At 65.0% G+C, this 55,480-nt stretch carries 51 protein-coding genes and 6 pseudogenes (1 of these 57 cut by a window edge); 28 read left to right on the forward strand and 29 right to left on the reverse strand.

From position 1 onward, the window contains the following. Window positions 1-34: 34 nt before the first annotated feature. Window positions 35-1,290, reverse strand: a pseudogene (locus ACXAJT_RS23935) (IS110 family RNA-guided transposase). Window positions 1,291-1,425: 135 nt separating this feature from the next. Here ACXAJT_RS23935 and ACXAJT_RS23940 point away from each other — a divergent pair. Further along, window positions 1,426-1,719 (forward strand): annotated as a pseudogene (locus ACXAJT_RS23940) (integrase core domain-containing protein); the annotation flags it as partial. 48 nt (window positions 1,720-1,767) lie between these two features. Beyond that, a complete protein-coding gene (locus tag ACXAJT_RS23945; protein ID WP_475240307.1) occupies window positions 1,768-1,974 on the forward strand; it encodes a DUF3604 domain-containing protein in 207 nt (68 codons plus the stop codon). Between the two features lie 92 nt (window positions 1,975-2,066). Here ACXAJT_RS23945 and ACXAJT_RS23950 read toward each other — a convergent pair. Continuing rightward, window positions 2,067-2,572, reverse strand: a pseudogene (locus ACXAJT_RS23950) (RES family NAD+ phosphorylase); the annotation flags it as partial. A 386-nt stretch (window positions 2,573-2,958) separates the two neighbouring features. Between ACXAJT_RS23950 and ACXAJT_RS23955 the strand changes: the two are divergent. Continuing rightward, the gene (locus ACXAJT_RS23955; RefSeq protein ID WP_475240184.1) at window positions 2,959-3,213 is read left to right on the forward strand and encodes a hypothetical protein; all 255 of its coding nucleotides are present in this window, start codon (window positions 2,959-2,961) and stop codon (window positions 3,211-3,213) included. Between the two features lie 117 nt (window positions 3,214-3,330). Next, window positions 3,331-4,527: a winged helix-turn-helix domain-containing protein gene (locus ACXAJT_RS23960; RefSeq protein ID WP_475240187.1), complete on the forward strand. Its 1,197-nt coding sequence runs from the start codon at window positions 3,331-3,333 to the stop codon at window positions 4,525-4,527. A gap of 217 nt (window positions 4,528-4,744) precedes the next feature. Here the strand turns inward: ACXAJT_RS23960 and ACXAJT_RS23965 are convergent, their stop codons facing one another. The 11 genes and pseudogenes from ACXAJT_RS23965 to ACXAJT_RS24015 all read right to left on the reverse strand — a co-directional run. Next, window positions 4,745-5,242, reverse strand: coding sequence for a hypothetical protein (locus ACXAJT_RS23965; RefSeq protein ID WP_475240189.1), 498 nt, complete (start codon window positions 5,240-5,242; stop codon window positions 4,745-4,747). 3 nt (window positions 5,243-5,245) lie between these two features. Continuing rightward, window positions 5,246-6,208: pseudogene (locus ACXAJT_RS23970) on the reverse strand (molybdopterin-binding domain-containing protein); the annotation flags it as partial. A 69-nt stretch (window positions 6,209-6,277) separates the two neighbouring features. Then, window positions 6,278-6,691: a hypothetical protein gene (locus ACXAJT_RS23975; RefSeq protein ID WP_475240191.1), complete on the reverse strand. Its 414-nt coding sequence runs from the start codon at window positions 6,689-6,691 to the stop codon at window positions 6,278-6,280. Window positions 6,692-6,724: 33 nt separating this feature from the next. Further along, window positions 6,725-7,048: a formate dehydrogenase accessory sulfurtransferase FdhD gene (locus ACXAJT_RS23980; protein WP_475240193.1), complete on the reverse strand. Its 324-nt coding sequence runs from the start codon at window positions 7,046-7,048 to the stop codon at window positions 6,725-6,727. A gap of 215 nt (window positions 7,049-7,263) precedes the next feature. Continuing rightward, window positions 7,264-7,710, reverse strand: a complete 447-nt coding sequence (rpiB, locus tag ACXAJT_RS23985; RefSeq protein ID WP_475240195.1) for a ribose 5-phosphate isomerase B — start codon at window positions 7,708-7,710, stop codon at window positions 7,264-7,266. A gap of 24 nt (window positions 7,711-7,734) precedes the next feature. Then, a complete protein-coding gene (locus ACXAJT_RS23990; RefSeq protein ID WP_475240197.1) occupies window positions 7,735-9,009 on the reverse strand; it encodes a TRAP transporter large permease in 1,275 nt (424 codons plus the stop codon). Window position 9,010: 1 nt separating this feature from the next. Then, window positions 9,011-9,466 carry a TRAP transporter small permease gene (locus ACXAJT_RS23995; RefSeq protein ID WP_475240200.1) on the reverse strand — a complete coding sequence of 152 codons (456 nt, stop codon included), beginning with the start codon at window positions 9,464-9,466 and terminating at the stop codon, window positions 9,011-9,013. A 68-nt stretch (window positions 9,467-9,534) separates the two neighbouring features. After that, window positions 9,535-10,524 carry a TRAP transporter substrate-binding protein gene (locus ACXAJT_RS24000; protein ID WP_475240202.1) on the reverse strand — a complete coding sequence of 330 codons (990 nt, stop codon included), beginning with the start codon at window positions 10,522-10,524 and terminating at the stop codon, window positions 9,535-9,537. 24 nt (window positions 10,525-10,548) lie between these two features. Further along, the gene (locus tag ACXAJT_RS24005; RefSeq protein WP_475240204.1) at window positions 10,549-11,289 is read right to left on the reverse strand and encodes a FadR/GntR family transcriptional regulator; all 741 of its coding nucleotides are present in this window, start codon (window positions 11,287-11,289) and stop codon (window positions 10,549-10,551) included. Window positions 11,290-11,717: 428 nt separating this feature from the next. Beyond that, the gene (locus tag ACXAJT_RS24010) at window positions 11,718-12,071 is read right to left on the reverse strand and encodes a hypothetical protein (RefSeq protein ID WP_475240206.1); all 354 of its coding nucleotides are present in this window, start codon (window positions 12,069-12,071) and stop codon (window positions 11,718-11,720) included. Window positions 12,072-12,194: 123 nt separating this feature from the next. Beyond that, window positions 12,195-13,805 (reverse strand): annotated as a pseudogene (locus ACXAJT_RS24015) (hydantoinase B/oxoprolinase family protein); the annotation flags it as partial. An 11-nt stretch (window positions 13,806-13,816) separates the two neighbouring features. Here ACXAJT_RS24015 and ACXAJT_RS24020 point away from each other — a divergent pair. From ACXAJT_RS24020 to ACXAJT_RS24030, 3 genes are read left to right on the forward strand one after another with little or no spacing between them, the layout of a single operon-like run. Then, complete coding sequence (locus ACXAJT_RS24020) at window positions 13,817-14,062, forward strand: hypothetical protein (RefSeq protein WP_475240208.1); 246 nt, start codon at window positions 13,817-13,819, stop codon at window positions 14,060-14,062. A 9-nt stretch (window positions 14,063-14,071) separates the two neighbouring features. Next, the gene (locus tag ACXAJT_RS24025) at window positions 14,072-14,374 is read left to right on the forward strand and encodes a TRAP transporter large permease subunit (RefSeq protein ID WP_475240211.1); all 303 of its coding nucleotides are present in this window, start codon (window positions 14,072-14,074) and stop codon (window positions 14,372-14,374) included. Next, window positions 14,290-14,601, forward strand: coding sequence for a winged helix DNA-binding protein (locus tag ACXAJT_RS24030; protein WP_475240214.1), 312 nt, complete (start codon window positions 14,290-14,292; stop codon window positions 14,599-14,601). The genes ACXAJT_RS24025 and ACXAJT_RS24030 overlap by 85 nt, the downstream gene beginning before the upstream one ends. A gap of 268 nt (window positions 14,602-14,869) precedes the next feature. On the opposite strand, the gene ACXAJT_RS24035 is transcribed toward ACXAJT_RS24030, so the two are convergent. Next, window positions 14,870-16,816 carry a TonB-dependent receptor domain-containing protein gene (locus tag ACXAJT_RS24035; RefSeq protein WP_475240216.1) on the reverse strand — a complete coding sequence of 649 codons (1,947 nt, stop codon included), beginning with the start codon at window positions 16,814-16,816 and terminating at the stop codon, window positions 14,870-14,872. 469 nt (window positions 16,817-17,285) lie between these two features. Here ACXAJT_RS24035 and ACXAJT_RS24040 point away from each other — a divergent pair, with 469 nt between their 5' ends. The 6 genes from ACXAJT_RS24040 (at window position 17,286) to ACXAJT_RS24065 (ending at window position 23,403) form a co-directional block, all read left to right on the forward strand. After that, the gene (locus tag ACXAJT_RS24040) at window positions 17,286-18,341 is read left to right on the forward strand and encodes a hemin-degrading factor (protein ID WP_475240218.1); all 1,056 of its coding nucleotides are present in this window, start codon (window positions 17,286-17,288) and stop codon (window positions 18,339-18,341) included. Further along, window positions 18,338-19,204, forward strand: coding sequence for a heme/hemin ABC transporter substrate-binding protein (locus ACXAJT_RS24045; RefSeq protein ID WP_475240220.1), 867 nt, complete (start codon window positions 18,338-18,340; stop codon window positions 19,202-19,204). The genes ACXAJT_RS24040 and ACXAJT_RS24045 overlap by 4 nt, the downstream gene beginning before the upstream one ends. A 1-nt stretch (window position 19,205) precedes the next feature. Next, the gene (locus ACXAJT_RS24050) at window positions 19,206-20,273 is read left to right on the forward strand and encodes a FecCD family ABC transporter permease (protein ID WP_475240222.1); all 1,068 of its coding nucleotides are present in this window, start codon (window positions 19,206-19,208) and stop codon (window positions 20,271-20,273) included. 3 nt (window positions 20,274-20,276) lie between these two features. After that, window positions 20,277-21,062 (forward strand): heme ABC transporter ATP-binding protein, encoded by a 786-nt coding sequence (locus tag ACXAJT_RS24055; RefSeq protein WP_475240224.1) that lies wholly within the window; start codon window positions 20,277-20,279, stop codon window positions 21,060-21,062. A gap of 776 nt (window positions 21,063-21,838) precedes the next feature. Beyond that, complete coding sequence (locus ACXAJT_RS24060; RefSeq protein WP_475240226.1) at window positions 21,839-22,600, forward strand: glycosyltransferase family 25 protein; 762 nt, start codon at window positions 21,839-21,841, stop codon at window positions 22,598-22,600. After that, window positions 22,600-23,403, forward strand: a complete 804-nt coding sequence (locus ACXAJT_RS24065; RefSeq protein ID WP_475240229.1) for a hypothetical protein — start codon at window positions 22,600-22,602, stop codon at window positions 23,401-23,403. The genes ACXAJT_RS24060 and ACXAJT_RS24065 overlap by 1 nt, the downstream gene beginning before the upstream one ends. A gap of 266 nt (window positions 23,404-23,669) precedes the next feature. On the opposite strand, the gene otnC is transcribed toward ACXAJT_RS24065, so the two are convergent. The 6 genes from otnC to ACXAJT_RS24095 form a co-directional block, all read right to left on the reverse strand. Continuing rightward, entirely contained in the window at window positions 23,670-24,320 is a 651-nt protein-coding gene (otnC, locus tag ACXAJT_RS24070; RefSeq protein ID WP_475240231.1) for a 3-oxo-tetronate 4-phosphate decarboxylase, read from the reverse strand. After that, entirely contained in the window at window positions 24,317-25,570 is a 1,254-nt protein-coding gene (gene otnK, locus ACXAJT_RS24075; protein WP_475240233.1) for a 3-oxo-tetronate kinase, read from the reverse strand. Before otnK ends, otnC begins: the two co-directional genes overlap by 4 nt. A gap of 33 nt (window positions 25,571-25,603) precedes the next feature. After that, complete coding sequence (locus ACXAJT_RS24080; RefSeq protein ID WP_475240235.1) at window positions 25,604-27,103, reverse strand: tripartite tricarboxylate transporter permease; 1,500 nt, start codon at window positions 27,101-27,103, stop codon at window positions 25,604-25,606. 22 nt (window positions 27,104-27,125) lie between these two features. Beyond that, on the reverse strand, window positions 27,126-27,626 hold the full coding sequence (locus tag ACXAJT_RS24085) for a tripartite tricarboxylate transporter TctB family protein (protein ID WP_475240237.1): 501 nt from the start codon (window positions 27,624-27,626) through the stop codon (window positions 27,126-27,128). A 62-nt stretch (window positions 27,627-27,688) separates the two neighbouring features. Further along, entirely contained in the window at window positions 27,689-28,639 is a 951-nt protein-coding gene (locus tag ACXAJT_RS24090) for a tripartite tricarboxylate transporter substrate binding protein (protein ID WP_475240239.1), read from the reverse strand. Between the two features lie 73 nt (window positions 28,640-28,712). After that, window positions 28,713-30,113 carry an NAD(P)H-dependent oxidoreductase gene (locus tag ACXAJT_RS24095; RefSeq protein ID WP_475240242.1) on the reverse strand — a complete coding sequence of 467 codons (1,401 nt, stop codon included), beginning with the start codon at window positions 30,111-30,113 and terminating at the stop codon, window positions 28,713-28,715. A 182-nt stretch (window positions 30,114-30,295) separates the two neighbouring features. On the opposite strand from ACXAJT_RS24095, the gene ACXAJT_RS24100 reads away from it, so the two are divergent. Then, window positions 30,296-30,982: a GntR family transcriptional regulator gene (locus ACXAJT_RS24100; protein WP_475240244.1), complete on the forward strand. Its 687-nt coding sequence runs from the start codon at window positions 30,296-30,298 to the stop codon at window positions 30,980-30,982. 307 nt (window positions 30,983-31,289) lie between these two features. On the opposite strand, the gene ACXAJT_RS24105 is transcribed toward ACXAJT_RS24100, so the two are convergent. From ACXAJT_RS24105 to ACXAJT_RS24115, 3 genes are read right to left on the reverse strand one after another with little or no spacing between them, the layout of a single operon-like run. Next, window positions 31,290-32,279 (reverse strand): membrane dipeptidase, encoded by a 990-nt coding sequence (locus tag ACXAJT_RS24105; protein WP_475240246.1) that lies wholly within the window; start codon window positions 32,277-32,279, stop codon window positions 31,290-31,292. A 55-nt stretch (window positions 32,280-32,334) separates the two neighbouring features. Then, window positions 32,335-33,765 (reverse strand): NAD(P)-binding domain-containing protein, encoded by a 1,431-nt coding sequence (locus ACXAJT_RS24110; protein WP_475240249.1) that lies wholly within the window; start codon window positions 33,763-33,765, stop codon window positions 32,335-32,337. A 2-nt stretch (window positions 33,766-33,767) separates the two neighbouring features. Further along, window positions 33,768-34,754: a LysR family transcriptional regulator gene (locus ACXAJT_RS24115; RefSeq protein ID WP_475240252.1), complete on the reverse strand. Its 987-nt coding sequence runs from the start codon at window positions 34,752-34,754 to the stop codon at window positions 33,768-33,770. Between the two features lie 123 nt (window positions 34,755-34,877). On the opposite strand from ACXAJT_RS24115, the gene ACXAJT_RS24120 reads away from it, so the two are divergent. Genes ACXAJT_RS24120 through ACXAJT_RS24140 form a run of 5 tightly spaced genes read left to right on the forward strand, consistent with a single transcriptional unit; the run spans window position 34,878 to window position 38,828 of the window. Then, on the forward strand, window positions 34,878-35,873 hold the full coding sequence (locus ACXAJT_RS24120; RefSeq protein ID WP_475240255.1) for a TRAP transporter substrate-binding protein: 996 nt from the start codon (window positions 34,878-34,880) through the stop codon (window positions 35,871-35,873). 3 nt (window positions 35,874-35,876) lie between these two features. Beyond that, window positions 35,877-36,452, forward strand: coding sequence for a TRAP transporter small permease (locus ACXAJT_RS24125; protein WP_475240257.1), 576 nt, complete (start codon window positions 35,877-35,879; stop codon window positions 36,450-36,452). After that, on the forward strand, window positions 36,449-37,738 hold the full coding sequence (locus ACXAJT_RS24130) for a TRAP transporter large permease (protein WP_475240260.1): 1,290 nt from the start codon (window positions 36,449-36,451) through the stop codon (window positions 37,736-37,738). The genes ACXAJT_RS24125 and ACXAJT_RS24130 overlap by 4 nt, the downstream gene beginning before the upstream one ends. Window positions 37,739-37,752: 14 nt before the next feature. Then, a complete protein-coding gene (locus tag ACXAJT_RS24135; protein WP_475240262.1) occupies window positions 37,753-38,244 on the forward strand; it encodes an esterase in 492 nt (163 codons plus the stop codon). Beyond that, on the forward strand, window positions 38,241-38,828 hold the full coding sequence (locus ACXAJT_RS24140; protein WP_475240264.1) for a peroxidase-related enzyme: 588 nt from the start codon (window positions 38,241-38,243) through the stop codon (window positions 38,826-38,828). Before ACXAJT_RS24135 ends, ACXAJT_RS24140 begins: the two co-directional genes overlap by 4 nt. Before the next feature lie 39 nt (window positions 38,829-38,867). On the opposite strand, the gene ACXAJT_RS24145 is transcribed toward ACXAJT_RS24140, so the two are convergent. Continuing rightward, window positions 38,868-39,629, reverse strand: coding sequence for a FadR/GntR family transcriptional regulator (locus ACXAJT_RS24145; RefSeq protein ID WP_475240267.1), 762 nt, complete (start codon window positions 39,627-39,629; stop codon window positions 38,868-38,870). 213 nt (window positions 39,630-39,842) lie between these two features. Between ACXAJT_RS24145 and ACXAJT_RS24150 the strand changes: the two genes are divergently transcribed. Together ACXAJT_RS24150 and ACXAJT_RS24155 are read left to right on the forward strand one after the other, a co-directional pair. Beyond that, window positions 39,843-40,991, forward strand: coding sequence for a mandelate racemase family protein (locus tag ACXAJT_RS24150; RefSeq protein ID WP_475240269.1), 1,149 nt, complete (start codon window positions 39,843-39,845; stop codon window positions 40,989-40,991). A 37-nt stretch (window positions 40,992-41,028) separates the two neighbouring features. Then, entirely contained in the window at window positions 41,029-42,618 is a 1,590-nt protein-coding gene (locus ACXAJT_RS24155) for an ABC transporter substrate-binding protein (RefSeq protein WP_475240271.1), read from the forward strand. Window positions 42,619-42,984: 366 nt separating this feature from the next. On the opposite strand, the gene ACXAJT_RS24160 is transcribed toward ACXAJT_RS24155, so the two are convergent. From ACXAJT_RS24160 to ACXAJT_RS24175, 4 genes are read right to left on the reverse strand one after another with little or no spacing between them, the layout of a single operon-like run. Beyond that, a complete protein-coding gene (locus tag ACXAJT_RS24160) occupies window positions 42,985-43,731 on the reverse strand; it encodes an ABC transporter ATP-binding protein (RefSeq protein WP_475240274.1) in 747 nt (248 codons plus the stop codon). Continuing rightward, window positions 43,728-44,573, reverse strand: coding sequence for an ABC transporter ATP-binding protein (locus tag ACXAJT_RS24165; protein ID WP_475240276.1), 846 nt, complete (start codon window positions 44,571-44,573; stop codon window positions 43,728-43,730). Before ACXAJT_RS24165 ends, ACXAJT_RS24160 begins: the two co-directional genes overlap by 4 nt. Window positions 44,574-44,577: 4 nt before the next feature. Further along, entirely contained in the window at window positions 44,578-45,480 is a 903-nt protein-coding gene (locus ACXAJT_RS24170; protein WP_475240278.1) for an ABC transporter permease, read from the reverse strand. Further along, entirely contained in the window at window positions 45,477-46,502 is a 1,026-nt protein-coding gene (locus ACXAJT_RS24175) for an ABC transporter permease (RefSeq protein WP_475240280.1), read from the reverse strand. The genes ACXAJT_RS24170 and ACXAJT_RS24175 overlap by 4 nt, the downstream gene beginning before the upstream one ends. A 353-nt stretch (window positions 46,503-46,855) precedes the next feature. Between ACXAJT_RS24175 and ACXAJT_RS24180 the strand changes: the two genes are divergently transcribed. The 7 genes and pseudogenes from ACXAJT_RS24180 (at window position 46,856) to ACXAJT_RS24210 (ending at window position 54,574) form a co-directional block, all read left to right on the forward strand. Next, window positions 46,856-47,530, forward strand: a complete 675-nt coding sequence (locus tag ACXAJT_RS24180; protein ID WP_475240281.1) for a response regulator transcription factor — start codon at window positions 46,856-46,858, stop codon at window positions 47,528-47,530. A gap of 67 nt (window positions 47,531-47,597) precedes the next feature. After that, window positions 47,598-48,005, forward strand: a pseudogene (locus ACXAJT_RS24185) (sensor histidine kinase N-terminal domain-containing protein); the annotation flags it as partial. Between the two features lie 540 nt (window positions 48,006-48,545). Continuing rightward, window positions 48,546-49,319, forward strand: a complete 774-nt coding sequence (locus ACXAJT_RS24190) for a sensor histidine kinase (RefSeq protein WP_475240309.1) — start codon at window positions 48,546-48,548, stop codon at window positions 49,317-49,319. A gap of 12 nt (window positions 49,320-49,331) precedes the next feature. Continuing rightward, window positions 49,332-49,958: an ABC transporter substrate-binding protein gene (locus ACXAJT_RS24195; protein WP_475240283.1), complete on the forward strand. Its 627-nt coding sequence runs from the start codon at window positions 49,332-49,334 to the stop codon at window positions 49,956-49,958. Window positions 49,959-50,122: 164 nt separating this feature from the next. Next, window positions 50,123-51,481, forward strand: a complete 1,359-nt coding sequence (locus ACXAJT_RS24200; protein WP_475240286.1) for a CitMHS family transporter — start codon at window positions 50,123-50,125, stop codon at window positions 51,479-51,481. A gap of 281 nt (window positions 51,482-51,762) precedes the next feature. After that, window positions 51,763-52,671, forward strand: coding sequence for a glycosyltransferase family 2 protein (locus ACXAJT_RS24205; RefSeq protein WP_475240288.1), 909 nt, complete (start codon window positions 51,763-51,765; stop codon window positions 52,669-52,671). A gap of 433 nt (window positions 52,672-53,104) precedes the next feature. Then, window positions 53,105-54,574 (forward strand): lipopolysaccharide biosynthesis protein, encoded by a 1,470-nt coding sequence (locus tag ACXAJT_RS24210; RefSeq protein WP_475240290.1) that lies wholly within the window; start codon window positions 53,105-53,107, stop codon window positions 54,572-54,574. Between the two features lie 422 nt (window positions 54,575-54,996). Here ACXAJT_RS24210 and ACXAJT_RS24215 read toward each other — a convergent pair whose 3' ends face one another. Further along, a protein-coding gene (locus ACXAJT_RS24215) for a TadE/TadG family type IV pilus assembly protein (protein ID WP_475240292.1) crosses the window boundary here: on the reverse strand, window positions 54,997-55,480 show its 3' portion. The gene runs 89 nt beyond the window's last position; only the last 484 of its 573 coding nucleotides appear in the window; its start codon lies off the right edge, out of view — the gene reads right to left on this strand; its stop codon occupies window positions 54,997-54,999.

Raw genomic sequence — 55,480 nt, forward strand, 5'->3', positions numbered from 1 at the left:
CTACGAGGTCAGATTGACTGCCTCCACGGCTCAGTCAGAGAGAGGTCCTTCCGCCTGGGCTCACCCCCTCGAAGAAGGGGCGATAGGGTTCGCCGTGATTGACCACAGCGTGTACGGTGCGCGCCATCTTGGCCGCGATCGCGGTCTAGGCCTTGCGGCGCAGATGAGCATTGTGACGGTCTTTCGAGATGTAGCGTTCGAACTTGTCCCGAAAGCTGTTGGTCTTTGTCTGGACCGCCGTCTGGCCGGCCATCCATAGCGTGCGGCGCAGCCGGGCATTGCCGTACTTCGAGATCCGGCTCTGCCCGCGAAACATGCCGGACTGCACGGTGGCAAGATCCATGCCGCAGAACTTCAGGAACTGCCGATGATGCCGAAATCGGCGTAGGTCACCGGCCTCGGCCAGGATGGTCATGGCATTGATCGGACCAATGCCGGGGATGGTTGTCAGTAGCTGATAATCCGGCAGATCGGAGAGCAGCGCGACCGCCCGGGCCTCGATCTCGTTGCGCTGGCGGACGAAGCTTCTACCTTCGGAAAGGACCAGGCGGAACATGCGAACGGCGTCGGAATCCGGTTCCACGGACAATCCAACAGAGTTGACCGCCGTAGCGTAAATATCTGAAAGCAGGCGCTCTTTGGCGACCTTCCTGCCCACCACTTGCCAAGCGTCTGCGATGAAGGCTTCCTAGCTCATGGTCGTGATCACCGTCGGTGTCGGATACTTCTCGATGAAGGCCAGGAACCAATCGGTTCGTGAGCTTCGGTGAAACCGTTCGGCCTCTGGGAAATAGAGTGGCAGGTAATGGGTCAGTATGCGGTGCCAGAGCTCGGTCTTCGAGCGTGAAACGATCTCGTGCGTCTTTGACAATTCTTGGATGTCGGCGGTCCCGACGACCAGCGGATCATGAAAGAACTGCACGGCGCCAATCTCCAGCATGTGCAGGATGACCTAGGCATCCTTCGGGTCGTTCTTGTCCCAACTGTTGTGCAAGGCCTCGCAGGTTCGGGCGAGGCCGACGGAGGAAATGAGCTTGAGGTCGAAACCGGCCAGTCCGAGATGATGTGCCAGTGGCCTGTGATAGTTGCCGGTCGCCTCGAACCCGACCCGCACAGGCAGGCCGTAGCTGGCCAGGCTCGCGGACAAGCGCTGGAAGTGTTCCAACGTATTCATGATCGTCATGCGACGACGGCGCTTCTTGCCCGGTACCCGATCAAGACCTCGTGGCGGTGCTTGGAAATGTCGATGGCGACAAGCATAGTCGCAGCAGTAGAATGGTTGACGGTCATAGCCGGTCTCTTCAGCGGTGTGGTTCTGCAAAACCACTGTTGAGACCTGAGACCGGTTATGGCCACACGCTGCGCTATTTGGGGGCTACGCGCGTGGCCATAACCTTAAAACAGCGCTTCTTCCCGACGTGCTACGGCCCGGAGTTCGTCGCGCAGAAGGTGCGCGACTGGATCGAACTGGTGGGGGCGAAGACCGCCTACATCGAGCCGGGGTCACCTTGGGAGAACGGCTACTGCGAGAGCTTCAATGCGCGCTTCCGTGACGAGTTGCTGAATGGCGAGGTCTTCTACTCGTTGAGGGAGGCGCAAATCCTCATCGAAAGATGGCGAAAACATTATAACATGGACCGGCCGCATAGCGCTCTCGGATATCGAGTGCCCGCGCCCGAGGTCTTCATCCCGGTGTATCGAAGGCCGACCATGCATTAGCATTTAACCCGGACCACTCGATGGGGTCAGTTCACAGCCCCTCGTGGGCTGCTCTTTAACGAGGCGAGCCTGATCGGGGTGCCAATCGGCGAGGCGTATGCCGAGACCTGTACCTCGATGGAGCCGCTGGTCGAAATGATGCAGGTGCACGGCAACTCCGAGGCCGTGCCGAACTTCTGGCCCAACGATGAGTTCGCCGATTTCGAGACTGCGGTCTCGATTCAGCGGTGCAGCGGCCGTGGCCGATGCTGCTGAAGACCGCCACCGCCTTCACCGTCGCCCATTCCATCACGCTACCGCGTGCCGCTCCGGTCGCTGCCGTCCACGGCGTGGGGACCATCGCGACATTCCGGGTGTTCGAGCGACTGGACGGGGCGCAGCGCCGGATGGCTCGGATCGTCGGTTATATCATCGAAGGTGCCAATGATTCCGCCAGCATCTCGACGTAACGGGCGCTGTCCTCGAAGCACCCGGTGTCGCCGAGTTCCCGCGTTCGGTGCCACGCGACCTCGCTGACCGAAACCCTGACGTCCCACGCGCAGTACCAAGCACCGCGCGCCTCGGAGTTGAAGCGGTTGCCCCCCGCCCGCGTGTAAGTGAAGGCCGCGTTGATACGGGCCTCACCATAGATGCGCAGGTCGTGGCTGCGGCGGCGGCAGGCAAGCTCGCGCGGGTCGATAGGCGGCTTTCTGCCCCGCTCGGTCTGGAGGCGGCCTCTGGTCAGCCCCTCGACCTCGGCAAGGATCACGAGTTCGTCGTCGCTGTCCACGAGGCCGCGCAGCGCAGGCGGCTTGTGGTAAGTGGCCGGCAAGAGGCAAACAAGACCGTGATCCGAAATCTCGGTCTGTTTCACGCGCCACCTCGCACGGCGTCGAGATAGGTGCGGGTGGCGAGGATCTGTGCGGGTACCCGGGTCTGGGCGATGACGGGCATTGCGGTCTCCTTTGGCTCGAGTGTAGGCCATATGGCCTCACAGGTATGCTCATATGGACCGAACGTGCAGATGCCGCAGAGGTCACCATTCCCTAGTTTTGGTGGGGCGGGAAGAGCTTCGACCCCTCGGCGCGTTCGAGGATCACGCGGATGCTCTCCATCGCATGCCTTCGAAATTTCACAAGCCACCGCCGACGATCGACAACAGCCTTGAACCATCCCCAGTTCGAAGTGTTAAGGTCGTAGGAATACGCGGCGCAGCGTCCATAACGCTGCGGCGCCGTTTCGCCATTAGGGAGCACCATCATGGAGGCTCAATATCTCGCGGCCATCATCATAACGCCGTTTGCGCTCTGCTTTGTCTATGCAGGCATACATGAATATCGCCGCTACAAATCTGAGGGGCGCGCAAATTATGGCCTCGTTTACGACGAAGATACTGGCACGACGTTCGTAAGCGGCATCGCTGAGGGTGACGAAGGCTACGATGTCGAAGAGTTTGACCCGACCGGCTACAGCAATCCCGAAGCCAAGGAAGAACCTGACCCCCAAAAAACGTAGGGTAAGGTGAAGGCGGAGTGGACAGCGATCTGACGCGCGCCACCGGCCGCATCTGTTCGCGGCCGGTGTCCAGTCAGCCATTGCAACGGCTCGGCCCTCCCAAAGATAGTGCCCCGCATGAACCGCCCTTTTCTCGACAACCAACGCGCAAGGCGCCTGTTTCTTGACCGCCATCTTCTGCTTCGCCGCGCGTCCGGCTCCGGCCACCGCGCCGATCTTTGTGGCGTGCTGCAGGACCTCGGGTTCGTTCAGGTCGACAGCGTCAACACGCTGGCCCGCGCGCATGACATGATCCTCTGGGCGCGGCGCGGACGGTACCGCCCGAAGGCGCTCGAAGATCTGGTTTCGCGCGATCGCACCGCCTTCGAGCATTGGACCCATGACGCGGCCGTCATCCCGATGCGGTTCTATCCCATGTGGCGGCTGAAATTCATCCGTGACGAGGCCCGCATGCGGGCCCGCTGGCCAGCGGGGCGCCGCGATGGCTGGGACGCCGAGTTGGACGCCATACGCCGACACATCACCGACAATGGCCCCGCCTGCTCGCTTGACGTTGGCGGCGCCGAGAAGAAATCCTCATCGGGTTGGTGGGACTGGCACCCGTCGAAGACGGCGCTCGAATTCCTGTGGCGGTCCGGGGAGTTGGCAATCTCGCACCGTCAGGGCTTTCGTAAATTCTATGACCTGACAGAGCGTGTGATCCCGGCGGAGCATCTGAATAGCCACCGCGACGACCACGAAATCATTGATTGGGCCATGTCAGAGGCGCTGGCGCGACTGGGGTTCGGCACCAGCGGAGAATTGGCTGCCTTCTTCGACATCGTCACGCGCGACGAGGCAAAGGGTTGGTGCGCCGAGGCGCTCGCATCGGGGCGTGTTCTGGAGGCGGACATCGAGATGGCGGACGGCAGCCTCCGGCGGAGCTTCACCACCGTCGCGGCGCTTGATGCTGCCGCCGCGCTGGCGGAGCCCTCGTCGCGGGTGCGCATGCTGTCGCCCTTCGACCCGGCCTTGCGCGACCGCGCGCGCGCCGAGCGGCTGTTCGGCTTCCACTATCGGATCGAGATCTTTGTGCCCGAAGCCAAACGCCGATACGGGTACTATGTCTTCCCAGTCATTCAGGGCGACCGGATCATCGGCCGGATCGACGCCAAGCGAGTTCACGGCACCCTGCGGGTGCGGGCGTTCTGGCCCGAAGCCGGAGTGCGCATGGGCAAGGCGCGATCACTTGGCCTCGAACACGAACTGGAGCGGGTCAAACACCTTGCCGGCTTGGACAGCGTCGCGTTTTCACCCGGCTGGCTGCGCGGATAGCGGGCGCCCGTAGCGGCGGCTGTATCTGTAAGGTGCCGTTTCAGTGAGACACGGGCACGCCTTGAGCGCTTGGCTGCTCCGGCTCCACCCGAACCAGCACCGATTTAGAGGCTGGCGTTTCGCTTTGATCGCCAAAGACACCATGCGGCACAAGCGCGTTCATCTCAGGGTAATAGCCGGCGAGACAGCCGCGCGGAATGTCATAGGGCACGACACTTTAGCCCTCAAGCACCCGCGCAATGCGATCCTCGTGGAGCCCGCGCAGGGTCACCGTTTCTCCGGCGTGCAGCCGCAACATCTTGGTATCGGCGTGGTGCATGAAGACCAACTGCCGTTCGTTGAACACGCCGCGATACCGATCATTCATCGCGTAGACGGTGGTGTTGTACTGGTCGTGAGAGCGGAAGGTCTGCAACACGAAACACTGCTCCTGCCGGCTGGCACGCTGCCATTCGGTGTGCTCTGGCAGCGCGTAGGTGCCGAAACCGGCGCGGCCCGTGGTGGTCTGCCAGATGCGTTCGGCTGCGCGATTACGCAGGTGGAACCCGCCCGGCTTGCGCAGAGCGGCATTGAAGTCACCGAAGTCCGGCAACACCCGAGCGATCGTGGCACGAATGAGCGCGTTCTCCTCAGCCATCGCGGACCAGTCCACCACTGCCGAGCCGACCGTCGCCTCGGCCATTCCCGCGATGATGGCGACCTCGGATTTCAGCATCGGTCAGGCGGGCGGATTGAACCCGCCAGACCCGTGCACCATGCTCATCGAGTCCTCGACCGTCACGATCTGGCGCGCGCCGTCCGCGTTGCGGTCGATTTCGGTACGGCCAAGGCAGGGCAGCACGTAGGACTGCCGCTCGGTGAGAAGGTGGCTGTGGTTGAGCTTGGTCGCGATGCTGACGGTCAGATCGAGCTTGCGCATCGCCTCGGCGATCAGAGCGCTGTCGGGGGTGGCGCGGGCGATATTGTCCCCCAGCCCGATGAACGCCTTGGCGCGCCCGTCGAGCATTGCGCCGATCGCGCCCAGCACGTTGTCGCCATGCGCGCGTGGCATCGCCACACCAAATTCGCGCTCCATCGCATCAAGGAAGGCCTCCGAGGGGCGCTCGTTGATCCCGACGGTGCGGTCGCCCTGCACGTTGGAATGGCCGCGCACCGGGCAAAGACCGGCACCGGGTCGCCCGATATGACCGCGCAGGAACATCACGTTGACCATTTCGCGGATGGTCGCCACCGAGTGCCGGTGCTGGGTGATGCCCATCACCCAGGTCAGGATCACCCGTTGCGACGACATGTAGACCTCGGCAGCGTGGCCGATCTCGCTGCGGCTCAGGCCGGACTGTTCGAGGACCTGTTCCCAGGGCGTTGCGTCCACCTCGGCGCGCCACTCCTCGAGCCCGTCGCAATGCTCGGCAAGAAATGCATCGTCGAGCACCGGAGCCTGCCCGGCGCCGCACGCCGTGGCGCGGCGTAGGTCAGCTAGCATCCGCGGATGGTTGGTGCCGGGGTTCTGCACGACCACGAAGATCGCATCCGCCAGATCGAAATCCTCGAGCTGGACAGTCCCTTTGCCGATGCCGATGGCCGCGGTCAGTGCGACTCCGCTGGCCTCGTGGCACATGTTCGAACAGTCGGGGAAATTGTTCGTCCCGTAGAGCCGCACGAAGGTCTGGTAAAGGAAGGCGGCCTCATTGCTGGCGCGGCCAAAGGTCTAGAACTCGGCCTGATCCGGGTCATCGAGGGCGCGCAGCGCCTACCCGATCCCGGCAAAGGCGGTCGCCCAACTCACCGCCTCGTAGCGGTCGGTCTCGGCGTTGTAGCGCAGCGGCTCTGTCAGCCGGCCCTGATGCTCGAGATCATGGTCGCTCCACCCGCGCAGGTCGGTGACCGTGTGTCTTGCAAAGAACTCCGGCGTGGCGCGCGCCCGCGTCGCCTCCCAGGCCACCGCTTTCACTCCGCTCTCGCAGAACTCGAAGGACGAGCGGTGTTCCGGGTCGCCCCAAGCGCAGCCCGGGCAGTCGAAGCCATCCTCTTGGTTGGCGCGCAACAGCGTCTGCGCCCCGCGCAGCGGCACGCCGCTCCCCATCAGGTGTTTGCCGACGCTTTTCAGGGCGCCCCACCCACCAGCAGCGCGAGAGGGGTTTCCGGTGAAGTCATCCTTGGCCATGATCAGGCTCCGCTTCTTGAGTGGGAGGGGCCGTCAGGCGCTCTGCGCGACGGCAAGGGTCAGTCGGTCCGCGTGGCTGAACAGATCCGCAGAGCCATTGCGCGCCGATCCTATCAGCGTGATCCCGGCGGCTCCCGCGAGGCGTAGTGCATGGGCCGTTGGGGCCGAGACCCCGATCAGGCAGCCGCAGCCTGCAAGGGCGGTCTTCTGCACCAGCTCGACTGAAAGGCGGCTGGTCATCACGACCGCCCCCGCGCCGAAATCGATGCCCTGCCGCAGCAGAGCGCCGAGCAGCTTGTCGAGCGCGTTATGCCGCTCCACGTCCTCGCGAAGACAGACCAGTCCGCGCCCGGGCACGAAGAACCCGGAGGCACAGGTTTCTATTCGGGTCGTCTTGCGGCGGGAAGAGCCGCTTGGGAAGGATGCTGCAGGGCAGCATCCCCTCGTATGACCCGCCAATTGATTGCCAATAAACTTTGTTATTCCGTCTTTCGATTGACAAAAACAATCAAACTGGCGACGTGACATCTGCCGCATCGCCAGTTGCCGGCGCTCCCGGCAGGCAAAAGCGCTCAGCGCGCGTTGTCCATGTCGTGCAGCATCGCCACCCGGCGGCGGAAATCCTCGTCGGTGGAGAACTCGGCCTCGAGGAAGGCGTCGATCAGGTCGAAAGCAAGCCACGGGCCGACGATCTGCGCCCCGATGCAAAGCACGTTCACATCGTCATGCTCGACGCATTGATGCGCCGAATGCACGTCATGGCCGACCGCGGCGCGAATGCCTTTGACCTTATTGGCGGCGATCGAGGCGCCGACCCCGGTGCCGCAGACCAGCAGCCCGCGCTCGGCAGAGCCGTCATTGACCGCGCCGGTGACGGCTTGGGCTATCTCGGGGAAATCGACCGGCTTGTCGTCGTAAGAGCCGACATCGGTGACCTCATGGCCGAGGCTCTTGATGTGATCGACGACGGCGGCCTTCAGCGGGAATCCCGCATGATCGGAACCAATGACAAGACGCATTGTGAGATCCTTTCGGAGTTGAGGTTAGCGAAGCAGTTTTGGCAGGGTCAGCACCACGTCATCAGCGAAGGTGATGATGCCGAGCGTAAGCAGCAGCGGCGCGTAGAAGGGCAGCAGGGCCCAGAGCAACTGGCGCAGCGTGACGTTGGCGATGGAGGATACAAGGAACAAAGACAGCCCCATCGGCGGCGTCAGCAGTCCCAGCATCAGATTGAAGATCACCACGATGCCAAGATGCACCGGATCAATCCCGGCCATCACCATTGGCGGGGCGATCACTGGCACCACAAGCAATGTGGCGGTGGTGGAATCAAGGAACATCCCTGCGATGAAGAAGATCAGATTGGCGATCAGCAGCAGCACGAAAGGATCGTTGGAGATCGTCAGGATAAGTTTCGAGAAATCCTGCGGAATCTGCTCTACCGCGAGGATCCAGCCAAAGAGCGAAGCCGCGGCGACGATGATCAGGATCGCGCTGGTGCTGCGCAGGGTGGTCAACATGGCGTTCCAAAGGTGGTCGAGCGTCAGTTCGCGGTAGACCAGCCCGCTGATCAAGATGACGTAGACCGCCGTGACCGCCGCAGCTTCGGTCGGGGTGAACAGCCCCAGCAGCATGCCCGCGATCATCAGCACCGGCGCGAGCAGCGCCGGCAATGCGGGCAGCAGGCTTTCACCCAGTTCGCGCGGCGTCGACCAGCGCTCGGCGCGCGGCATGTCACGGCGCACCGCGATGATCGCCGCGGTCAGCATCAGCAGCGCGATGCAGATCAGCGCGGGCACGATGCCGGCGACCAACAGCTGAATGATCGACACAGAGGTCACAGAGCCATAGACGATGAGCGGAATGCTCGGCGGGAAAATCGGCCCAACCACGGCAGAACTCGCGGTCACCGCCGCCGCGAAAGGCGCATCGAAGCCGCGGCGCTTCATCGCCTCGATCTCGATCTTGCCAAGCCCGCCGACATCGGCGAGCGCAGCGCCCGACATGCCCGAGAAGATCAGGCTCGAGAAGATGTTGACCTGCGCCAGACCGCCCGGAATGCGGCCGACCAGCGTGTCGGCGAAGCGGAAGATGCGGTCGGTCACCCCGGCGAGGTTCATCAGATTGCCGACAAAGATGAACAGCGGCACAGCGACCAGCGGAAAACTGTCGAGCGCATAGGTGATGCGCTGGGTCAGCAGACCCATCGGCAGCCCTTCGAAGACCACGTAGAAGATCGCAGGAAGCAGTATGGCGTAGACGACGGGAAAGCCCAGCACGAACAGCGCGAGGAAGAAGACGATCAGCATCAGGCCCATGTCAGAGGCTCACCGATTTGCTGTCAGGACGCTTGCGCAGCTGCCGCAGGTGAAAAAGGGCCGCCCCCGCGAAGCCGACGAAACAGGCACCTAGGAAAATCCAGAACGGGATCTTCAGCGTCGGCGTCGCGTTGCGGAGGTTGTCCGAAATGTTCAGCGCGGTCACCACGGCGATCAATGCGCAGGCCCCAATCGACAGCAGGGTGATCGCAAGGCCGAGCCAGTGCTGCGCCCGCTCCGGCATCATTGCGCGGAACTCCGCCATGACGATGTTCTCGTACGAGCGCACGACCAGCGGATAGGCGACGAAGACGGTGCAGATGAGCAGAAAGCGGGTCAGTTCCTCGGCGCCCACGATGGCGGAGCCGAAGACGTCGCGCATGATGACCTGCAAGAAGGGCAGCGCGATCAGCGCCGCGAGCATGGCAACACAGATGAGGCGGAGGATTTTTGTCATTGCGACGGGAATCCGGATTATGGGAACGAAAGACAGCGCGGGCGCAATCTGCGCCCGCGCTCAAAAGATCATTTCATCGACATGATCTGTTGGATGTAGGGCTCGAAATCCGGGAAATCCTCGTTGATCTGGGCCAGCACATTTTCGCGGAACGCAGCCAGATCGAGGCCGTTTTCCGCGGTGGTGAAGGTCATGCCCTTGTCGGTCAGTTCCTCGACCAGCGCCTGCTCGGACTCCTGCGCCCACTGCAGCGACTCCATCGCCTTGGCGTCGAGCACGGCGGTGATCGCCGCGCGGTTCTCCTCCGAAAGATCCTGCCATGTGCTCTCGTTCACGAAGACCGCCAGCACCGACTGCATGTGACCGGTCATCGCCACGTGGCTCTGCACCTCGTTGAGCTTGTTGGCGGAAATCATGGTCAGCGGGTTCTCCTGGCCCACCACCATGCCGGTCATCAGCGCCGTCGGCAGTTCCGAGACCTCAACCGGGGTCGGCGTCGCGCCAAAGCCCTTGACCATAGACACCCACAGATCGAGCGGCACGGCGCGGAACGGCTGGCCTGCCATGTCCTCCGGCGTCTTGATCTCGAAGTTCGACGAGATGTGGCGCGCGCTGCGGTACATGCGGCCGATAATCCGCACACCGCCCTCTTCGATCAGCCGCGCGTTGATCTCCTGCAGCGCCTCGGATTGCGCGGGGTCAGTGGCACGCATGGCGTGTTCGGCGTTTTCGTAGACGAAGGGCGCGTTGAACACCGCAACCTCCGGCGCGATACGAGCCAGCGAGGCGAAGTCGTGGTGCCCCATCTGGATCGTCCCCATACGCACCCCGTCGACCATTTCGGCGACATTGCCGAGCTGGCTGGCCGGGAACACCTGCACCGTCACCTCGCCATCGGTCTCCTCCTCGATGGCGGTGGCGGCCTCGGCGGCGAAACGGGTCTGAAAATCCCCCTCCGCGCCGACGTGGGCATACCGCAGTTCAGCCGCTGCGGCGGGCAGCGCGCACAGGCTGAGTGTCGCGGCAGCCAGAAGCTGCCGAGCAGAAAAAGCGAACATGTTCTCCTCCCTTCGCTTGTCGTCTTAGACCTTCCTGAGCCCTTTCCGATAACTGTCGATCAGGCTCCGGCGACGCAGTTCGTCGCCGATGGCGAAGTGCTCCCGAAGCCGCTTGTCCGCAGCCTCCGGGTCCTTCGCGACGATCGAGAGGAACACCTCCCGATGCGCTTCCACGAGGTCTCCGACCACGGAGCGCTCGTGATAGACCGTTTTGCGCCGCTGCACGTGGCTGCGTTGCAGCAGCTCTGACAGCGCGCCATACAATGTGATGAGCGAACTGCTGTGGCTCGCCGCCACGATGGAGCGGTGAAACATGAAGTCCGCCCGCCCGCCGGCCTCAGGGTCGTCCAGCGTGTCGATCAGCGAACTGAACCACTGGCCGATGCGGGCAAGATCGACCTCGTTCGCGCGGCTGCAGGCAAGCCGGATCGCTTGGCATTCGATGCCGACACGTGCCTCCATGACATCGTCCAGCATGTCCTGTTGCTGCGCGAGGCAGAAGGTGAAGAAGTCCGACACAGTGCCGAGGTTCGCCTGCCGCACGTAGGTGCCGCTGCCGTGGCGCACGTCGAGCATTCCGAGCATGGCCAGCGAGCGTATCACCTCGCGCAGCAGCGGACGCCCCACCTCAAGCTCGCTTGCAAGGTCACGCTCGGACTTCAGCCGGTCTCCGACCCGCAATTCGCCGCTCATCAGCGCGTCCTTGAAATACGCGATGACACGGTACGTTCCCCGCTGCGACTGAGGCTGGTCCCCCTCGCTCATCCCTTTGGCCTCCTCCTGGCTGACCAAAGTGAACCTCTAAGCGCGAAACTTGCCAACCAGATTCCTTTTTCATATCCAGAATTCACCGCCGGCTCGGGCGTAGCCTGAAAATACTTTCCATAACAAACTGATATTGAACATTATTATTGCGGAAAGATGCCCCGCACTCGACGACAAAGAGGTCTTACCACTCGATCCATTCTACCGCGTTTCAAGCGGCGGAATGGTGTCAGCCCGGTACCGGACCAGCTGCGCAGCATGCGCATAAGGCCGATGAGTGGCGCGGTCTGCCCACAAAAGCCAAGGTCCATTGGGGAGGTGCGGCTGTGGCAAATCACGCGATGTGCCAGCCGCTTTCGCTAGTGTTGGAGGGCGCTCGAACGCACCGACTGAGAGACCGACCTCACGCTGGAAATCGATATCTACCTCTATCCGATACAGGATTGTCGCGCTCTGGCGTCCCCCATCCCGCCATAGCCCATGAAGCCGACGGTCGGATTGCTCCCATCCGAACCCACCTGGCATCGCCAGGGGGCGCCACTCGGACCAATCCGTAGGTAGACCGAGCTTCTTGCGCCCGAAGCTTGCGACCCGACGACCCTGAGTTTGCCCGAGGTTTCCGCGGCCAGCTTGGCTTTGCAAGCGTTCTCCGCGGCATCGCTTGCGGAAAACCTGCCTTCAACGAACCCTTTCGAAAGCGGATGCATCTGCGGGCGCGGGGCACAGGCGGCGACAGAGACCAGGGCGGCGGCCATCACAATCGTCCGGGTGTATGCGATCATCAGGCGTGTCCTCCTCTAGCGGCAGTTGTCGCCAGCCTGAGGCACGACGGGACCTGCCTCAAGGGGTATTGGCGAACTCGTGTCCGATCGTTTGCGACCCCGATCGCGGGCCCGCGGGCAGCGCCCGTGCGTCGACGCCCCCGTGCCGCCGGATCCCTCGTCGATGCCGAAGTGCTCGCGCAGCACCGGGTAGCGGCTTTCGAGGATTTCGGGGTCGGTCAGCCGCGCGTTTGTCATATGCACATGCACCCCGGCCTGCCCGGAGAACGCCCGCCCGACGTTGAGCCGCCCCGCCGGCGCACCGGCGCAGATCGTCTCGTGGTACTGGTGAGTGTCATTGCCGAAGCTCAGGTTGTTCATCGTGCCCTCGCTGTTCGACAGCGCCCCGAGCGCGCCGAAGAGCGCATTGGTGGCATGCTGCGAGGTCTCGACGTTGCCGGCCACCACCGCCGCCGGGTACTGCGGCGCCAGCATGCAGCCCTCGGGCACGATGATGCGGATCGGGCGCAGGCACCCGGCGTTCATCGGGATCGGCGCCTCGACCATCACTCGGAAGACGTAAAGCACCGCCGCCCGCGTCACCGGCTCCGGGTCGTTGAAGTTGTTCGGCTGCATCGCGGATGTGCCGGTGAAATCCACCGTGGCCTCCCCTTGCTCGCGGTCGATGGTGATCTTCACGCGGATGACCTGCCCGGTGTCGGTGGGGCGGGCATAGTCGCCATCCTCGAGCCGGCCCAGAACGCGCGACACCTCTGCCGCCGCGTTGTCCTGAACATGGCCCATGTAGGCCTGCACGACCTCGAGCCCGAACTGCCCGATCATCCGCCGCAGATCTGCGGCGCCGCGGGCGTTCGAGGCGGCCTGATGCCACGTGCCGCCCGAGAAGACCGGAATGCGGGCCTCGATGTCGGCTGCCCCCTTCTGCCGCGGCAGGGGCGCATCGGCCGAGCTGCCCTTGGGGGCCTCGTCCTCGACCTCGACCGCTTCGACGACCAGCGCCGCGCGCACTTCGGCTTCGAACCGCTGTAGGGCCGGGGTGATCCCGGCGGTGTCTCCGAAGATGCCCTCCAGCCCCTGCTGCCGGCTTTCGCTGACCCTTGCAAGGCCGATGCCATAGGCCGAGAGCAGCCCCGACAGCGGGTGGATCAGCACCCGGCTCATACCGAGCGCGTCGGCGACGAGGCAGGCATGCTGCCCGCCTGTACCGCCAAAGGCGTTGAGGAGGTAGCCGGTCACATCGTGGCCGCGGTGTCCCGAGATCTTCTTCACCGCATTGGCCATGCTCTCCACGGCAATGCGCAGGAAGTCTTCGGCGACCTCTTCGGGAGACTTCTCACTGGCGATCTCGGAGAATTTGGCGGCAACGGTGTCGCGGTCGGGCGGCTGGTCCTGACCGGGGCCGAAGATGGCCGGGAAATCGGCCGGGTTGAGCTTGCCCAGCATGACATTGGCATCGGTCACTGTCAGCGGTCCGCCGCCGGCGGCCATCGTGTGCACCTGCACCATCGGCGCGCGCATGCGGACGCCCGCCACCTGCGTTTCGAAGGCGCCGTTGAAATGCGCCACGTCGGTCGAGGTGCCGCCCATGTCGAAGCCGATCACCTTGTCATGACCGGCGATCTGGCCGGTGCGCGCCATGCCGACGCCGCCGCCCGCAGGACCGGAAAGGATCGCGTCGCGGCCCTTGAAACGGTCGGCGGCGGTGAGCCCGCCCGAAGACATCATGAACAGCAGCGTCGCGCCCGATGGTCGAGGAAAAGCTCGGTGAGCAGGGTCTGACGCTGCTCTTTGCGGCGCTGTGGCCGGGTCAGAGCCTGTTCACCTCCGGGCCGGTCGAATTGACCGCCGATCCCGAAGGCGCCGCGTTCGGCGCCTACAACAATGCGACCGAACGGCTGGCGCAACTCATCGGCGCGGTGTCGGGCTCCTCGGCGGCCACCACCGTCACCATCGGGCGCATGTCAGTGCCTGACCTGACTGCACGCGGCTAAGATCCGAAAATGGCCATAGGCGCCTTGGCCGGGGCCGGCACCTTCGGTTTCCTGATACCGCCGTCGATCATCCTGATCGTCTACGGCGCGGCAACCGAGCAATCCATCGCCCGGCTGTTCCTTGCCGGGCTCGCGCCGGGCGTCATGCTCGCGGCGATGTTCTCGGGCCACATCATGCTCTGGTCGCTGCTCAACAAGGACAAGATGCCGGCGCCGGCGCGCCGGGCATGGCGCCGCTCGAGTTCCAGGTGCTGCACCTCGTGCACCGACGCGCGCGGCCCAAGACGCCAGCCGATCTCTGCCTGGTGCTGAACATCGAGGACACGCACACCGTCAACTATGTCCTGCGCAAGCTGGCGGAACGCGACCTCATCAGCCTGGGGCGGAAGGGCAAGGAAAAGTCGGTGTCGATCACCGAAGAAGGGGCGGACCTTTGCCTGCGCTACGGCAAGGTGCGCGAGGCGCTGCTGATCCGTTCGCTTCAGGCAACCGGCGTTGATCCGCAGGAGGTGTCGCGGCGCGCCGCCCCGCTGACGTGATCCCTCCGCTGGCGGACTGCAAAGCCCGGCGCGGAGGGCGCCGATCCGCTTCGTCGTGTCGAAGGCAACGCAGCGACCCCAGTGACCAGGGTCGCATCCAGTCCTGCCACCTGAACGCCGTTGCTCCGGGCCGCTTCACAGCCCCGAGCAACGGCGGCAGCGAGCCTTGTCAGCCAAGGCATCGCCATCCGGCCACTTGCCTGCAGCGATCCCCGTATGCGCGGCGTGCTTGCGGCGACATCGGACATGCGCCCGAGGGCGGCCCTGCTCAGAATGTCATCTGAAGGCCCAGGTAATAGGTGCGGCCGGGACCGTTTTCTGTCGCGGCGTACGGCTGATACTGCGCGTCGCCGACGTTCGCCACTTTGGCCGTGACCAGAAGGTTCTCGGTCGCCTCGTAGCTCGCGAAGACATCCCAGAGATTATAGGCGTCGCTCTCGGCTTCGCTGTCGATCGACACCCCCGCAGCGGTGTAGCTGTAGCTCGCGCCGGCGGTCAGATCGCCGTTCATGAAGTGCCGCGCGAGCGTGGCCGAGAAGGTCTCTGGCGGCTGAAGCTCGTAGCCCTCATAGCCCGACGGCGGCGTCGAGTCCGAATTGGTGTAGGACAGCGCACCGGACCACAACTCGGAGTCGTAAGCCGCTTCGATCTCAAAGCCCTGAGTGACCGTGGTGCCCTCGATATTGTCGTAGAAGGCGAGGCTGGTGGGGCCAACCGACGTGTAGGTGTCTTCCATGACATAGGCGACGTAGTCTTCGACGTTCATCTTGAAGTAGGCGAGACGTGCAGTCAGCCGGTCGCTGGCGGTCAGCAAGTCGTTCCGGGCGATGTTGACACCGATCTCACCGCCCTCGGCGGTTTCGGTCTGAAGATCGGGGTTCGGCCCGAGATAGAGGTTGAAGGCCCCATAGCCGTGGAAGCTTTCCTGTAGCGTTTCCTGCAGGGAGGGTGCCCGCGTGCTGCGGGAATAGGACACGTAGGGCTGCAGCCAGTCGTTGACCTGATAGGCCAGCGTCAGCTTGGGATCGAACGAGCTTTCGTCGATGTCCACGTCGCCCGACTCCAGTTCATTGTCGAGCCGCCCCTTCAGGCTGTAGTCGCTGTAGCGCAGCGCCGCGGTAATCTCCCATGGACCGTTCGAGAAGATGTTCTCGGAGTAGATGCCGAGGTTCTTCGCCTCGCCATAGGTCGGGTTCGCCCCGCCATCGGCCCCTCCGAGCACATCCTCGTAGTACTCAAAGCCATTGGTCGAGGTCAGCATCCAGCCCCCAAGCGCCAGTTCGCTTACGTTGGTGACATCAAGGCCGGTGGTGATCGTCTGCATCTGCCGTCCGACGTAAGAGCCGGTGCCGTCGATCGAACCGGTGTATTCATTGTCGGTGACCGAGCGGTAGAGGTTCGCGGTCAGGTTCAGCGCCGGGCTGTGGTTCAGCGTGTACCCCAGCTTGTAGAGATCGGTCGTCATCTCCTGCTCGTAGGAATTGGACGCGTAATCCGCGTTCATCCGCGTTGCCAGCAGTTCGAGGCCTTGCGTGTCGGTGAGCGCATAGCGCCCGCGCAGCATGTAGCTGTCACGATCCTTGTCGGTATTCGCCACCTCGTTGCCCGCGCCGTCGTCGAAGGCATCTGCCGTGGTGCGCGCATAGGCGCCCAGCACCGAGGCGCGCTCTCCGACATGGGCCGCGGTGGCCATACGCCCGAAGTCGTCGCCATTGTCGCCGTAGCTCAATTTGACCCGACCACCCGCGCCCTGACCGTCAACGATGTCTTCGGCGTCGATCAGCCGGAAGTTCGCCGCGCCAGCGGATCCGCTTCCGCCCGCTGTCACCACCGCGCCGCGGGTAATGTCGATGCCCTGAAGGAAAAGCGGTTCGAAATTCGCGTAGCCCTCGGAGTCGTGTCCGTTGAACCGGAAGTTCTGCGGCACACCCTCGACGGTCATCGCCACCCGGCCCTGCCCCTGCAGCCCCCGGATCGTCACGGCAACGCCGGGCTGGCCGGCATTGGGCCGCGTCAAGACGCCCGGCGTCTGACGCAGCACGTCGTCCACAGTTGCCGTTCCGCCCTGCGCGGTCACGGCATTGCCTTCGAGGTGTGAGCTGTTCTCCCCCGCATAGACGGGCGTGCCGTCGGCTGAGTAGCCTACGACAATTCGCCCGAGGTAGATGCTCCCGGTATCATCAGCGTCTTGCGCCGCGGCGCTTGTATGGGTCACGGCCATCGCCAGCGCAATTGCGGTCGCGCCTCGGTATGTTGCAGCAAATCTCATCGTCATCCGTTCTGGTCCCTTCGTCGACACGAGGTCCGCGCATGCGCCCCCGACCGTCGCGACGCGTCGGCACACTGGTTATCGAACGGCACCAGCAAGGCGGGCCGTTCGGTGTCTTGGTTGTTTGGGATTTCGCTCGCGCTTGCGTTCGGATGGAACGTCCTGAACGCTGTCAGCTGGCGCTTTCCAAGCGTTAGGGCATGCGGGAATTGGAAGTCAAGTATTTAAGTCAGGAATTTGAAGGCAGCATGGGCGCGTCAATATTTGGGGGCTGTGGACCGATCGCCGCGACGGACTTGCACTCCCCCTCTTACCTGAGTAGATATGTCGGAAATACTGCGAATACCCTTACTCCAGCGAATGCACCCAAGGGTGCGAGCCAGACACCACGCCCACCTAGGCTAGGAGTGACCTGATGGCTCAGAACCCGCCACCGTCCGCGCAGGACATCCGCACCGCGCGCAGCGAAAACCCCAACCTCCGCGACCGCGATCTGGCCGAGCAACTCGGGATCAGCGAAGCGCAGCTGATGGCGGCGCATGTCGGCCACGGCGTGACCCGGATCACCGCGGACCCCGACCAGCTCATGACGGCGGCAGAGAAGCTTGGCGAGGTCATGGCGCTTACACGGACCCCGTCTTGCGTGCATGAAAAGGTCGGTCACTACGCCAACTACCACCCTGGCGAGCATGCTTCGATGGTTCTCAACGAAGAGATCGACCTGCGCATCTTCCCCCGTCACTGGGTGCATGGCTTTGCCCTTGACCAGCAGACGGACAGAGGGCTCCGCCGAGCGCTGCTCGTGTACGATGCCGCGGGCGATGCGGTGCATAAGATCCACATGCGCGACGGCTCCGACCATGACGCATGGGAGGCCGTGGTGGACGGTCTCGCGCTCGACACCCAGCACGACACGCTTCAGACCGAGGCCCGCGAGACGTCCGAACCCGCGAAGTCCCGGCCCGATCGCGCCGAGGAGCTGCGCGCGAATTGGGACAAGCTGACCGACACCCACCAATTCCTGATGATGGTCAGCCGGATGAAGATGAACCGGCTCGGCGCCTACCGCATTGCCGGGGCGCCCTATGTCCGGGCGGTGGCGCCGCAGGGCCTTGAGGCCCTGTTCACCGAGCTTTCGGCGCAGCAGGTTCCCGTCATGATCTTCGTCGGCAATCAGGGCTGCATCCAGATCCATTCCGGGCCGGTCACCAACATCAAGATGATGGGGCCGTGGCTGAACGTGCTGGACCCGGGCTTCGACATGCACCTGCGCAGCGATCACGTCGCCGAGGTCTGGGAGGTGCACAAGCCGACGCGGCGCGGCATGGCGGTGTCGATCGAAGCCTTCGATGCCGAGGGGCGGATCATCTTGCAGATCTTCGGCGTGCGCAAACCTCAGGACCGTGCGGCAGAGTTCAAGGCCATTGCCGCCGCCCTGCCCGAAGCCGCGCATGTGGAGGTGATGTCTTGAGTCTCTCGCTTTCGCGGCGCAATGCGGTCCGGGCCTTGCTGTCGCTGCCCCTGCTGCTTGCCACGTCGCTGCAGGCGCAGGAGCCGCAGCGCATCGTCTCGATCGGCGGCTCGGTGACCGAGATCGTCTATGCTCTTGGCGAGCAGGATCGTCTGGTGGCCCGCGACACCACCTCGAACTTCCCCGAAGAGGTGACGCACCTGCCCGACATCGGCTACATCCGGCGCCTGTCGCCAGAAGGTGTGCTGTCGGTGAACCCCTCGCTTATCCTCACCGAAGAAGGCGCAGGTCCGCCCGAAGCCGTCGCATTGCTCGAGGCGGCCAGCATCGAGTTCGCGGAGGTCCCCGAGGGCTATGACCGCGAGGCCGTGCTGACAAAGATTCACCGCGTCGCCGAGGTTCTGGGCGTGCCCGAGAAGGGCGAGGCCCTCGCCGCCAATGTGGCGGCCGAACTGGATAGGGCGGCGGATCTCGCGGCCAGATACGGGGGCGATGCGCCGCCCCGTGTGCTGTTCGTTCTTTCGATGCAGGGTGGGCGGATCATGGCTGGCGGCACCGACACGGCGGCAGACGGGATCATTCGCCTTGCTGGCGGGGTGAATGCGGTCGCCGACTTCGAGGGCTACAAGCCGCTGTCCGACGAGGCCGTCATCGCCGCCACCCCCGACGTGGTCCTGATGATGGCACGCGGCGGCGAAATGGGCGTCAGCGACGAAGACCTCTTTGCCCACCCCGCGATCCTCTCGACCCCGGCAGGCGAGACCCGCTCCGTGCTGCGCATGGATGGCATGAAGATGCTCGGCTTCGGTCCACGGACCGCAGAGGCGGTTGTCGAACTTGCGGACGCGCTGGCAGGCGACTGAGATGGTTGCGATCCACCCCGAGGCGCATGCGGCAGGAGATCGCCGCAAACTGGCGCGCGCCACAACCTGGGTGCTTGTGGCGCTGCTGCTGGCGACGGCCTGGGCAAGCCTTGCGGTCGGCGCTTCAGGTGTGTCGCTGCCTGCCGCGATCGACGATCTGCTGGCCGGGCGCGAGATCGAGACCCGAACGCGGATCATCCTGTGGGATATCCGCCTGCCGCGCCTGCTGACCGGGATGATGGTGGGGGCGTCGCTGGCTGTCGCCGGGGCTGTCCTGCAGGGGCTGTTCCGAAATCCGTTGGCCGACCCCGGCCTCGTCGGCGTCAGCGCCGGTGCCGGACTTGGCGCGATCTCGGCAATCGTGCTGGGCGGGCTTCTGCCTCTGGGCGCCGCGCAGGCTCTCGGCCCGGCGCTGGTGCCGGCGATGGCCTTTGCGGGCAGTTGGGTCTCCGTCGCCGTGCTCTACGTGATTGCAACCCGTGGCGGGCGGACCTCGGTGGCCACGATGCTGCTCGGCGGCATCGCCCTCGCGGCGATGACGGCGGCCTTATCCGGATTGCTGATCTACATCGCCGACGACCAGCAATTGCGTGACCTGACTTTCTGGAGTCTCGGCTCGCTTGCGGGATCGTCGTGGAGCAGGACGCTCTACGCGGCGCCTTTGATGCTGTCCGCCCTCGTCGCGGCCCCGGCCCTCTCGCGAGGGTTGAACGCGCTGGCGCTCGGCGAGGCGGCGGCGCACCATCTCGGCATCCCCGTCCAGCGGCTGAAGACCATTGCAATCTTGGTCGTGGCGGCAGCCGTTGGCGCGGCCACGGCGATTTCGGGTGGCATCGGTTTCGTCGGCATCGTCGTGCCGCATCTGCTGCGGCTCGCCACCGGCCCGGACCACCGCGCGTTGCTGATCAACTCGGCCCTCCTCGGAGCGAGCCTGCTGCTGATCGCCGATGTCATCAGCCGCAGCATCGTCGCGCCGAGCGAGCTGCCCATCGGCATTGTCACGGCGGTTGTCGGTGGGCCGTTCCTTCTTTGGATCCTGCTGCGCCGCCGCGCCAGCCTGGAGATTTGAACGATGCTCGACGCCCGCGACATCACCGTGGCCTATGGCAGCCGCCGCGTCCTCGACCGTGTGTCCTTCCGCGCGCAGCCCGGCGCGCTTACCGCGATCGTCGGTCCGAATGGGTCGGGCAAGACCACGCTGCTGCGCGCCATGACCGGAGACCTGAGCTACCAAGGGCGCATCACCCTGGGCGGCGAGGAACTCTCTTCGATCCCCGTCTGGCGGCTGGCGCTGCGGCGCGCGGTGCTGTCCCAGTTCACCACGCTGGCGTTCCCCTTCACCGTGGCCGAGGTCGTGGGGCTCGGCCAGATCCGCAAGGCTCCGGCGGGATCACCTGATCTCACGCCGCAGGCGCTGGCGCGGGTCGGTCTGAGCGGCTACGCAGGCCGCCCGTATCAAGAGCTTTCAGGCGGCGAGCAGCAGCGCGTCCAGCTTGCGCGTGTGCTGTGCCAGGTGTGGGAGCCGATCGAAGCTGGTGAAGCCCGCTGGCTGTTCCTCGACGAACCCGTCTCGAGCCTCGACATCGCGCACCAGTTGCAGGTCATGCAGATTGCCCGGAATTTCGCCGACGCCGGTGGCGGGGTGGTGGCGATCATGCACGATCTGAACCTCACCGCGATGTTCGCCGATAGCGTTGCTCTGCTCGCCGACGGGGGTCTTCTCGAACAAGCGGACCCCGACGCACTGCTGCGCGATGACCTGCTGTCGCGCGCCTACGGCTGCAGTCTCCGCGTGAACACCCCGCCCCGCCGCGGTCCCTATGTCCTGCCGCACGCCGCGCGCCTTGGCTGCGCGTGACGATCCGGCGCTTAGAGCGCCCTGCGCCGCAACGGGGAGTGTCCCAACGCTTGGGCCGGGCGCCGCACCCCCGACAGGCCCATCGCCCTGAGGTGGCCCCCATTTCTCGGACAGGTTCGCGGTGCTGCTAAGCTTTCCTGTCGATCCTACCGCCTTGAGGCCGGGGCGCTGATGGCCTCAACCGGTGTTCTGCCGCCACGTGCCGAATGCGGGCGCTCGGTGGTGTAGAAGGCCGGACTGTTCGGTTCGGGCTCGACGCTTCTTGCGGTGTTGCGGCTAATTTGTGTCATCCACTTGCGGCGCACGCATATCGGAAAGCTAATATGTTATTCTGGCACAGGCCACGGCTCGCGGCGTAGCCAGCTCGCCAAAGTAGCTCCCTGCTTTGGCTGCGAGCCAACTGTTACCCCCAGATCGCTGCGAGCCGTGGCCGCCTTGTCTCTAGAAGGTGCGAGAGGTCGCGAGTTTGAGCGAAGAGGTACAGGGGTGAGCCCCCTCAGGCTGCTGACAGCAGATGCATAAGCGCCCGATGTTTGCTACGTTCCCTCAGACCTGATGATCGCGAGGCGTCGATAAGCGCCCTTGATGACGTCGGGGCCTGGTCAACGCTGGTTCCTGGCACCGCGCGCCCATCCTTTGGCGATGGTAGGTACTGGATGATATGAGGGATTTAGAACGACGTAACAGCAAAATGGCATCTGCGCCGACGCGTCTAATTTGAAAGCGGCTGCCGTTATTTTAGTTTGCAATATTTTCAAGCCAAAAGGGGGGAGGCCTTGGACGCTATTCATTTGCAAGTCATCAATCTTGATCGCAGCGTTGACCGCCGAGAACGTATCTTCAGCCGGCTTGCCGACGAAGGCGTGAACTTTCACCGGCTGCCCGCAACGGACGGACGCGCGTTGTCCTCTGTCGACCTCAGCCACTACAGTGCCTTTCGGTGCCTGCGTTATTATGGGCGCAGGCTATCCTCCGGTGAGATCGGGTGTTTCCGATCGCACCAGCGCGCTGCGCAAGCATTCCTGGAAGCGGGTCGTGAATTTGGAATTGTTCTCGAGGATGATGCCGAAATACCGAGTAAACTTAAACACATCCTTAGTGAACTCACAGAACAGCTTCGGCGTTACGCGGCGGATGACTGGGAACTCGCCAATGTCGGCAACGCTCCGAAACATAAAAGCCATTTCCAAGCGTTAGGTCCCGAGTTCCTCGGAGTACAGCTGGTTCGGGCGCTCGTCTTTCCAAAGCGAACGACTGCACTGATTTGGTCACGGCATGGCGCCCAGCGGTTTCTTGATGAAACGGCACTCATGCGCGCCCCCGTCGATCAGCACCTGCATTCCGCCTTGAGCGAGCGCGGCACGGGCCTTGCTTCGGTGCCTGCGCTCATTCCACACGCTGACCTACACAGTGACATCAACGCTGAGGATGATGCCGCATCAGTACGGCAAGTCGAAAAGCCCTCGCCGTGGTACCGTTTTCGCCGCTCCGCTCGAAAACGGGCTGCACGGCGCAATGCATCTGAAAGTGGGCGCTGATGGCAAGCCGGAAACTCCCTGCGATTCCCGAGGACTGGTTTTCCCGCTATGATGCACTCGCTGAAGATATTCGAGAGAGAGCCAGCGGTCGCGAGATCCTCTTGGTGACGCACAAGGGAAATTGGGGCGATGCCTTGATCATCAACGGCGCAAAGACATTCTTGCGCTTTTATGAGTTCAAGTTTCGCTTGGTGCACGGCGTGCGCGGCATAGGGCGTGAGCTGGACAAGACGATTTCAATGTACTGCCCTGATGACTTCTATCCCGTATTCACTGCCGGAGGGTCAATTTCGCCTCTTTATGGCCATGTCCGAAAGCTGCGGAATGCCACCCATGCGTATGGTGGGGGTGTCATCCTTTCCGCAACTTGCGGCCTTCCTTACAAGGATATCGATCTGCATCCCAAGACTTCACTCTGGGTGAGAGACCGTGGCGAGAGCGCCGTGAACCATCCGGCCGGCAAGTTCTGCCACGACATGGCATTCTTCACGCCAGCTCGTCGCTTCCCGAAACTCCGCAAGATGGGTGTCTTCATGAGAAGTGACTTGGAGCGTCCAGAGGCGAGGTCGCCAGAAGGCGTCGATCTTTCGGCGTTTGGTAGCGACCGGAGTCCGATTTGGCCCTTCTTGGCGGCGGTGGGGAGCCATCGCGAGATCAAGACCAACCGCCTGCATATCGCGGTCGCTGCGGGTATCTGTGGTGTCCCGTGCCTGCTGCATCAGGGGGCGACGCGCAAGATCTCCGATGTCTACAGTGCGTCGCTGTCGTCCTACAGCTCCAACGTCGTGCTCGCGCCGGACTGACCGGCGGGACCATCGGCAGGCCCTGACCACATAGGCCTATTCGCTGGCGCTGATTTCGATGGGCCCCTGCCCGGCCTCTGTGGTGCGCCGCTGGCCCGTGGGCGGCGGGCGCGCCAATGCGCGAACCGGCCGGATCCGAGGAAGCGTGGTTTGCGCAAAGCCACGTCTTTTGGGCCGATAATTTGGGCCGACGCGGCGCTCCGTCGGGCGCGCCCTCGCCGCTTCGAACCGGCGCTGTCACCAACAGGCGCAGCGGGAGAGACGTCTTAGCCCTGCCATTCCACGTCAAACTTCGAGACCAGGGCCGCGACCTCGCTTTCCTTCAGCATGCGCGGCGAGAGGCCACGGGTTATCATCGCCAGCTTGGCGCCGGCCTCAAACTCCTCAATGGCGTGCACCGCCCCTTCCAGATCCTTGCCGGCGACAACCGGCCCGTGATTGGCCAGCATCACCGCGCTGCGCTTGCCCGCGAGGCCGCGGATCGCGTCGCCGATCGCCGGGTCTCCGGGCATAAAATAGGGCAGCAGTTTCACCCGCCCGAGCTTCATGATCGGGTAGGGTGTCAGCGGCGGCAGGAAATCTTCGGTATCGGCGTCGGGCATCATCGACAGAGCGACCGAGTGGCACGAATGCAGGTGCACGATCGCGCCTGCCTTGCCGCGCGTCTCGTAGAAGGCGCTGTGCAGCGGCATCTCCTTCGTGGGCGCATCGCCATCCACATGTGTGAGCGAGGCATCGAACAGGCTGAGCCGCGCCGGATCCAGCGTCAGGAAGGACGAGCCCGTCGGTGTTACCAGCAGCCCGCCGTCAGGGGTGCGCACCGAGATATTGCCCGTCGAGCCGTGAGTCAGGCCCTGTTCGTAGAGCGTCGCGGCATAGGAGCAGACCTGTTCGCGCAGGCGCGAGAGCGCGCTCATGCCCGGCCCTCCAGCACGGAGAGCGCCGTGGCGAAGAAGTCCGCATCGCCGAAATTGCCCGATTTGAGCGCCAGCGCCAGATCGCGACCCTCCGCGGCGACCGCCGGTACCCCCGGCGCGATCTCCGGGCCAATGCGCAGCGCGGTGAGCCCCAGCCCCTCGACGACCGCACCCGAGGTCTCGCCGCCAGCGGTGACGAGGCGGGTGACGCCGCCGTCGACCATCTGCCGCGCGGTTTCGGCAAAGAACGCCTCGAGCCGGTTGGCGATGATGTCGCGGCCATAGCGCTCCTGCGCCGCCTTCACCGTCTCCGGGTTGGCAGAGGAATAGACCAGCATCGGCGCGTCACTGTCGAGCGCGGCGCCAGCGGCTTGCGCCGGGGTCACACGCTCTTCCATCACCGCCTCGGCGGTGACCTCGAAGACGGGATTGCTCTCGGACCAGCGGGCGATCTGTGCGCGCGTCATCGTCGAGGCCGACCCCGCGATCAGCGCCGCCTTGCCCGGCTGCCCAGACCAGCCGGCCCCGACAGGGCGCAGCGCGGCCTCCCCCATCAGCATCGCGGGAAGCCCCATCGCCACGCCCGAGCCGCCGGTGACCAGCGGCAGGTCTTTCGTCGCCGCGCCGATGGTATGCAGATCGCTGTCGCTGACCGCATCGATCACCACCAGCGGACGGCCCGCCTCGGTCTCGGAGGTGATCGCCGCGGCGATCGCCTCGGGGCCCTGAAACACCGTGGCCGCGGGCACATGACCCACCGCGCGCGTCGCCTGCCCTGCCAGCCAGCGGCGGATGTCGGGGTCGGTCATCGGGGTCAGCGGATGGTGCTCCATGCCCGATTCCGACAGCAGCTTGTCGCCAACGAAAAGATGCCCCTGATAGACCGAACGGCCGGTGGCCGGGAAGGCGGGGCAGACGATGGCGGTCTCGGCCCCGAGACGGTCCATCAGCGCCTCGGTGACCGGGCCGATGTTGCCCTCGGGGGTGGAGTCGAAGGTCGAGCAATACTTGAAGAAGAACTGCGTACAGCCCTGCGCCTGCAGCCATTCCAGCGCCTCAAGCGCCCGCCGCACCGCCTCGTCCACGGGCACGGTGCGGGTCTTCAGCGCCACCACGCCCGCGTCCACGTCCGCCGGAGCGGCGCCCTCGGGCACACCGGTGAACTGGATGACGCGCATGCCGTTCTTGGCGAGCATGCTGGCAAGATCCGACGAGCCGGTGAAATCATCACCGATGCATCCAAGTTTCATGGGGCGGGGTCCTTCGGTTCGGGAGGTCAGGAGTTAGGCGTCGCGGGTCTGCGCGCCGCGCGCGCGGCGGCTCCGGATCATCGGCATGATCACCGTGAAAACCACGAGCAGCAGCGCGACAGCCAGCAATACGGCGCTGAGCGGACGCTCGAGGAAGACCGACCAGTCGCCGCGCGACATGGCCAGCGACCGGCGCAGCTCGCTTTCGGCGATCGGGCCGAGCACCACGCCGAGGATGATCGCCACCAGCGGGAAGCCCACTTTCTCGAGCAGGAAGCCCGCGATGCCGAAGCCGAGCATCAGCCAGACATCCATCATCGAGTTCTGCACCGAGTAGGTGCCGACGATGCAGCAGATCACGATGATCGGGCCAAGCGCCGAATAGGGCACGTCGAGCAGTTTCGACAGCAGCGCGATGAACGGCTTGGAGAAGATCAGGATAAGCACGTTGACGATCAGCAGGCCGACAAAGACCGCGTAGATCAGATCGGTGTTGCCGCTCATGAAGGTCGGCCCCGGTGTCAGCCCGTGCACGATGAAGGCGCCGAGGATCACCGCCGTGGTGCCCGAGCCGGGAATGCCGAGCGCAAACAGCGGCACAAGCGCGCCCATCGCCGCGGCATTGTTCGCGGCCTCGGGGGCGGCGACGCCCTCCGGGGCTCCGCGACCGAACTGGCGGCGGTCCTTCGACCAGCGCACGGTCTCGCTGTAGGCCACCATCGCCGCGGTCGAGGCGCCGATGCCCGGCAGGATGCCGATGGCGGTGCCCAGCACCGAGGAGCGCAGGATGGCGCTGCGGATCTGGCGGATCACCGGCCAGTCGAAGATACGGATGCGGAAGCTCTTGGTGGCAAGGTGAATGTCGCCCTCTTGGCTGCGCTTGAGCACCTCGGAGATGGCGAAGAGGCCGATGATCACCGGGATCAGATTGACGCCGCTCATCAGGGTCAGGCTGCCGAAGGTGAAGCGCTGCGTGCCGGTCAGCGGGTCGAGCCCGACCGAGGCGATGATCAGACCGATGCACACGCCGATGATCCCCATGATCAGGTTGCCGCCCAGCGAGGCAACCACCGTCAGGCCAAGCACCGCCAGCGCGAAGAACTCCGGCGAGGAAAACTGCAGGGCGATGTCGGCCAGCAGCGGCGTCGCGACGATCAGCACCACGGTTCCGACCACACCGCCAAGCGCGGACGACAGGATGCCGATCCCCAAGGCCTTGCCGGCCTCGCCCTTCTGGGTCATCGGGTAGCCGTCGATCGCGGTCATCACCGCCTCCGGCGTACCCGGCGCGCGGTAGAGAATGGCGGTGATCAGACCGGAGAACACGCTCGAGGCATAGATCGCCGTCAGCAGCATGAAGGCCCCGGTGGGCTCCATCGAGTAGGTCACCGGCAGCAGGATGACCACGAGGATCACACCGCTGATCCCCGGCAGGGCGCCGCCAACGAAGCCGATCAGCACGGCCGAGGCCAGGATCAGCAGGTTGATCGGCTGCAGGACGACTCCGAAGCCGCCCATCAAATCGCTAAGCATCTGATATCCTTTCAGGCGCGTGCTATGGCAGCGGGATGTTCAGCAGGCGGTCGAAGACCACGCTGACGATGAGCACCGCGATGACCGTATTGAGGCAGATGCGCAGCGGGCGGCGCTCGCCGAGGGTCAGCGTCATGGCCAGGGCAAAGATCGCGGTGGCGATCAGATAGCCGGTGTAGCCCATCAGGATCGAGTAGCCGAGCGTCAGCCCAAAGACGACCAGATGCCGCCAGCGCGCGCCGGTGGGCGCATCGCGTTGCACGTCGGCATCAACCTCGGCATCCGCCGCATCGCTCTGGTCCGCGTCGGCCTCGCCGGTGAACTGCTGCGGCCCCTTGGCCCAAAGCAGCCCGACCATGACAACGACCAGACCCAGCATCAAAAGCAGCACGCCAAGCGGCCACGTCCGCGGCCCTACGAGGGTCGAAACCTCTTGGCTGCCGGGAAACTGCATGGCTTGCCAGAGAAACCCAAGACCGGCGAGGAAGATGACCCCCGCAAAAGTGTATAATCTAATCGTCATCCGAAGGCTCTCAGCTGTTCCAATCCGCAAGGGGCGCCCGCCGAAGCGGGCGCCGCCACCGATCAGTTGTCGGCCAGAAGGTCTTCGAAGAACGCGAGGTTCTTTTCAAGCTCCGCGCGGTATTCCTCGCTGCCCAGCCAGCCGGGACGCACGTCGAGGAAGGTGCGGGCGGCGTAGGCCTGATAATCCTCGGAGTTGAAGATGTCCTCGAACACCGCCTCGATCGCACCGATGGTTTCCGGCGGGGTCTGCGCGCTGATGAAGACGCCACGCTCGTTGCCGAAGGTCAGATCCCAGCCGTTCTCGACCGTGGTCGGGATGTCCGGATAGGCCTCGAGCCGATCTTCGGCCAGCGCCAGAACCGGCATCATCTCGCCCGATTCCATATAGCCCTGGATCGCGCTGATCTCGTTGAACATGCCGTCGATGTTGCCGCTCAGCAGGTTCGCCGAGGCCGCGCCTTCATTGTCGTAAGGGATGAAGTTCAGATCGAGGCCTGCGGCCTCGTTGAGCCCGAGAAAGGCCATGCGGTCGACGCTGGCGGCATGGGTGCCGCCGATGATCAGCTCGCCCGGCGTTTCTTCGGCAGCCGCCATGAAGGCTTCGAAGCTGTCGTATTTCTCGGGGTTCACCACCAGCATCAGCACGTCCGACTGCATCCGTGCCACCGGGGTCAGCATGTCGAGCCCGATCGGGTTCTGCCCGGCGGCGCGGCTGGTGATCAGTGTCGAGGAGGCGAACTCGATCGACTCGCCGTTCGGCTCTGCGGTCGCGGTGCGCTGGTGCGCCATGGCGCCCGAGGCGGCAGGCAGGTTGACGATGGTGACATTGGTGTCGAGCCGCTCTTCCAGCATCGGCTGGACGGTGCGGGCGAAGTTGTCGGTGCCACCGCCGGCGCCTGCGGCGACGAAGGCGGTGATCTGTTCGGGCTGGTAGCTGTCCTGCGCGGCGGCAGCGCCTGCGACGAGGGCGAACGCGGTGGCGGTCGCGAAGGTGCGGTAAGTGAAGTCCATGGTTTCCTCCCTATGGTTTGAACGTGTCGTTCCTCGGACCGGCGCCGCGGCGCCGGGGTGATCTGGATCGGGGTCAGGCAGAGAGCCGCGCTTGCTCGAAGCGCTGGTCCTGCTCTTCTCGAAGCTTCAAAAGCTCGCTGCCCGGATCGAGCTGCAAATCGCCCATGCGGATCAGTTCGCCGGCCTTGACGTCACGCGCCAGCGTGCAGTTCGACGCGATGTAAAACGGCGCCGGGGACTGCGGCGTCAGCCGGGTTCCGGGCAGCATCCGCGACGACACGCCGTCGATGGAATGGTGATGCCCGCCCATGGTCAGCTGCGCGGCCGCCGGAAAATCGCGATCGGCATGAGCCACGAGGTCCACATGGTGCCCCGGTTGCGCGGCCCCCGAGGAGACGCCCTTCAGGCCCACCTCGAAAATCGTCGTGGCGGCTTCCATCCCCAGCAAGTGGCGCGGAATGAAGATCATCGCGGTCTCGCCGGTGCGACTGACAAGGTGCCCCTTGCCGCGCAGCAGGTCCCAGGTCTCGTCATGACGGCAGTGCACGACGACGAAGACGCCGCCCGCAAAGCTGATCTCGCCCGGCTCGCGCAGACAGTGGAACACGTCCAGCACGCCCGAAGACGACAGGATGCCCCCCTGCCCCGTCTCGCAGAGCATCGTCGCCACCTCGTCGATCCGGGCGATCGGGCAATGCAGGTCGGGGCGGTCCGGCAGCATCGCGCAATGGTTCGCAACGAGGGTCATCTCGCACAGGTCCGGCACCGCGCGCTGCGGCAGCATCGAGGTGGCTGCGGCGCGCCGTGCGACCATATCCGCACAATCGGCATCGCCAAGCCGCTCGAGACCGGCGAAGTCGGGCACCTCGGTGACGCGGCCATCGACGGTCATCGTGCCGGCCTCGCGGTCGTAGACGAAATCGTACTCGCTGGACTTACCCGCAGCGACGATCTCTAGCCCCAGCACCTCGGCCCAGGTGATCAGCCCGATGAGCAGGCTTGGCTGGTCGCCGTCCACCGGCGAGACGATGACGCCGCGCTCGCGCGCCTTTGCGGCAAGCCCCGGCCCCACCACGCTGTCGACTTCTTTCGACACCATGGCCACGTGGCAGCCCTTCTCGATGGCAATGCGGGCGTGGCGCGCGCCGACCTCGGGCGAACCCGTGGCCTCGACCACCACCGACACCGGCAGGTCCGCGACCACTTCGAAATCTCCGGCGGCAATGAAAGCCCCCTCGTCCCAGGCCTGCCGCGCCGCCGCCGCGTCGCTGCATTCGCGAATTTCTGCGGCGTCGATACCAACCGACCGCAGGCTTTCGGCCGCAATCGCCGCGTCGCGATCAACCGCAACGCGCACGGACATGCCGGGCACCACCAGCCCCTGAGCGAGGAAACTGCGCCCGAAGCCGCCGGTGCCGATGATGCTGCACTCGACGCGGCGCGTTCCGCGGTCAAAATAGCTGTGGTGATTCATGCGTTCCTCCAACCCGGATCGACCCCTACGTTGCTTTGCATGCAATGTAAGGAATTTTTGCCATCCTAGGTGAGAATGGCGTCGATTTCCGTATCTGTTGCATGCAATAAATGACGCGTCAAACCCAATCTTCATTTTTTGGTCACGCCGTGCGAATTTTTGCATGCAATCGGAGGAGCCCTATGACCCGTAAACCCGCAGAGCCGCCACGCGGCACCAGATCCGCCTTCGTGACCCAGCAGGTCCGCGACATGATCACCAGCGGTGAACTGGAGGCCGGCAGCCGCATCAACGAAAGGGTCCTGGTCGAAAAGCTCAATATTTCGCGCACGCCGCTGCGCGAGGCCTTCAAGATCCTAGAAGGCGAAGGGCTGATTTCCATCCGCCCCAACGCCGGCGCGACGGTGGTCACCTTGTCGACCGAGGACGTCGAAGCGTCGATCGAGGTGCTGATCGGGCTGGAGAGCATCGCCGCGGAGCGCGCCGCCCTGCATGCAACCGAGGCCGACTTCAAAGAGCTGGTGTCGCTGCAGGAGCAGATGACCAACGCCTGGCGCGATGGCGAGCTGATGAGCTACTTCCACTTCAACCAGACAATCCACCAAAAGATCGTCGACGCCGCCCGCAATCCGGCGCTCAGCCGCGTCTACGCCAGCGAATCCGCCCGCATCCGCCGCTTCCGCTTCGCCGGCAACCGCGATGGCGACCGCTGGGCCCGCGCGGTGCGTGAACACGAGCAAATCCTCGACGCCTTGGTGCGGCGCGAAGGGCCGCTGCTGCGCGAAATCCTGCGCGCGCACCACCTTTCGGGCTGGCGCGCCGCACGGCGGGCCCTCGACGGGCTGATGTCGCTCTCCGCTGAGGACTGAACGCGGCGCGCGCGCAATCCGCCCCAGAGCCCGGTCTGCCTGCTAGTCCGGCGGCGGAAAGGTTTGATGGCGTGGACCGAAAGGGGCGCTGTTCGACCTGGCGCGCACCTCTTGCGCGGAAACAGACGGTTCGAGCGGCGGTCTGAGCGGGCGGCCTGGGCCGCCCTCCCGAGGGGTCGTTGCTGGCGAAGCGCGACGTGATCGTCAGTCTCACTTGGCACGGCCAAGGCCGCTAGGAGCCTCGTTGCACGATGTGGTCGCGCGCGGGGCCGCCATGGTATTTGAGGGCGGCCCGCTGCGCGGCCTCTCAGGCCCAGGTCTGCTCGAACATCCGCATCCAGTTGCCGCCGAGCACCTTGCCGATGCGCTCGGGGCTCCAGCCGCGACGGATCATTTCGGCGGTCAGATTGGGGAATTCGTCGTTGCGGCGGATGCCCTCGGGCTTGGTGATCTTGGCCGAACCGAACTCGGTGAGCGTGCGGCCGGTGCCCTTGTCCTTGTTGGCCCAGAGCAGCCACGGGCCGGGGCGGGCGCGGTTGTGGTTGAAGTCGGTGCCGATCGCCACGTGATCTTCGCCGACCAGATCCATCGTGTACTCCATCGCGTCGATGACATCCGCGACCGTCGCGTCGTTGCCCTTGGCCAGACCCGGCGCAAAGAGCGAGGTGCCGATCACGCCGCCCTTTTCGGCGCAGGCCTTGAACACTTCGTCGGGCTTGTTGCGGGGCACGTCGCGCAGACCGCGCGGCAGGCAGTGGGTGATCGCCACCGGCTTTTTCGAATGCGCGATGGTGTCGAGCGAGGTCTGGATGCCGACGTGGCTCAGGTCGATCATGATCCCCGCCTCGCCCATCGCGTCCACCGCCTCGCGGCCAAAACCGGTCAGCCCGCTGTCTTTCTCCTCGAGGTAGCCCGCGCCGAAGAAGTTCTGCGTGTTGTATGTCAGCTGCATGATGTTGACCCCGAGATCCTTGAAGATCGCGAAGTAGTCGAGCCGATCCTCGACCGGCGAGGTGTTCTGCCAGCCGAAGATGATGCCCACCTTGCCCTCTGCCTTGGCCCGCTCGATGTCTGCCAGCGTCTTCACCGGCATGGCGATGTCGGCGTTTTCGGCCAGCTTCTGCTTCCACATGATGACGTAATCCATGCCGCCGCGGAAGTTCTCCCACAGCACGGAGGAGGCCGAGATCGCGGTGACCCCGCCCTTCTGCGCCTCGAGCAGCAGCTCGCGGTTGAAGTCCGAGCATTGCAGGGCGTCGATGACAAGGGATTTGGAATGCAGGTCGCTGTCAGTCACGGGAGGTGTCCTTGGATCGGTGGAGATGTCGGTTGGAGAGCGCGGCGGGATGGCGTCAGGCGGTGACGGCCATGTCGGAGGGCAGCCATTCCTCGCCGGTCATGTCGGGCGTGTCGAAGGCGCGGAAGCGCTCGAGGTGCCGGTCGGCGTCTTCGGCGAAGAGCGAGCGTACCAGACCAGACGCCAGACGCCGCGCGCCTTCGCTGGCCGAGGGGATGCCCGATGTCACCTTGCCGTGGCTCGGCACAGCGGCATAGGCAAAGCAGGTCAGCCGCGCCAACGCCGGGCAGGCACCGGGGATTTTCTCCTCGAAGCTGAAATCGTCTCCAAGGTGCGGATGCGCGGCAAGAACCGGGTTCTGCGCCGCCCGGTCTGCGCCCACCACATCGCCCCATGTGCGGATGTGCGGGGCAAAGGCCGACAGCTCCGGGCGCTCATCCAGCGCCACGCCGAAGCCGGTGGCAAAGATCGCCACATCGGCCTCGATCACACCCTTGGGCGTGGTCACGCGGAGGCCGCCCGCGGTTTCCTCGACCTTCTCGACGGCGGCTCCGAGGTGCAGATGGGCGTGGGCATGGCGCGCGACGCGCTCGACCGAGTGTTTCGGCGGCGGCACCGGGAAGCGGTCGCCTTCGTCCATCAGGTCCCACTTTGCCTCATCAGGCAGGCCGACGTAGCCGGCGGTCATCCCGCGCGAGCCGGTGCCGGTGAACTTGTCGATGACCGGGATCGCGGCGCGGCGCACCAGCAAGTCCATGCGGGCGCAGCCCGCTTCCAGCGCGGTGGCGGCGTTGTCCATGGCCGAGGCGCCCGCCCCCACCACGATTACCCGCTTGCCCGCCAGCTCCGAGACGTCGAACTCATCCGCCGAGTGATAGACCTTGCCACGCGGCAGCCCGCGCGCCGCCGCCGGCAGACGCGGTGCACCAAGCGCGTCGAGCCCGGTGGCGAGCACGACGCGGCGGGCCAGCACCTCGCCTTGCGCGGTGGTCAGCCGGAACAGCGTACCTTCGGGCGTGATCGCGGACACCTCGCAATCGTTGACCACATCGGCACCGGTCATCTCGCGGTACCAGATCATGTAGTCCATCCACATCTCGCGCGGGGCGAGGTCCATCTCGTCCCAAGCCTCGGTGCCCCATTGCGCCTCGAACCACGCGCGGAAAGTCAGCGCCGGAATGCCGAGGGCGGGGCCGGCGGCCTCCTTGACGGTGCGCAGCGTCTCCATCCGGGCATAAGTGATCCACGGCCCCTCGCGGTCCTTCGGCGCACGATCGAAGAGACGAACCTTGAACACCCCTTCCATCGCCAGCGCGGCATTCGCGGCGAGCCCGCAGAGCCCCGCCCCGATGATCGCCACGTCGAGCACCTCTTCCCCGGCGGGGCCCGTGGTCTGCGGCATCCAGGCCTTCGGCGGCAGGTTCAGCAGGCTGCGTTGCCGGGCCAATTCGGCTTCCAGGGCGGGAAGGCCAATGGGTGCAGTCATGGTCACGTCCTCATCAGGTTTCCGACCCGTTTCAGCAGGTCCGGGTCCTGCGGGTCTTGGAAGTTGCAATCGGGAATGATGCCTTGGCAGGCGGTGCGGAAGGCCTCGACAAAGCGCATCTGCGACGGCGCGAAGGCACGGTCGGCGGCACTGAAGAGGCCCCAGAAATAGGGAATATCGGTCGAGATCGGCAGCACGGTCACGCCGCGGACCGGGATTCCGAAGGCGGTCACCGGGTCGACCAGCGCAATGCCAAGCCCGGAGCGCGCGGCCATCATCGCGTTGAGCGACGAGTTGGTCGAGAGCGTCTGCGCCGGGCGCACCCGCTCGGCCTCGAGCGCGAGATCAATGGAATGGCGAATGCGGTAGGCATTGCCCACGGTGATCAGCCGGGCGCCATCGAGCCGCGAGAGCGGCAGGGGCGCGGCGCTGTTCAGGTCCGCTTCGGGCGCAGACTCAGAGACCACGGCCACCAGACGGGATTCGCAGATCACATGCCGTTCGAGCCCCATGTGATCCAGCGGATAGGCTGCCACGCCGAAATCCGAGGTGCGGCTGCGCACCGCGCGGACGACATGCTCGGCGCTCATCGTCTGCAGGTCCATGTGATCGGGCAGTTCATCCCCCAGAGCCTGCAGCGACGGCCCTATGAGCCCGCCAGCCATGGTCGGCGTTGCAGCGATATCAAGCGACGGCAACCGCTCTTCTCGGATCGCCTCGGCACGCCCGCGAACCTGCCGCAGACCCGCGATAACCCGTTGCACTTCTTCATGGAATCGCAGCCCGCGATCGGTCGGAGAAATGCGCGGGCCATTGCGATGAAACAATTGAAAGCCGACCTCGGCCTCCAGATCGCGGACCAGCCGGGTCACCGCCGGCTGCCCGACCCCAAGCTTGCGCGCGGCACCGGTCATCGAGCCGCAGGACATGGCGGCTTCGAAGGCTTCAAGCGCCCGGACGTCGAAAATCCTATCATTCTCTCTTGACATGATGGCCTCATCATTATCCAAAATGTGCATACTGACAAGCCTAGAATGCGCGTCCGAAATAATCGCTCCGAAGCGCGGCGCCCCGCCTGCGCACCGCTCGAATTGCACAACAGGAGATCACCCATGTCCTTCCTTGCCCGCCTCGCCGGCACCGCGGTCCTCGCCACCGCCGCCCTGCCGCTGCACGCCGAAACCTGGCGCCTCAGCTCGATGATGACCCCCGACAGCTTCGAGGGGCAGACCTATCAGCGCTTCGCGGATCTGGTTGAGGAGTACACCGACGGCGACATCGAGGTGCGCATCTACCCCAACGAACAGATCGGATCGATGGACTCGGTGGTCGAACAGCTGAGCCAAGGCGTCATCCAACTGGCCCCCTCGGCGATCTCGTTCATGTCGCGCTGGGAAGAGGGCATCAACTTCGCCGTCGCCCCGTTCCTGTTCGACGATTACGACCACTGGGCCAACTTCATCAACGGCGAGCTGTTCCAGTCGTGGCTCGGCACCGTCGAGGAAGAGGCGAACATCACCATTCTCGGCAGCATCCCCGACATGCCGCGCGGCTCGTTCCGCACGCTGCTGTCCAACGAGCCGGTGGAAACCGCGGCGGACATCGAAGGCCTGAAGCTGCGCCAGTACCAGAACGACCTGATCATTGACGCCTGGACCCACCTTGGCGCCGAAGTGCGGGTGCTGCCGTGGGGCGAAGTCTATGACGGCGTGAACCGTGGCATCGTCGATGCCGTGACCTCGCCCGCCGAGTCGATCGAGTCGATGCGCTTTTACGAAGTGGCGCCGAACATCATCCGCACCGACGAATACCCGCAGGCGGTGTCTTGGATGATGAACCAGAACGCCTGGGAAGCTCTCAGCGCCGAGCAGCAGGACGCGATGACCCGCGCCCACGAAGAGGCCGCCGCCTATGGCCGCGAGCTTCTGGCCGAGCAGGCCGCCTCGCTGCAGGCCGACCTCGAGGCGCAGGACGGCGTCAGCGTGAACTTCGACTTCGACAACGGCCCGCTGGTCGAGAAGATGCAGGCGTTCTACGCCGATCTCGACAGTGCCGGCGAGCTGCCCGATGGCCTGCTCGACGCGGTCGAAGCGGCGCGCGGCGAGTAATCCATGAAGCCTGCCCGGGACACCTCCTCCACACCCGGCACCGGCCCTCGCGGGCCGGTCGCCGGGCTGAACGCCGCTCTCGACGGGATCGCGCAGCTCTTCAAGGTGCTGGCGACGCTCTGCCTTGCCGTGATGGTCGGGCTCAACCTGTTCAACGTCATTTCGCGATCCGCCTTCGGCGTCGCCTACGGCTGGATCTTCAGCTGGACGCTGCTGCTGTTCGTGTGGATGCTGCTTCTGGGCCTCTTCGTTTACGTCCGCCAGCGCCGTGACGTGGTGGTGGACATCTTCGTCACCCGGCTGCCGTCGCTGCCGAAGCGCATCGCCGCGCTGTTTGCCTGCGCGGTGGGCGCGGCGGTCATGCTGGCGATCTTGCGCGGCGCACCGGCGCTGCTGTCGATGCAGAGCGCCAAGATGGATGGCATCGACCTGCCGATCTACGTGCGCTCGATGCCGCTCTTCGTCTCTGCAGGGCTGGTACTGGCGCATTTCGTGCTCGATTTCTTCTCGATCGCCACCGGGGCCCGTGCCGCCTTTCCCAAGCAGACCGACCCGGTGGAACAAGGAGCCGTTGAATGACCCTCGGATTCATCGTGATCGGCGGGTTCATCCTGCTGATGCTGCTTGGCGTGCCGGTCACCATGGCGATCGGCGCCGGCTCCATCGCCGGGCTCTACTGGGCTGGCTTCGGCGACATGTCGATGGTCGTGCCGCAGCAGATCCTCGACGGCGCGGCCAAGCCCGCGCTGCTGGCCATCCCCTTCTTCATCCTCGCCGGCAACCTGATGAACGCCATTGGGCTGACCGACCGGATCTTCAATTTCTGCCTCGCCCTCGTCGGCCACTTCCGGGCCGGTCTGGCCTATGTCAACGTCATCGCTTCGCTGCTCTTCGCCGGGGTCTCGGGCGCGGCCACAGCCGACATTGCAGGCCTCGGCCAGCTTGAGGTGAAGGCGATGCGCGCGCGGGGTTACAAGCCCGAGTTCGCCGCCGCGCTGACCGTCGCCACCTCGCTCGTTGGCCCGATCGTGCCGCCCTCGATCAGCCTGATCGTCTACGCGTGGCTGGCCAATGAATCCGTCGCCCGGCTGTTCCTCGCAGGCGTGGTGCCCGGCATTCTGGTGGCGCTGAGCTTCATTCTCTACATCCGCACCGTCGCGCAGTGGGTTGAAATGCCGCGTGAGCCGCGCGCCAGCTGCTCCGACATCCGCCGCGCCGCGGTCGAGGGTCTGCCAGCGCTCGTCGCGCCGGGCATCATCCTTGGCGCCATCGTCTTCGGTTTCGCCACCGCCACAGAGGCCGGGGTGATCGCCTGCGGCTACTCGATCCTGATCGGCCTGTTCTACCGCTCGCTGTCGTTCAAGGGGGTGTGGGACGCGCTGGTGGAAAGCGCGGTGCTGTCGTCGCTGATCATGCTGATCATCGGCTTTTCGCAGATCATGGGCTGGCTCTTTGCCTTCGAGCAGGTGCCGCAGGCCTTCGCCTCGGGCATCCTCGAGACGATCAGCCAACGCTGGGTGTTCCTGACCTTCACCATTGTGCTGCTGGTGCTGATCGGCTGCTTCATGGAAGCCTCGCCGGCCAAGATCATCCTGCTGCCGCTGCTGCTGCCCGCCGCCGACGCGTTTGGCATCGACCGGGTGCAGTTCGGCATGATCATCACGCTGGCACTGCTGCTGGGCATCGCGACGCCGCCGCTCGGCGTCGGGCTCTACCTGATGTCGGCGGTGTCGGGCGTGCGCTTCGAACGCCTCGCCGTGGCGATCCTGCCGCTGATGATCCCGCCGGTCCTGGTGCTGATCCTGATCGCGGGGTTCCCGCAGATCACGCTCTGGCTGCCGGATCTGGTGATGGGGCCGCAATGACCAAGGACTTCGCCATGACACCGCCCCCCCGCACCGCCGACGCGATGGACCGCGCAGCCGGACTCGATCCCGAGGGCGAGGTCTTCGCCCTGCGCGGGCAGCGTCCGGAGTATGTGACCGGCGCCGAAGCCTGCCGTACCTCGGTGCTCGCGCCGGAAGATGACCTCGGCCTCGCACCTCCGCTGCGCGCCGCCATCGCCCGGCGCGTGGCGCTGAGCGCAGGCAACGACGCGCTGCTGGCGGGCTACGCCCTGCCCGACGACCCAGCGCTCGCAGCGCTGGCCACCGGCGAGACGCCCACCGACCCGCTGCAGCGCGCCCTGGCCGTTCATGCGGACATGATCGCCAGCGATCCGGGCAAATCCGGCCCCGGGCACCTGCAGGCGCTGCTGGACGCCGGGCTGAGCGTGCCGCAGGTGATCGCCTTGTCGGAACTTCTGGCCTATGTGTGCTTTCAGATCCGCGTCGCGCACGGGCTTTCGCTGCTTGAGGAGGTCTGCGCATGACCACGCCGAACGGCGACCCCCGCACACCGCCCCGCATCCGCCTGAAGGCACTGAAGTGGTCGCCGCACATGCCGCCCGTCGAGGTGGAGGATGCCACGCCCGCCCAGCTTGAGGCGATGAAGGTGACCCCCTCGGCCAAGAAGGTCTCACCCTATGTGCGGACGCTTGCGCATGATCCCGAAAGCTACGTTGCGCGAACCACGCTGTTCAACGCGATCATGTACGCCGAGGGCGGCCTGCCCCGCGCCGACCGCGAGCTTGGCGCGCTTGGCGCCTCGCTGGTCAACGGCTGCCAGTATTGCGCCAACGTCCACGCCCGCCAACACCACAAGCTTTCCGGCTCGTCCGCGCTGATCGCGGCGCTCTGGACCGCGCAGCCCGAGACGCTCTCGGAGCGAGATCAGGCCATCCTTGCGCTGGCAGAGAGCCTGACCCAGACCCCGCCGACCGCCACCACGGCGCATATCGAGCGCCTGAAGGCCAGCGGAATGGAGCCGTTCGAGATCGTCGATCTGATCCACTCCATCGCGATCTTCGGCTGGGCCAACCGCTTGATGCACCCGCTGGGCCACTCCGACACCTAGGACGCGGCGACTCGCGCAGGAAAGCGCAACCGGCTCCGGTCAGCTACCGCCTCTGCGCAGCAGATCGCGGTAACGGCCAAGGCTGCCTTCGAGATGCGCCGTCATGGCGCTCTCGGCGCGGTCGGGCGCACCGTCGATGATCGCGTCGACGATCTGCGCGTGTTCCTGTACCAGATCCGGGTTGGGGGCGTAGGCGCGCGGCGTGCCGCTATTGCCCGCCTCCAGTTCGACCCGCGGCACGATCCCCGGACGGATCAGCGCGAGAAACTCCGGAAACCGTTTGTTCTGCGTCGCCCGCGCGATCGCATAGTGAAAGGCGAAATCCGCCTCGCGGGTATTGCCGCCGTCTTCGATGGCCTTTGCCACAGCGGCGTGGGCGGCAAGGATTTCCTCGATCTGCTGCGCCGAGCGCCGCGCGGCAGCAAGACCGGCGGCGCGGATCTCGAAGGCCGAGCGCAGTTCGAAAAGCTCGATGACACCCGACAGCCGCTCCATGTCGAGATCGGCGAAGGGTTGTGCCCGCCGCGCCTGCGCCGGGTCGAGCGCAAAGACGCCGGACCCTTTGCGCGCCTCGACCAGCCCCTCTGACCGCAGCAGGCCGAGCGCCTCGCGCACCACGGTGCGGCTGACCGAATGGGTGCGGGTCAGTTCGGACTCGCTGGGCAACCGGTCTCCGGGGCGGAAACGGCCGGTCTCGATCTCGCGGCGCAGCCCCGCGGCGATCATCTCGGCCCTTGTGCGGGCCGGATTCGCGTCCGAAGGCTGCGCCGTCGGGTCAAAAAGAGCATTCACATCGACCATCTCATCCCGCCTGCGGATTTCTGTACAACAGGAAGCCTACCGGCATTCGGGCGCAGGATACCAGAGAAATCAGCTTCGAAGCGGCCCCCTTCGCCGCGACTGGCGCAAATCTGTCGCAAAATCCGTTGACCGGTCGCGCGTATATGTCATACGTTCCTGTCATACAGATTTGCCGCGCTGCTTTTGTGCCCCGCGGAAAGGAGGAGACCACCCGTGATCATCACCGACGTGTCCGTGCGCGTGTTCCGCCACAAGACCCGCCGCCATTCCGACAGCGCGGGCCACGCCCACCCCGGCCCCGAGCACGACGTGCAGCAGGCCATCGTGACCATCCGCAGCGAGGACGGGGTCGAAGGCCATTCCTTTTGCCCGCCCGAGGTGGCACGCCCGCATGTCATCGACAAATACGTCAAGAAGGTGCTGATCGGGCAGGACCACCGCGACCGCGAACGGATGTGGCAGGACCTCGCGCATTGGCAGCGTGGCTCGGCGGCGCAACTCACCGACCGCACGCTGGCGGTGATCGATTGCGCGCTGTGGGATCTGGCCGGTCGCACGCTGAACCAGCCGGTCTACAAGCTGATCGGCGGCTATCGCGATAAGGTGCTGGCCTATGGCTCTATCATGTGCGGAGACGAGATCGAAGGCGGGCTCGCCACGCCCGAGGATTACGGGCGCTTTGCCGAGGCGCTGGTGGCGCGCGGCTACAAGGGCATCAAGCTGCACACATGGATGCCCCCCGTAAGCTGGGCGCCGGACGTGAAGATGGATCTGAAGGCCTGCGCCGCGGTGCGCGAGGCGGTCGGCTCCGACATCGCGCTGATGATCGACGCCTTCCACTGGTACAAGCGCACCGAGGCGCTGGAGCTGGGCCGCGGGCTGGAGAAGCTGGATTTCGCGTGGATCGAGGAGCCGATGGACGAACAGTCCATGTCCTCCTACCGCTGGCTGACCGAGAACCTCGACATTCCCGTGGTCGGCCCGGAAAGCGCGGCGGGCAAGCACTGGCACCGCGCCGAATGGATCACCTCGGGCGCCTGCGACATCCTGCGCACCGGGGTCAACGACGTCGGCGGCATCACCCCGGCGCTGAAGACCATGCATCTGGCCGAGGCCTTCGGCATGGAATGCGAGGTGCATGGCAACACCGCGATGAACCTGCACGTCGTCGCCGCCGCCAAGAACTGCAAGTGGTACGAGCGCGGGCTGCTGCACCCGTTCCTCGAATACGACGACGGGCTCGACTATCTCAACACGCTGTCCGACCCGATGGACCGCGATGGCTATGTCCATGTGCCCGACCGCCCCGGTCTGGGCGAGGACATCAACTTCGAGCTGATCGAAAACAACCGCGTCTGCTGAACCGGCGCGGGTCTCTAGAACTTTGGGAGGAGAACCTATGAGACATTTCCTGACGGGCGCGGCGCTTTCGGCGCTGCTGGCGGGGGCGAGCCCGGCGCTGGCCGAAACCCCCGACGACCAGTTGATCGTCGCTTTCACCATGACCAATGTGCTGACCATGGACCCCGCCGCGATCACCGGTGGCGAGGCGGTGCAGGTGCTCAACAACGTGTACGATGCGCTGGTCGCGCTCGACCCCGAAACCAAGGAACTGATGCCGCGGCTCGCGGAAAGCTGGGAGATCGGCGAGGACAACCGCACGATCACCTTCGATCTGCGCGAAGACGCCACCTTTGCCTCGGGCAACCCGGTGACGGCGGCAGACGTGAAATACAGCTTTGATCGGGTGATGACGCTCGGCCAGTCGCAATCCTCGGGGCTCAACTCGCGCGGTTTCACCGCCGAAGGCGTGGATGAGCAGTTTCAGGTGATCGACGAGCATACCTTCCGCATGGTGATGCCCGAGGCGGGCGACCCCAAGATGATCCTGATGTATATCTCGCAGGCGGGCGTCGGCTCGATCCTCGACAGCAAGCTGGTCGAGGAACATGCGGGCGATGATCAGGGACAGGCGTGGCTGACCAACAATTCGGCGGGCTCGGGGGCGTTCACCCTTGGCCAGTGGCGGGCGAACGAATACGTGATCCTGACCCGCAACGAGGAGTTCTGGGGCGAGGCGCCAGAGATGAAGCGGGTGCTGATGCGCCACCTGCCGGAAAGCCAGAGCCAGCGGCTCGGGCTGCAGCAGGGCGATATCGATGTGGGCTTCAGCGTTGCCGCGCCCGACCTGCGCGCGCTGGAAGAGGATGCGGCGATCACCGTCGAGACCGTGCCGAGCGCTGGCTTCTACTATCTCGCCGCCTCGACCGCCGACGAAAAGTTCTCCAACCCCAAGGTCCGCGAGGCGCTGCGCTACCTGATCGACTACAAGGGTATCAATGGCGCGATCATGCCCTACTTCGGGGTCGAGCGGCAGCGCCCGATCAACAGCAGTGCCTTCTCGTCGCTGCCCGATCCGGGCTACGAGCTTGACGTGGAGAAGGCCAAGGCGCTGCTCGCCGAGGCGGGCTTCCCCGATGGCTTCGACACCACGCTGCGGGTGATCTCGACGCAGCAGTTCCTCGACAGCGCGACGGCCATTCAGGGCACGCTGGCGCAGGCCGGGATCAATGCCGAGATCATCACCGGCGACGGCGGGCAGATCTATGGCGCGATGCGCGAGCGGCAGTTCGAACTGCTGGTCGGGCGCGGCGGCGGTGGCCAGCAGCCGCACCCCGACAGCAATCTGCGCGCATTGGTCTACAACCCCGACAACAGCGACGAGGCGGGGCTGACCAACTACCAAAGCTGGCGCACCTCCTATCAGGACGCCGAGTTGAACGGGCTGATCGAAAGCGCGTTGGTGGAGCGCGACGCCGACGCGCAGATCGCCCAGTACGAGCAGATCCAGCAGATGATCGACGACAAGGTGACCTCGATCCAGCCGTTCTCGGAACGGGTGGTCACGGCGGCCTTTCAGGACGACGTATCGGGGGTGATCATCGACCCTTGGGTGTCGCGCTTCGAAGACGTGGTGAAGGCGCGCTGAGCGCAGATACATCGCAGACTGAGAGGGCGCATCCCACGGGATGTGCCTTTTCCGTGGGGCGGACCTTGGCACGACGACAACCGGGCGAACGCCGGCCCGTGGGAGGGCGCACAGGCCCCGGAGGTCCGCGCTTTACATTGGCCAAATCCGCAAGCCCTCGATCACCGCGCGAGAAGGACAAAGCGCCCGGCGGCTTCGCCTTTGCTCCGTGCGGATCAGTACCTTGCCCCAGCAGCCTCGCCCGCTTGCTCTGAGCTAATCTTCAGGACCGGCAGGAAACCTTCCCATAACTGCCTACGCCTCAAAGAAAAACCCCTTCCGGCCACACGGCAGGAAGGGGGCGTCGTGCTGCCGGTAAAGGTGCCGCTAGGCCGCACCCTCATAGGTCAGGCTCGCGGCGATCAGCTCCTGCGCGTAGGGATGCCGGGCCGAGCCGTCGAGAATGGCCTCGCGCGGCAGCACCTCGACAATGTCCCCGGCCTTCATCACCGCGAAGCGGTCGCACATGTGGTCAATCACCGCCAGGTCGTGACTCACCATCACGTAGGTAAAGCCCTTCTCCTCGCGCAGCCGCACCAGCAGGTTGAGGATCTCGGCCTGCACCGACACGTCCAGCGCCGAGGTCGGCTCGTCGAGCAGCAGCACCTCGGGCTCGAGGATCAGCGCGCGGGCGATCGCCACTCGCTGCCGCTGCCCGCCCGAAAGCTGATGCGGGTAACGGTCGAGGAACTCCACCGGCAGGCCGACGTCGCGCATCGCCTGCGCCAAGCGCCGCTCGGCATCGTCCAGCCCGTGGATTTTCAGCGGCTCCGACAGCGTGGTGCGCACCGAGTGTCGCGGATGCAACGAGCCGTAGGGATCCTGAAACACCATCTGCAGCGTCCGGCAGCGTTCCATCAGCCCCATCTCGCGCACCGACCGGCCGCCGACCTTGGCGTCGCCGCTCCACGAGCCGAGCAGCATCGAGGCACAGCGCAGGATCGTAGATTTGCCCGAGCCGCTTTCGCCGACGAGGCCGAAGCACTCGCCGGAAGCCACGTCGAAACTCACCTCCGGCAGGATCGTCACCGCCCCGAAGCGGATCGACATCTTCTCTATGCTCAGCGGCTTCATGCGGGGGCCTCCATGGTCCAGGACGGGTCGCGCTGCAGCACCGGCAGCGGTGCGCGCGCGCCGCCGATGCGCGGCTGCGCGGCCAGCAGGCCGCGGGTGTAGGGATGGGTGGCGCGGTCAAGTTCGCGGGCGTCCAGCGTCTCGACCACCCGGCCCGCGTACATGATCAGCACCCGGTCGCAGAAGTTGCGCACGAGGTTGAGATCGTGGCTGATCATGATCAGCCCGATGCCGCGCTGCTTCACCAGATCGTCGAGGATCTTCAGCACCTGCAACCGCACCGTGACGTCCAGCGCCGAGGTCGGCTCGTCGGCGATCACCAGATCGGGGTCGGTGAGCAGCATCATGGCGATCATGATGCGCTGGCCCATGCCGCCCGACACCTCGTGCGGGTATAGATCATAGACCCGCTGAGGATCGCGGATCTGCACCGCCGCCAGCATCTCCTCCGCCTTGGCGCGCGCCGCGCGCTTCGAGCAGCGCACATGGGTGCGATAGGCCTCGGCCACCTGATCGCCGCAGCGGCGGATCGGATTGAGCGAGTACTTGGGATCCTGCAGGATCATCGACATCCGCGCGCCGCGCAGCTTCAGCATCTGCGCCTCGGAGGCGCGCAGCAGGTCCACTTCTTCAAAGCGCATGGTGTCGGCGCGCAGCTCGGCGTCAGGCAACAGCTGCATGATCGCGCGGCCGACGGTGGACTTGCCAGAGCCGCTTTCGCCGACAATGCCGAGGCGTTCGCGCCCGAGGCTGAAACTGACGCCGCGCACCGCCGCCTCGTCGGCGCCGGGATAGCGCAGCGACAGATTGCGGACGTCGAGAATGGGATCGCTGGTTGTCATCACCTCACCTCTTCATCATCTGTTTCGGGTCAAGCGCGTCGCGCAGCCCGTCGCCCAGCAGGTTGAACGCAAGGCTCACCGACAGGATCGCGAGGCCGGGGAAGGTCACCAGCCACCAGCTGTCGATCATGTAGCGCCGGCCGGTGGCGATCATCGCGCCCCATTCCGGCATCGGCGGCTGCGCCCCGAGGCCAAGGAAGCCGAGCCCCGCCGCCGTCAGGATCACCGTCGCCATGTTCAGCGTCAGGCGGATCAGCACCGAGGGCAGGCACATGGGCACGATGCTCTTCCAGATAATCCGCGCCGGGCTGGCGCCCTGCAGCCGCGCCGCCGCGATGTAATCGGCACTGCGGAAGGTCATGGTCTCGGCCCGCGCCAGCCGTGCGATCGGCGGCCAGGCGGTCAGCGAGATGGCGATGATCGCGTTGTTGAGGCTTGGCCCCAGCGCCGCGACAAAGGCCAGCGACAGGATCAGCGAGGGGAACGACAGGAAGATGTCGGTCACCCGCATCAGCACCACGTCGGTCTTGCCGCCGAAGTAGCCCGCCACCGTGCCCACCAGCAGGCCCAGCGGCCCGACGACGATGGTCACCAGAAAGATGATCGTCAGGGTGATGCGCGCGCCGTGAACCAGCCGCGAGAAGATGTCGCGCCCCAGTTCGTCGGTGCCGAAGAGATGCGCGGCGTCGGGCGGTGCCAGCGTGTTGGTCAGATCCTGCAAATACGGATCATGCGTGGCGATGAGCGGCGCGAAGAGCGCGGTGAGGATCAGCGCCGCCAGCACCAGCAGGCCGAAAGCCGAGGTCGGGGTCTTGGCAAGGAAGCGCACAATGTTCCCGGCGGCGATCAGCGATTGCGGCATCCGGCGGCGGGTCTTGGCCGCGGGAGTGGTCTCGGACATGGTCATCGGGTCCTCGGATCGAAGATGCGGTACAGCAGATCGGACAGAATATTCAGTGCGATGAAGATCACGCCGACGATCAGCACGCAGGTCATCACCGCATTCATGTCGCCGATCAGCAGGTTGGAGGTCAGGTATTGGCCAAAACCGGGCCAGGCGAAGACCGTCTCGATCAGCACCGCGCCTTCCAGAAGCGCGCCATAGGCCAGCGCCACGATGGTCACCAGCTGCACGCGGATGTTGCCGAAGGCATGGCGCCAGACGGTCTGGCGGCGGCTCAGGCCCTTCACCCGCGCGGTGGTCACATATTCCTGCCCAAGCTGGTCGAGCATGAAGCTGCGGGTCATCCGGGTGATATAGGCCGACGACGAATACCCCAGCAAAGAGGCCGGCAGCACGATGTGGTTGAGCGCCGAGCGGAACACCTCCCATTCCCCGGCGATGGCGCTGTCGATCAGCAGGAAGTTGGTCCTCTCCGGCACGAGACCGATGTAGAACTGGCTCATCCGCCCCGAGCCGCCGACCCAGCCAAGCCCGGCGTAAAAGATCAGAAGCCCGATCATCCCGGTCCAGAAGATCGGCATCGAATGGCCCATCAGGCTGAAAACGCGGATCAACTGGTCCTGCCAGCGGTCCTTCTTTACCGCCGCCATCACGCCAAGCGGAACGCCGACCCCGGCGCCAAAGAGAATGGCAAAGGTCGCCAGCTCGATGGTGGCGGGCAGCACGTGGAGGATGTCTTGCAGCACGGGCTGCCCGGTGCGGATCGAGGTGCCGAAGTCAAAAGTCGCCACATCGCGCAGATAGACAATGAACTGCTCCCACATCGGCCGGTCGAGGCCAAGCTGGCGATAGACCGTCTCATAAACCTCGCGCGTCGCGTCCTCGCCGACAATGGCGCGAACCGGATCGGCGGGCATGATGCGCCCGATCACGAATGTCAGGATCAGCAGGCCAAACAGGGTGACAAGTATCGATCCCCCCTGCCCTGCCAGCGCCGCCCATCGGCGGCGGGTGTCGTAGGTCATGCCAGCTCCTCCTCCTTGATCCGGCACAGGGCGTCGGACGCCCGTATGATGTGCGACAAACCTGTTATACAGGATGGCGCTTGTCAAGCTCGGTGACGCCGAGCGAACGCCCGCCGCCCAAGAAACTCCGTGGACTCGGTGCTGGCGCGGCCCGAACCCACGCCGAAGTGATCAGCCCGACCTCGCTGCGCTGCCGCGGGCCACCGCACATGATCGGCCAGTGATTTCCCGTTGTCCTCCGAACCGCCGGACTGCGGGCTTTGGATTGGACGACGCGGGTCCGGTTCGCGCCGCCCCGCCATCAGGGGGGAACGCCCATTGTTCCCGGCAGGCGGCTGTGGCTATGTCGCGCCATGCGTATCCTGCTTGTCGAAGATCACGAGGACTTTGCCGCCACCGTCGCCGAGCGGCTGCGCCGCGACGGCCATAGCGTCGACATCGAGGCCGACGGCAGCCGAGCTGCGGCGCTGCTGGACCACAAGGAGTTCGATCTCGTGCTGCTCGACGTGAACCTGCCCGGACGCAGCGGCTTTGAGATCCTGCGCGGGCTGCGGCTCGCGGGCGACGACACCCCCGTGCTCGTTCTCACCGCCCGCAGCGAGGTGGATGACCGCATCCTCGGGCTCGACACCGGGGCCGATGACTTTCTGGTCAAGCCGGTGGACCTTGGCGAACTGGCAGCGCGCTGCAGGATGCTTGGTCGCCGCCGCGCCGGGCGGGCGCAGAACATCGTGACCTGCGGCGGCTTTACCTACGACCGTGGCGCGCGCCGGACGACCTTCGAAGGCCGGGACATCATCCTGCCAGCGCGCGAGCTTCAGTTGCTGGAAATCTTCCTCGACCATCTCGGCAAGGTGCTGACCAAGGAAGAGGTGGCGCACCGGCTCTACACCTTCGACGAAGCGCCCAATCTCAATTCCATCGAACAGTTCGTCGCACGGCTCCGGCGCAAGCTGGAGGGAACGCCGCTTCGGCTACAGACCTTCCGCGGCCTCGGCTACATGGCGCGGCTCGATGATGACGCCTGAAACCGGCGCGGCGCGCGGCTCTCTGTCGCGCCGTCTGTTCCGCCTGCTCTGCGCGGGTGTCGGCGCGATGTACCTTCTGCTGCTGGCGCTGTCATATGCCGAGAGCGGGCTGCGCGCGGACCAGACCTACGACCGGCTGCTGCGCAGCGCGGCGCTTGCGATGCTGGAGCGGGTGCAGATGCGCCCGGATGACGCGGGCCGCCCGCAGGTCTGGCTCGACATGCCGGCTGCGGCCTTTGACACATTGGCCTTCGCCTCCGACGACCGGGTCTTCTACCGCGTGCGCAGCAGCACCGGAGAGGACATGACCGGTGATCCGCGCCTGCCGCTGCCCGAGGGGCCGGTGTCAGCCGACCCCCAAATGCGCACGGCGGAATGGTCGGGCGAGCCGGTCCGCTTTCTGGTGCAATCGCGGCCCCTGATGACCGAGCGCGGCGAGATATGGGTGACCTTGCAGCTTGGTCAGACACGCCTCGCACGCAACGCCGACGCGCTGCAGTCCTTTGGCTGGAGCGCTCTGACGTTGACCGCCGTGGCGCTGCTCTGCCTCGCGCTGGTGCCACTGGCGGCACGCCGGGCGCTGGCCCCGCTGCGCGACCTCAGCGGAGATCTGGGCGTGCGGGCTCCGGACAATCTCGCGCCGATCGAGGCGCCGTCCCCGAGGGAAGTGTCAGGGCTGATCACCGCGCTCAACGGGTTCATGTCCCGGCTCGCCGCGATGCACCGGCGCAGTGAGGGCTTCATCGCCGATGTGGCGCACCAGATGCGCACCGGGATCAACGCCATGGACGCCGAGCTTCAGATGGCCAGCGACGAAGAGACACCGGCAGCCGCCCGCGCGCGCCTTGCGCGGGCGCAATCGGCGCGGACGATGCGGCTGACCAACCAGCTTTTGTCGCATGCCATGGTGATCCACCGGGCCGACGCGCAACCGGCGCAGGCGCTCGACCCGCGTGCGCTGGTGCGCGAGGTGCTGGTCGACGTGCTGGCCGCGCCGCGCTTCGCCACTATGGAGATGTCTTTCGAGGACAGGCTGCCGGAGCCCGCGCCTTTGATCGCGGGGGATCCGGTCAGCCTGCGCGAGGCCCTGCGCAACCTGCTGGAAAACGCCGCCCAGCACGCGGGCGATACGGCCTCGGTGATCGTCTCTCTGGCGCCGGCAGCCAACGACCGGGTCGCGCTGAGCATGGCCGACGATGGCCCCGGACTGGCCGAGGCAGAGCGCCGACAGGTGCTCGAGCGCTTCCGCGCGCAGGGCCCGACCGGAGGCTCTGGCCTCGGGCTCGCGAGCGTCGCCGAGGTCGCAAAGGCACATGCCGCGGATCTGAGCATGGCCGAAGCGGCGACCGGCGGGCTGTCGGTGACGTTAACCCTGCCCATCATGCCAGATGACCGGCAGGCCGCGCCCTCACGGCGGCAGACTTTGCTTGGCATCGCCGCCGCGCCACTGGCGTTTGCCACCGCGCTGCCCGGCCCAGCCCGCGCCGCGCCGCCGCTGATCATCTGGTCGGCCACCGACGCCGAGATCATGGCGCCGGTTCTGGCCGCCTTCCGCGACGCACATCCGGGCATCCCGCTGCGCTACCGCGATTTCGACACGCAAGCGCTCTACCGCGCCACACGCGATGCAGGCACAGGCAGCGAGCGGCCGGATGTGGTGATCAGTCCGGCGCTCGACCTTCAGGTGCAACTGGTCAACCTTGGTCTGGCGCAGCGCCTTGACGCCATTCCCGCCCCTGCGGACCCGCGCATCGTCTGGCGCAACGAATTGTTCGGCTTCACCCTCTAGCCGGAGGTGATCGTGCTGAACCGGGCGGCGTTTGCCACGCTGCCGCGTCCGCGAAGCCATGCAGCGCTCGCCGATCTGATCCGCGACAATGCCGGTGTCTTCGCGGGCCGGCTCGGCGCCTATGACATCCGCCGCTCGGGCATCGGCTATCTGCTGGCGGCGCAATCGGCGGCGCTGGGGCCCGACTACACCCGCCTCACAGAGATCATGGGCCAGACCGGAACGCAGCTGCACCGGTCCACCGCAAGCATGGTGCGCGCGGTCGCCAGCAGCGAGTTGCTGCTGGCAACGGGCGTTCTGGGATCCTATGCGCAGGCCCTCGTGTCCGGCGACCCGCGGGCGGAGATCCTGCTCCTGAACGACTACAATCTTGCCGTGCCGCGTACGGCCTTCGTCACGCGGACCGCGGCCCAGCCACAGGCCGGGGCCACGTTTGTCCGGTTCCTGCTCTCCTCCGCCGGTCAGGGCGCGCTGGAGCGGGCGCCGGGGCTCGCACCGCTTGCGGGTCCCGATTGGCTGGACGCCAGCCAGCGCGACAGCCTTGTGACCCTGCACCCCGGGCCCGGCATGCTGTTGTGGCAGGACCGGATGAAGCGCGATGCGTTCCTTGCGGATTGGGCGCGGTCCATCACGCGGTGAGCCGCAAAATACAACCCCAAGAGGATATTTCTGACCCCCTGCTGACCGCGGCCTGACCTCAGCCTGACCAACCCGCCGCAACCCGGCGCGCGCTATGGACATTGGGGCGCACCAACCGCCAGTCCTCCCCCCGGTATCCAATGGTATCCTGAGGAGGAGAAGGTATGCTCGCATTCGCTGGACTTGTTATCGTCGTGGCCGTGGTCGCGCTGCTGCTGTCACGCCGCGCCTCGCCCATTGTGGCGCTGACGCTGGTACCGCTGGTCGGCCCCCTGCTCGCCGGGTTCGGCCCCGCCGAGATCAGCGAGTTCTTCCAGACCGGCATCGGGCGGGTCATGCAGGTGGCGACGATGTTCGTCTTCGCCATCGTCTTCTTCGGGGTGATGCAGGACACCGGGCTGTTCCGACCGATCATCAACGGGCTGATCCGGCTGACCGGCGGCAACGTGGTCTATGTGGCGATCGGCACGGCGCTGATCGGGGTCTGCGCGCATCTCGACGGCGCTGGCGCGACCACCTTTCTGCTCACCGTTCCGGCGCTGCTGCCGCTCTACGCGCGCCTCGGGATGAGCCGCTACCTTATGCTCATGCTGCTCGCAACCGGCGCGGGCATGGCCAATATGCTGCCCTGGGCCGGTCCCATTGGCCGCGCCGCCGCGGTGACGGGACTTGAAGTCACCGATCTGTGGCGCCCGCTGATCCCGGTGCAGCTGGCCGGCCTCGCGCTCTTGCTGGTGATCGCGGCGCTCTACGGCCTGCGCGAGAAGAAGCGCATCGCTGCGGCGGGCTCTGCCGAAGCGGCGATGGCAGCCGCCGACGGCACCAACCTTGAAGACGCGCACCACAGCCGCACCGAACTGGGTGTCTTTGAAGACGGGCACGAGCTTTCGGACCATGAGGCCGGGCTGCTGCGCCCGAAGCTGCTCTGGGTCAACGCCGCGATCTTCCTGAGCGTGATCGCGACGCTGGTCAGCGGCGTGCTTCCGGCGGCCTATGTCTTCATGATCGGGCTTGGGGTTCTGATGATCATCAACTACCCCGACGTGTCGATGCAGATGGACCGCATCCGCGCGCATGCGGATTCGGAGCTGCTGATGGGTGCGATCATCCTCGCCGCAGGCAGCTTTCTGGGCATCGTCGACGGCAGCGGCATGCTGCGCGCCATGGCCGAAGCCTTGGTCGGCGTGCTGCCCGACGGTGCGGTCGGAGCCCTGCACCTGCTGCTGGGTCTTGTGGCGCTGCCGATCGAGCTGATCCTTTCGACCGATGCCTATTACTTCGGGCTTCTGCCCATCGTGCTGCAGATCACCGAGCCAGCGGGCGTGGACGCCGCCTCGACCGTGCACGCGCTGGTCATCGGCAACATCGTGGGCACCTTCATCAGCCCGTTCTCGCCCGCGATGTGGCTGGCGCTGGGGCTCGCGCGCGCCGAGATCGGTCGCCACATCCGCTATTCGATCCTTACCATGTGGGTCTACTCGCTGATCCTGATGGGCGTGGGCTACCTGCTGGGCCTCTACTGATCGCAGCGGCCTCGGCCAGAGATGTCGGCGCCGAAATCGACGGCAGAAACGCCCTAAGTCTCTCTGGCACGGGTCTTATTCAAAGACCGAAACGCTGCCGACGCGGCAGTTTTGCCTGCGGCAACGGTCATAGGGCGTTTCAACAGGCTTGCTTTCTGCTATCATTGCGGTCGCCGTGTTCCGGATTTTTCGCACGGCCCGCGCCTTTGGGTGGCCTTAGCTTGGGGTCTCTTGGGGGGCGGAGACGACCTTTTTCATTTATTCCATTTTAAGGAAATCCGATGACGCACCCTTTGGTTTCGGTAGTCATGCCTTGCTATAACTCCGAACAGCACCTTGCCGAGGCGATCACCAGTGTCACGTCCCAGTCTTACCAGAACATCGAGTTCATAATCCTGAATGACGGTTCCAAGGACAGCACCCCAGAGATCATTCAGTCCTTCGCGGCAAAAGACCCCCGCATTCGCTTTCATGACCTGAAAGAGAACGGCGGGTTGATCAACGCTTCGAACACCCTGCTTCAACTGGCGACCGGCGAATATATCGCGCGGATGGACAGCGACGACATCAGCCTTCCCGACCGCATCGCACGGCAAGTCGAATACATGCAGGCCAACCCTCACAAGGTCGCCTGCGGAACCGCGGTCGAGCAATTCGGCAACGGCGAAGGCCTCAGGGTGGCCAGAAAGTCGGACGACAACGAGGTGCTCTTGTTCATGTCCGTGCGCAACTGTCCGCTCTGGAACCCGTCCTCGATGATCCGCCGGTCGGTCGTCGCCGACAACAACCTGCGCTACGACAAGGATTATCCTGTCGCCGAAGATTCCAAATTCTGGTTCGATGTGTCGATGTTCGGAGAACTGGGTAACCTGCCAGACCCTTTGGTCAGATACCGCCGATCCGACTCGCAGGCATCGCGCTCTCAGATCACCCAGATGAAAGAAAGCGCCGGAAGATTGAGAATGGATATCTTTAAATATACCCTTGAAAAGTACCAGATCGACTTGCGAGCCGCTGGTGACACGCTGGAGAAGATCCCGAACAGCAAAGATGCGCTGTATTCATTCCTAAAGTTTATAGCCCTGACCTATCCGAGCGCCTCGCGCGTGACGAAGATCAAATTGATCATGGCCTCCACGCTGGATCCAAAGCGCAAGATGAAACTCACGGCGCAAGCTTTGAAGGCGTGATCTGTATCGAAGTGGGAAACGCCTTAGGCGCGGGCGATCGTGCCACCAAGAGCGCGTCTCGGCACGCCGCGCCGCGCGCGGCGATGGTGGGCTGAACGAGGCAGCTTTCGCCTATGAGCGGGGCCCTTTCCTGCGTCTGGTCGCTGTCGAATGCGCTAAATATGGTCGGTTCTCGAATGCGCCGGTCCGATGTTAAAGCCTTGTGAATAGGTGAAAAACGCCGATGCACCCAACCTCGGAACAGGTCACCGCCGCCACCAAGATGAACGCCAAAGCAGAGCTGCATGAAACCTGTGCGCTGCGCCTCCTGACACTCTTCCGCGGTTGCGCTGCCACCGAGAACTCCTATGATTCTTATGATTCCTACGCGTACTTTTGAATTTTAATCTTACTATCTTATTGCCCTTGCCTTTCTTACCTTGGGATTTTTTAAATGGCATTTTCACCCGGCAAGGCCACAAAAAAGAACTTGTTTTGGGCCTACCTGTCCTTTGCGCTGACGAAAGGTCTTAACTTCGTCGCCGTAATTATAGTTACACGGTATGTCGCTCCGGCAGAGTTTGGCCTTATGGCAATCTGCCTTGCGATCATGGGGTATTTTGACATCATTTCGCGGTTCGGCCTTGGCGCCGCGCTGATTTCCACGCAAGAAAAGCAGGAGGAAACCGCCAACGCGGTGTTCGTCTGCGCGCTGCTCACCTCAAGCCTCATGGCATTTTTGATGTGGCAGGGGGCCGGCGCGCTGGCGGGTGTCTTCGATGCGCCGGACCTCGCGCCCCTGCTCACGGCGATCGCCATAACCTTGATCATCCGCGCCTCGAGCATGGTGCATTTCTCTTTGCTGCTGCGCGAGCTGGGGTTTCGAAAGAAGATGATCCCGGACGTCACCCAGGGTGTGTCCAAGGGCTTGATCTCTATCGGGCTCGCGATTGCCGGATATGGCGTCTGGGCTTTGATCCTCGGCTACGTCGCGGGCACCATCGTGGCGTCGATCACCTTGTTCATCATTCGCCCCTGGCGCCCGACATCCTGGCCAGACTTTGCATCAATGAAACACGTGATGCGCTACGGGTCGTATCTGATCGGCGCCGAAACCATCAGCGCGACCTCTCGGGTCTTGGACAATCTGCTGGTTGGCAAGTTCCTCGGGCCGGCGGCGCTGGGGATTTACGCGATCTCGTTCCGCATCCCGGAATTGGCGATCAAGACGTTCACCTCGGTGGCCGGAACCGTGCTGCATCCTGTGATGTCGCGGATTCAGGTCGATACCGAAGAACTCTCCCGCTTCTTTTACCAAGCCCTGAGCTATTGCGCGCTGCTGGTGTTTGGCGTCGGCACGGCCATCGCCGTGCTCGCGGGGCCGATGGTGCATGTGCTCTACACCGAAGACTGGTACGGGATGGTCGAGCCGATGCGGTTCATCGCGCTGAGCTTCGCGGTGAGCGTGATCAACATGTTGCCCGGCGTACTGCTGAAGACGGTCGGCCGCACCGATCTGATGTTCCGCGTCTCATTGATCAACCTTCCGTTCATCGCGCTGTTTCTTGGCGTGGCCCTTCCCTTCGGGATCACCGCCGTGGCGGCCGCGCAGTTCCTGCTGGCCTTCGTGCCCTTCTGGCCGATGTATCTTGCGATGAAGCGGGTGATCGATGTGTCGCTGCCCAAGGTCTTCGACGCGCTGCGTCCGGCCTTGATCTGCTCGGGTGCCGCCTCGCTGGCCGCCGCTCTGGTACTGCAGGTCCACACCGGATCAGAGCTGCTGCGGTTGCTGGCCGGCATGGCCGCCTTCTCGGCGGTGTACCTGATCGCCCTGCGGGTGCAGGCTCCAGAGGCCTTCACCGCGGGCACGCGCTTTCTGCGCCACCGGCTGAAGTTCAGTTTTGGAAAGAAGGTCGAGACGTAGGTCAGCGCCGATCGGCAGTCTGTCTGGATCGTTGCAGCACGCGGTCTCCGGGCGGGAAGCCTCCGTGGCCTGCTGCCCCTCAGCCGCCGGGCCAGCAGGCCACGGAGGCGGGGTTTGCCACTTTCGCGACGCTGCCGCTTCTCCTGTGCTTTGGAGCCGCGGCGACGGCGGGCGCGAGGGGGGCCGCACGCGCCGATGAAAGCGCCGAAGGCGCGGGCCGCTGGCTGCGCCCTCATCGAGATGTCCCCGCCTTGGCGGCCAGCGCCGCCTTGGCGATCAGGGGCGAACGCGGCGTGAACCGAACCGCGTCAAAAAGCCTGCCCTGCCCCGCTGGCATCGCGCAGCAGCAAAGCGGCCCAAGCGCACCCCATGACAGGCGCGCGCTTGGGCCGAATGTCCAGCGCCCCCTCAGAGGGCCACGCTTACATGGTGACGGCGGCGGGATCCTCCCACAGAAGCTGGGGCGCAAAGCGCGGGCGCGCGAAGACGAAATTGTAGAACGTGTCCCCGACAACCAAGCGACTGAGATCGAAGGGCGCCCCATAGTCCGTGTGGGTTTCGACGAGGATCAGGCGCTCGTTGTTCACCAGCGTCGGGATCTTCGGCTTCAACTCCAGCAGGTCCGAAAGCTCCATCGGCAGGAAGATGCCCTTGGTGTGCGACCAGTCGATCACCAGATCTTCGGTCACCGGATCCTGCCGCACCACGGTGACCCGCAAGGAATAGAGACTTTCGGATTTGGTCAGAAAGGCCAGAGAGGCGACCATCCCATCGAGGTATTCCGAGGTGATCGCATCGGTCTCCCGCGCCAGCGCGTCAGAGATCGCATAGGCCGCCTTGCTGTTGAGATCCTTGAAGCGGAACGCATCGTGCAGCGCGAAGGTCGCCGTGAGAACACCGAAGATC

It is taken from the genome of Salipiger sp. ABF4_146 (genome assembly GCF_056161345.1).

Excerpts from the sequence above, each read along its gene's own strand:
- ACXAJT_RS23955 (WP_475240184.1), top strand. The coding sequence starts at position 2,959 with ATGGAGGCTCAATATCTCGCGGCCATCATCATAACGCCGTTTGCGCTC.
- ACXAJT_RS23960 (WP_475240187.1), top strand. The coding sequence starts at position 3,331 with ATGAACCGCCCTTTTCTCGACAACCAACGCGCAAGGCGCCTGTTTCTT.
- ACXAJT_RS23965 (WP_475240189.1), bottom strand. The coding sequence starts at position 5,242 with ATGCTGAAATCCGAGGTCGCCATCATCGCGGGAATGGCCGAGGCGACG.
- ACXAJT_RS23975 (WP_475240191.1), bottom strand. The coding sequence starts at position 6,691 with ATGGCCAAGGATGACTTCACCGGAAACCCCTCTCGCGCTGCTGGTGGG.
- rpiB (WP_475240195.1), bottom strand. The coding sequence starts at position 7,710 with ATGCGTCTTGTCATTGGTTCCGATCATGCGGGATTCCCGCTGAAGGCC.
- ACXAJT_RS23990 (WP_475240197.1), bottom strand. The coding sequence starts at position 9,009 with ATGGGCCTGATGCTGATCGTCTTCTTCCTCGCGCTGTTCGTGCTGGGC.
- ACXAJT_RS23995 (WP_475240200.1), bottom strand. The coding sequence starts at position 9,466 with ATGACAAAAATCCTCCGCCTCATCTGTGTTGCCATGCTCGCGGCGCTG.
- ACXAJT_RS24000 (WP_475240202.1), bottom strand. The coding sequence starts at position 10,524 with ATGTTCGCTTTTTCTGCTCGGCAGCTTCTGGCTGCCGCGACACTCAGC.
- ACXAJT_RS24005 (WP_475240204.1), bottom strand. The coding sequence starts at position 11,289 with ATGAGCGAGGGGGACCAGCCTCAGTCGCAGCGGGGAACGTACCGTGTC.
- ACXAJT_RS24010 (WP_475240206.1), bottom strand. The coding sequence starts at position 12,071 with ATGATCGCATACACCCGGACGATTGTGATGGCCGCCGCCCTGGTCTCT.
- ACXAJT_RS24020 (WP_475240208.1), top strand. The coding sequence starts at position 13,817 with ATGGTCGAGGAAAAGCTCGGTGAGCAGGGTCTGACGCTGCTCTTTGCG.
- ACXAJT_RS24025 (WP_475240211.1), top strand. The coding sequence starts at position 14,072 with ATGGCCATAGGCGCCTTGGCCGGGGCCGGCACCTTCGGTTTCCTGATA.
- ACXAJT_RS24030 (WP_475240214.1), top strand. The coding sequence starts at position 14,290 with ATGGCGCCGCTCGAGTTCCAGGTGCTGCACCTCGTGCACCGACGCGCG.
- ACXAJT_RS24040 (WP_475240218.1), top strand. The coding sequence starts at position 17,286 with ATGGCTCAGAACCCGCCACCGTCCGCGCAGGACATCCGCACCGCGCGC.
- ACXAJT_RS24050 (WP_475240222.1), top strand. The coding sequence starts at position 19,206 with ATGGTTGCGATCCACCCCGAGGCGCATGCGGCAGGAGATCGCCGCAAA.
- ACXAJT_RS24055 (WP_475240224.1), top strand. The coding sequence starts at position 20,277 with ATGCTCGACGCCCGCGACATCACCGTGGCCTATGGCAGCCGCCGCGTC.
- ACXAJT_RS24065 (WP_475240229.1), top strand. The coding sequence starts at position 22,600 with ATGGCAAGCCGGAAACTCCCTGCGATTCCCGAGGACTGGTTTTCCCGC.
- otnC (WP_475240231.1), bottom strand. The coding sequence starts at position 24,320 with ATGAGCGCGCTCTCGCGCCTGCGCGAACAGGTCTGCTCCTATGCCGCG.
- otnK (WP_475240233.1), bottom strand. The coding sequence starts at position 25,570 with ATGAAACTTGGATGCATCGGTGATGATTTCACCGGCTCGTCGGATCTT.
- ACXAJT_RS24080 (WP_475240235.1), bottom strand. The coding sequence starts at position 27,103 with ATGCTTAGCGATTTGATGGGCGGCTTCGGAGTCGTCCTGCAGCCGATC.
- ACXAJT_RS24085 (WP_475240237.1), bottom strand. The coding sequence starts at position 27,626 with ATGACGATTAGATTATACACTTTTGCGGGGGTCATCTTCCTCGCCGGT.
- ACXAJT_RS24090 (WP_475240239.1), bottom strand. The coding sequence starts at position 28,639 with ATGGACTTCACTTACCGCACCTTCGCGACCGCCACCGCGTTCGCCCTC.
- ACXAJT_RS24095 (WP_475240242.1), bottom strand. The coding sequence starts at position 30,113 with ATGAATCACCACAGCTATTTTGACCGCGGAACGCGCCGCGTCGAGTGC.
- ACXAJT_RS24100 (WP_475240244.1), top strand. The coding sequence starts at position 30,296 with ATGACCCGTAAACCCGCAGAGCCGCCACGCGGCACCAGATCCGCCTTC.
- ACXAJT_RS24110 (WP_475240249.1), bottom strand. The coding sequence starts at position 33,765 with ATGACTGCACCCATTGGCCTTCCCGCCCTGGAAGCCGAATTGGCCCGG.
- ACXAJT_RS24115 (WP_475240252.1), bottom strand. The coding sequence starts at position 34,754 with ATGTCAAGAGAGAATGATAGGATTTTCGACGTCCGGGCGCTTGAAGCC.
- ACXAJT_RS24120 (WP_475240255.1), top strand. The coding sequence starts at position 34,878 with ATGTCCTTCCTTGCCCGCCTCGCCGGCACCGCGGTCCTCGCCACCGCC.
- ACXAJT_RS24125 (WP_475240257.1), top strand. The coding sequence starts at position 35,877 with ATGAAGCCTGCCCGGGACACCTCCTCCACACCCGGCACCGGCCCTCGC.
- ACXAJT_RS24130 (WP_475240260.1), top strand. The coding sequence starts at position 36,449 with ATGACCCTCGGATTCATCGTGATCGGCGGGTTCATCCTGCTGATGCTG.
- ACXAJT_RS24135 (WP_475240262.1), top strand. The coding sequence starts at position 37,753 with ATGACACCGCCCCCCCGCACCGCCGACGCGATGGACCGCGCAGCCGGA.
- ACXAJT_RS24140 (WP_475240264.1), top strand. The coding sequence starts at position 38,241 with ATGACCACGCCGAACGGCGACCCCCGCACACCGCCCCGCATCCGCCTG.
- ACXAJT_RS24145 (WP_475240267.1), bottom strand. The coding sequence starts at position 39,629 with ATGGTCGATGTGAATGCTCTTTTTGACCCGACGGCGCAGCCTTCGGAC.
- ACXAJT_RS24155 (WP_475240271.1), top strand. The coding sequence starts at position 41,029 with ATGAGACATTTCCTGACGGGCGCGGCGCTTTCGGCGCTGCTGGCGGGG.
- ACXAJT_RS24160 (WP_475240274.1), bottom strand. The coding sequence starts at position 43,731 with ATGAAGCCGCTGAGCATAGAGAAGATGTCGATCCGCTTCGGGGCGGTG.
- ACXAJT_RS24165 (WP_475240276.1), bottom strand. The coding sequence starts at position 44,573 with ATGACAACCAGCGATCCCATTCTCGACGTCCGCAATCTGTCGCTGCGC.
- ACXAJT_RS24170 (WP_475240278.1), bottom strand. The coding sequence starts at position 45,480 with ATGACCATGTCCGAGACCACTCCCGCGGCCAAGACCCGCCGCCGGATG.
- ACXAJT_RS24175 (WP_475240280.1), bottom strand. The coding sequence starts at position 46,502 with ATGACCTACGACACCCGCCGCCGATGGGCGGCGCTGGCAGGGCAGGGG.
- ACXAJT_RS24180 (WP_475240281.1), top strand. The coding sequence starts at position 46,856 with ATGCGTATCCTGCTTGTCGAAGATCACGAGGACTTTGCCGCCACCGTC.
- ACXAJT_RS24190 (WP_475240309.1), top strand. The coding sequence starts at position 48,546 with ATGTCTTTCGAGGACAGGCTGCCGGAGCCCGCGCCTTTGATCGCGGGG.
- ACXAJT_RS24200 (WP_475240286.1), top strand. The coding sequence starts at position 50,123 with ATGCTCGCATTCGCTGGACTTGTTATCGTCGTGGCCGTGGTCGCGCTG.
- ACXAJT_RS24205 (WP_475240288.1), top strand. The coding sequence starts at position 51,763 with ATGACGCACCCTTTGGTTTCGGTAGTCATGCCTTGCTATAACTCCGAA.
- ACXAJT_RS24210 (WP_475240290.1), top strand. The coding sequence starts at position 53,105 with ATGGCATTTTCACCCGGCAAGGCCACAAAAAAGAACTTGTTTTGGGCC.